Genomic DNA, 57,671 nt, shown 5'->3' on the forward strand with positions numbered 1-57,671 from the left:
GCCATATAACTTAGCTACTCCATACGGACTTCTTGGATAAAAAGGCGTATTTTCTGATTGCATCGGTTCCTGAATGAGTCCAAACATTTCACTCGTAGAAGCTTGATAAAAACGAATAGTTGGATTTGTTAACCGTATTGCTTCTAATAAATTCACTACACCTACACCTGTGACATTAGCTGTTAATACCGGCTGTTCCCACGACGTTCCAACAAAACTTTGTGCTGCAAGATTATATACTTCTGTTGGTTTGGATAGGTTTAAAGCTCTTATTAAAGAAGATAAATCTGTCATATCTCCTTCTATTAACTGGACTTCCTTTTTAATGTTTAAATAATCTAGTCGCCACGACGTATCCGTGCTTCTTCTAGCTATTAATCCATATACCTTGTAGCCTTTATTCAGTAAAAGCTTCGCTAAATATGCCCCATCTTGTCCTGTAATACCTGTAATTAATGCTGCTTTCATACAACTGCCTCCCTATATTTTTTACATTAAAAAAACCAATAAAATAATTATTGGTTGGACTACACTGACTCTAATAATTTGATTCTCTGCTGCCATGAACACTCACTTATAACCCACTTATGTCCTTCTTTACCCATTAGATTTCTTAATTCAACACTATTTGTTAGAGAAATTAATTTATCTGCAATTTCGTTTACATTTAATGGATCTACTAAAAATCCTGTTTTTCCATCTCTAATAGCATCAGGCATTCCTCCACTATTACCACCAATCACTGGAATTCCAAAGTAATTAGCCTCAAGAAATACAATTCCGTATCCCTCTACATCACCTTGATTCCCTATTTGTCGACTAGTCATAATAAACACATCTGCTACTTTATACCACGAGATTAATTCTTCGTTAGAAACTTCTCCAGCAAATAAAATGTAGTGATCTAATTGTTTGTTTTTCACTTGTTTTTTTAGCGTTTCTTCATAAGGGCCCTTTCCACAAATAACATAAAAGATCTCCTTATTTTCTTCTAAAGCTAATTCTATTGCTTCGATTACATTATCATGTCCTTTTCGTTCATGTAACCTTGCAACGGTAAGAACTATTTTCTTATTTTTACTGATACCATATTCATCCCTAATATCTTTCTTTGTTTCTAGTAACTCAGGCATGGAGTAACCTGGGCTTATTATTTTAATTTTTTCATTACTAATTCCTAATGACGTTATAAGATCTTTTGTATAATTACTTATTGTTATTATTTTTTTTGTCTTATTCAAGATTAATTTAAGTATTCTAGATTTAATAGGAGAAATTTTAGCATGTGAAATATCTAAACCATATAGATAAGCGTATGTGGTAACTTTATTCCCTAGTAACATTATCAACAATCCAATTGGAAGCGTATTACCAAAATGAATCTCCTTTATATTATGTTGTTTAATAATTCTCTTAATTTGAAATAATAATGGAATTAATTTAACTAATTGCTTTAAAAAATTAATACCGTTTGAAATCTCCGTTCTGTAAATAATGAATTCTTGTAATTTATCAAACTGTTTATTCTCATCGTTATCCCCACTATTTGAAGTTAAAACAAACGTTTTACTGGGGTCTAAATTGGAGATAATGCCATATAAATAGTTCTGAATTCCTCCTTTAATAGGAGGGAAATCAACAGAAACAAATAAACGATTAGTCACTTAGACCACAACCTTATTATGTTCTATATTTTTATTCATACCTTCTAATTCTTTTATTATTCTAGAACCCATTTGTTTATTTGAGAATAAACGAATAGCTCTACTTCTGCCGTTTTCTCCAAGTAATTCCATGTTTCCATTCGTAATCATTCGTTCTATTTCACTGGCAATAGTTTTACTACTACCATCATCCACAATCGTTCCAGTCACACCATTTTCTACAATTTCAACTGATCCTGGTGACTTAGCTACAATGAGTGGTTTGGCATGTAACATCGCTTCTACCATCACAATTCCAAACGGTTCACCTGTGGCTGCATGCACATAAATGTCCATCGCATCGTAATAAGGTGAGACATCTAATTGATTTCCAGTAGTTGTCACGTAATCTTCTAATCCTTTTTCTTTAATCATCTGAACGATTTTATTTTCAAAATCATTATCAAGATTGTAAAGATTACCACCCACAAGTAGTAGTTTGACTTTCTTTTCTTGCTTTACTAAAATATCCAAAACTTCAATTAATTGATCTTGTTTTTTCCAACTTTGAATTCTACCCACATTACCTAAAAGTATCGTATCATCAGATATTCCTAACTGTTCTCTTAAAATTGATCTATTTTTAGAGTTCGGAACGTGTTTAGCTATATCGGAACCTGGAAAACTACAAAATACAGGCTTATTTGTCAATTTTTTTGTGCATGCATCGCTATTGTTGATGAAGAGCCAATCTTATTGGCAGGTAATTTGGAAGACAGTTTATCAAATATATTTGGCGGTTCTGGTACTCCATGCTGCCACCAGCAAGTTGGAATTTTTGCTAAATAGTTAGGAATTGCCGTGAACATATGCGCTTTTGACATCCAACTTAAGATTACATCAGGTTGTATTTCTCGTAATATCTTTGAATATTTAAACATCCAACTAATTACTCTTGGAATGTTTCTCATTTTTGCGTTCTTAAGAAGAAATGTTTGTACACCTAATGCTTGAATAGCGTTTTTTAACTCTCCTTCTTGCATAAATAATACTTCTACTTCATCTTTATCTTTCATAACACTTACTAGCTCATATAACATGGATTCTGCACCACCACCCAATTCACCAACAGGAGAAATTAGTAATACTTTCATTTTTCACCTCCGATACTAGTTTCATATTACTCCTTCAAAAGCCTTTATTAATTGCGTTGCTATTCCCTTATTGCCATATTGCTCTACCGTTTTTTTTCTAATATTGTTAGGATTAATTTCATTCTGATACATCTTTTCTAACTGCTCTGCTAGTTCTTCTACATTTTCTTCTTCAAACACAGAATCCATTCCAATACTTTTAAGTACAGTTGGAATCTCACCACATGTACTTCCAATAGAGGGTACACCACAGGCAGCAGCTTCTATTAAAACTCTTCCAAATTGTTCTCTCCAATTGGCCACAGTTCTAGATGGTAGAACATGAACATCCATACAATTAAACCACATTGGCATTTCACCATGGATTGCATCTTCAACAAAGAGAACATTTCCGTTTATCTCAAATTCACTCACTAATTCTTTCATTCTAGTCAACAATGGTCCTCTTCCAACTACTATTAGATGAATATTAGGTATAGTAGTCTTAACTTGATTGATTGCCTCTAAAAGCAGATCCACACCCTTTTCTTCTACCAAACGTCCAGCAAAGCCAACAACAAAAGCATCATCTGGTATATTTAATTTTACTTTTGCCTCCTGCTTCTGAGCAATTGAAATATAAAAATGTTCCTCATCAACACCTAAAGGGATCTCACAAATATTATTCTGATATCCTTTTTCTCTTAATACAGTAGATACATCTGTACTTATACTTACTGCTAAGCTAGCATTCTGATAAACATACTTTTCCATTTTTTTAAATATAAATGGATAATCCTTTTTAATATTCTGTGCAGAATAGAAACCAACAGCTTTATTCATTGGAAGAGCCCCCCTTAATGCTTGAAAGCAACTAATGGAATATGGTTCTTCAGCTACATAAATTGCATCAGGCTGAATATCATCAAGAACTTTTCTTAAACTTTTTTTATAAAAATGTAACGGGATGCTATCTTTTAAAAAAGTCGGTATTTCAATAATCCTTCCTTTAAAACTTGGCCATCTTTTTACTTTAATTGGTTCATTAGTTAATCCTGGTGCTATAAAGTTACTCGGAACAATCAGGTCAACCTTATGACCAAGCTTTTCTATCTCACTATAAACTTGTTGATTTATATCAGTTACACAAGCATGACTAACTACTGCTAGATGCATTTAATTCACCCCGTTTATTTACGTATTCTTTATGAATCCATCCAATGAGCATCCAGATGATAATAGGTGTTAAATAAAATCCACCATTGATCCATTGACCTAAACTTCCAACTAGTATTCCTAAAGTAGCTACCATTTCAATACTTTTTTGATAATTCACCAGCCAAATAACTCTATAAATTGTTAACCCAATAATTATCATGTAAATAATACCGCCTAAACCCAATCCAACTATCATATTAGATATATCAACTTCTGTAGACATTGCAGTTGAACCTGCTACTTTATCTGCCGCCTTCGTTATTGATGCAATTCCATGGCCAGCAGGATTCTGAAATAGTGTCATCATTCCATCAGTAAACCGATTGATATGACCAACACCTGTTTGATCTTCTGATAATGGATCAATTAGTCCAGCTATCATATGTTCTATTGTTGGTTCAGCAATCCCAAACCAATTTGGATTAACTAAAGGCAATAACAGCCAAATTAAAAAAACTCCTATCAAGGAGGTTATACAAGCTACAACTCTACTCATTAAATTTCTTCTAGTCATAACTATAATTAGGATACTTGCTAAAATCATAAAGAAAATAATTGTTCTTGAACTTGCAAAGATTATAGAAGCTAAGGTCACTATCACTATTAATACATGAAGTAACTTATTTTTATCAACAATCATCCTTGAAAATGCAACTATAAAGGTGATCATTACAAAATAGACAGACTCTTGTGCACTTGGAAACGTACCAATTGCCCTTACCCTATCCTCAGCTAAATACAATGCTGCATATCCAGAAATCTCTACCCATGCCATTTCAAAGGGCAGTAGACCAAAAAATGTTTGATAAATTAAATAGCTTGCAATGATTGTTCCAGTTACTTGAATGATATTAACTATGATTCTTATATTATCTTTATTAAAATTATAAAATGAAATATAATACCATAACCAAGGTATAAGAATATACATACTAGCTATTAAACCAGTTATAGGACCTCCAGATAATGGATTCACCACTTGAAAACAGCCAATTAGAAATAATAAAGTCATTAATTTGTCTGGTGATTCTCTTACTACTAAAGGCGTTTTTTTGTGTTCCCAAAACATGATCAACGCCAATAAAACAGTAAGGACTGGTCCTAAAATTAAAAGGGGATCAAATCCACTCCATCCTGCAATCGGAATTAATGCTCTTCGAATTAAACCCATAAACACCAAATAGATAATTAATAAACCAATAATTCGTTCTCGATAATGGATTGTCAGTGCCATAATTACAATAAATAAGGATGCGAATAATAGGTTTCTCACCATCCCTGGGTGAATCGAAAGTCTTCCAATAACAAAAATACTAGCTAACAATAGTACAAATAATAAATTAAATCTCTTATCGAATATGTGAGACAACCAATATCACCCCCTTTATTCATTTACAGATCGACTAATCTTTTATAGTGACTTGCGAATAGTTCGTATGTCTTATCCCATGTGATTGCTTCTGACCGTAATCTTACTTCTTTAGACATTTTCTCTCTTAATGAAGCATCTATAGCAAGAGTTTCAAATGCTTTCTGCAATGATTCTTTATCTCGATTTATTGTATATCCTGTTATACCATTCTCAGCAATTATGTTAGAAATACCTACCTTTGTCATGATAATTGGTAGTCCACATGCACCTGCTTCAAGTGAAGCGATACTAAACGTTTCATATAGACTTGGTAAAACATAAATGTCAGACATTTTATAGAATAAAGATGGATTTTCTTGAAACCCTTGAAAAATAACATGATCACTTACCTTCTTATCAAATCCTTGAAGTGCTTGTTTTATATCTCCCTTGCCAACTACTAACACTTTTGCATTAATTTGAGGATACTTAGAACGTAATCCTTCAAATGCAGCTAAAATAAGCTGTAATCCTTTTCTAGACCAATCTCCACCAACAAAAACAAATACCAAAGCGTCACTTGGTATACCATATTGCAGTTTGTATTTTTTCTTTTCTGTTTCACTTACGGGCTTAAATGTGGTGGTGTCTACTCCATTGTAGATAATGGTGACATCTTTCTCCTTGTAGCTAAAATGTTTTAATATTTCTTCTTTAACATGTTCAGACACAACAACTAGGTTTGGAATATGTTTCGGACGATAGCATATCTTTTCCATTACTATTGCAAATTTACCTTGCAACCAAGAGTTGATTTTATGTGCGAATGACTTCGCTCCTTTAACACGATCATTATATCCCAAGCTGTTATAGGCTTTATGACAGAAATGCACAGTTGACATTTCAACCCTATTTAGCACAATTGCGCCAGTAGTATGAACAAAATCAAACTTTCTTATGAGTAATAGAATGCTCACTATTATAGTGAACAACAAACTTTTTAAAAAGACTGGACGTTGAGGTATTGGTATTCTTATAAAGTTCACATCTGGGTAATCACCAGTAAATTCAGTAGCTATAACCGTAATATCAAAATCTTTTCTTGAACGTTTAATAATCTCGGATAGGTGGATCTCCATCCCACCTCTATTATTCACATTATGGGCTACAATCGCTAACTTCTTCTTCAATAAAAACGCCACCCTCTGTTCTTTACGTTAATGCTGCATTTTTTGCTATTTTCATAGCTTTAATCTTTGTCGTAAAGTTAATCAAGAATTTCCTACATGCTAGTTTCGGACTTTTTAGAATCAATCGCATTAATTGCAATACTCCTGGCTTATCAGCAGTGCCGATAAAAATAGACCAAGAAATAAAAATAAACCGTTTAAATGGGGTTTCCATAAATTCAGTCATTATCAATGTTTCATTATAAACAGCGTAATAATAAGCCTCTGGATTAAAGGTGTTGCGTTCATCTGCATCAAATCGTTGTGCTGGGAAGTGATCGATGGAAACCGTTGGATCATAGATCAATCGCCAGCCACTCTTTTTGACACGAAGACTAAATCCCATATCATTATGAACTTGGGCACCATTACCAAGTAGTCTTTCATCGAATTGCATACCTTTAATCGCTGCTCTTCTATAACTCATGTTTGCCCCTTTTAAAACTTCTACATCTCGTGCTGGTCCGGAGCCTAAATGATGATTGCCGATAACACGACCGAACCATTGGACTTTGCCAACGAGTTCTTTTTCTCCATTTAGTTTTTTATTGCCTTCATGGACCCAGTCACGGCCACCAACGCCACCTATGTCATCAGATACGGAGAATATTTCTGTAATTCTCTTTAACCAGTGTTTATGTGGTGCCGTATCATCATCTAGTATGCTAATGATTTCATTTTGCGACGTTGCTAATCCGATGTTCAACGCTGCCACTTGTCCTGGTCGATCAACTTGATAGATTTTAATAATGAGTGAAGAAGTATAATTGCCTAAAAAGTCTTGTGTGTGTTTATCTGTATCCCTGACAACAACAATTACTTCATCCGGTAGCAATGTCTGTTTGCTTAAAGCCTCTAAGCATCGTTTCAAATCTTCTGTACGTTTATACGTTGGGATAACAACGGACGTTTCCATTTCTCACCTCCATTCTCTTTTAATTTTAATACGCATCTTTTGATCCAAATAAAACGAATATTGTTTTGGCTATTAATTTAATATCAATCAACATATTTCTTTCCATAATGTATTTCAGATCTAAATCGACCCATTCTTTGAAATCCAGATTACTTCGTCCATTGACCTGCCAGTAACAAGTAAGGCCTGGAACCACTTTTAGTCGTTGCTTCTCATACTCATTATATTTTGCAACTTCCTCTGGTAATGGTGGCCTTGGTCCTACTAAACTCATATCTCCTTTTAGTACATTGATTAACTGTGGTAGTTCATCTAAGCTCGTCCTTCGCATAAACCTTCCTATTTTCGTAACGCGGGGATCATTTTTCATTTTGAATACTGGCCCTGTTACTTCATTTTCTTGTAAGAGTGTTAATTTTAATTCCTCTGCATTGGAGACCATTGAACGGAATTTATAAATAGAAAAACTTTTGCTATCTTTACCTAGCCGTGGCTGGCTGAAGAAAACAGATCCGTGTTTATCTTCCAATTTAATAAGTACACTAATAATAACCATAAGTGGTGACAAAATAATCAACCCGATAACAGCACAGATAATATCAACCATTCTTTTAGTAACTAAATATATTCTACGTTCACTAGTAGCTATATCTTGGTAGGCAACATTTCTCATTTCTTGTGCGACAGTATGGTCTTTGGGAACTTGCAACTTGTATCACCAACTTTCGGATTATCTTTGTCTTTTTTATCAGTTCGACTTAAAGTACTGGTTCAGCTAGCATCTCTTTGAGCATCTGTTCCACTTCTGGTCCTATTTCTTTATTTTGCAAGGCGAATTCAATTGTTGTCCGAATAAATCCTAATTTTTCACCAACATCGTATCGTTTCCCTTCAAAATCATAGCCATATACGCGTTGAATTTGATTAAGTTTTTGAATCGCATCTGTTAATTGAATCTCTCCACCTGCTCCAATTTCTTGTCTATCTAGGAATCTGAAAATCTCTGGTGTGAAAATATAACGACCCATAATTGCTAGATTAGATGGCGCTGTACCAGGTGTTGGCTTTTCTACAAACTTATTAACTTGATAGCGACGACCAATCGAAGTGTCTGGTTCAATGATGCCGTAACGATGTGTTTCACTCTCTGGTACTTGTTGTACACCAATAATAGAAGATTGCGTTTGTTCATATTGATCAATTAATTGCTTTAAGCACGGCACATCACTTTGGACGATATCATCACCAAGCAAAACAGCAAATGGCTCATCCCCAATGAAATTACGTGCACTCCACACTGCGTGTCCTAAGCCTTTTGGTTGGCTTTGACGTATATAATGTATGTCTGCAAGGTTCGAAGCGTATTCGACTTTCGCTAATAAATCTAACTTACCTTTCTCTGCAAGGTTTCTTTCCAACTCAGGTGCATTATCGAAATGATCTTCAATCGCACGCTTCCCTTTACCTGTTACGATGATGATATCTTCAATACCTGATGCGACTGCTTCTTCAACGATGTATTGAATCGTTGGTTTATCTACAATTGGTAGCATCTCTTTTGGCATTGCCTTTGTCGCTGGTAAAAAACGCGTTCCTAATCCCGCTGCTGGTATGATTGCTTTTCTGACTTTTTTCATCTTTTCCTTTTCCCCCTTGAAATAAATGAGTGCATTAAATAGCTAATGGAACAATACTTTTCTATTAAAATACTGTTTCACTAACTATTTAATAACCATAGTTAGTAATTTAATATGTATAATGGGCATTTAACCCGACCTCATCACCACACTACTGCTGACATGCGCTAAGGTTCTGGACTTTTATCCAACCCACAGTGTGACCGAGTGCTTCCATTGATAAAGGTAAGGAAACATCACCTATAAAAAACTTAATATTCAGAAATCTTATCTTGCTATGATTTTTTTGCTGCTATTTGTAAGTTCTTGTTTATACTATTTCTAATTACATTCGTTCTTTATTACTTTTAATCACTTGTTATTAATCCCTATGACTTATTTATAGCAAACAATAAGTTATATGCCATATATCCAAAGATATAGAACGCCAAATTTACCTAAAAAACATTAAATAATTATCTATTTTAATAAGGCAATTTTCACGAAGATTGTTCGTTTGCAATATTTGGACTTAAGAAACTCCATCGTAAGAAGTATTGAGTTCTTACCCGCTCCTCAAATGAAATTGACTCCCTTTCCGTGGGCACGGCTTCAGCTCGCGCTATTCCCACAGGAGTCTCGTCAATTTCACTTGATACGCTAGTTTTTGTATATAAATACATGTAATGGATCATAGTGTTTACGTCTTAATATAATAAAACGTTATGTCGCAGTAAAAATTATATTTCTAAAGGAATTCGCTTCGCTCTGTTGATTTACTTCATATACTGGTAGTGATTTGATTTTTTCTTTTCCTGATCATTTAAGACGATGCCTAAGATTTTGGTGTGAGTCATTTCAAATAGTTCGACCGTTTTCTGTACGCCTCCAGATTCTGTATGCTTACTCCGAAATACTAACAATGCACCATCACATATAGTAGCTAGTACTTGTGAATCGGCAACTGCAAGCGCTGGTGGTGTATCAAAAATAATTAAGTCATACGTTTCTCTTGCCTCGATTAAAAAATCTTTCATTGCCTTTGAACCTAATAATTCAGATGGATTAGGTGGAATCGGACCACATGTTACTAAATCCAAATTTGGTACTCCACTTTCTAAAACCGTTTCTTTCAGACCCATGTGACCGGCTAGGATATTACTAAGACCTGTTTGATTATTTTTTCGAAAACGTAAATGTAAAGCAGGCTTTCGCATATCTGCATCAACAATTAAGACCTTTTTATCTTGTTGGGCGAAAACAACAGCTAAGTTAGCACTTGTCATTGTCTTCCCTTCACCTGGACCTGGGGAAGTAACAATCATCGCGTTTATATTACTATCTACTGCCATGAATTCAAGATTTGTCCGAACTGTTCGGTATTGCTCAGTAATGACTGACATCGGGTTACTTCGTGCTAAAAGACTTGTATACTGTTGGCTAGACTGTTTTTTTCTTGGCATTTAGTAAGACGCCCCTTCCCCTTTTACGTTGCGCTTTCGTGAATTCTTCTTTTAAAATAACGCCTTTATGATCAACATGGGATATAACCCCAATGACTGGGATGTCGACTAGTCGCTCAATATCCGCCTCTGATTTAATCGTATTATCAAAGTAACCGAATAATAGAACTAATCCTGCACCTACCATCATTCCAAGAACAACTGCAATTGCGATATTAAGCACCGGATTCGGGCTGATCTGTTGAGCACCCTTCGCTTCTGCTATAATATTTACGTTGTTTACATACATTAACTTTGGTATCTCTTCTTTAAAAACTTCTACAACTGTATTTGCAAGTCTTACTACCTGTTCTGGATCGTTATCTGTCGCACCTACTGTTACAACCTGTGAACCAGACTCACTTGACACAGTGATGTTCTGCGCAGAAACGCCACGTCCGAACTCTTCTGATACAATGTCTAAAATTCTAGGACTCCTAATAATGACGTTGTATGTACTAATTAAATCGATATTTGTACTAATTTGACTAGCATCATACGTTGGTTGCTCCTGCTCTTTTGTTGTCTGAACAAGGAATTGGGAACTAGATTGATAGGATGGTGTGACCCAATAGTAACTAAATAATCCACTTACAGTCCCAGCTCCAATAGCTAGTAATAAGATCCACACGAAGCGTTTCTTTATGACCTCAAACATTTCCTTTAGTGCATTTGCCTGTTGCATCTTATCCCTCCATTTCGTTTCTATTAGTTAATTCATCTATTTCAGCTTTAAGAAACACTAACTTGTTATTAGTTATACTATGAACCTTTACCTACCTGCATATATCAAAAGTTATAGTGCGGATTAAATCGACTTATAAACACGTCATATAAAAAGTTTCTATTGATTACTTTTCGGCTAGAATGCAAAAAAAATAGCCCCAAAAGGAACTATTTTAGCCTTGCTTAATTAGTTTTAATTCATTTGCTTTAAAGACAGCTTTCGTTCGTCGTGTGACATCTAATTTCGAGAAAATATTGTGATTATGGACTTTCACTGTACCGATTTTTAAACCTAACGTACGTGCTATCTCTTGATTGGACAGTCCTGCTGCCATTAAGTTTATAATTTCTAATTCCCGTTCGGTAAGCTCTTCAAAGAGCATCATATCTGGGTTATCATCTTCCGTCTCATTTTCGACCTTAGGCTTTTCGCTAATTTGAAAGGTTTCCAATAGCCGATTAACAAACATCGCTTGGGTGCCAAGGTATTTTACAATCTTGGCTTGTTCTTCAGCGAATAAATGCGCAATCCAACGATTTTCTAAATATAAGATTCCTTTAAACTCACCTTGAAGCGATAATGGTAAACACAATACCGATTTGGGCAGTTGTTGTTTTAAATAGGCGTCACTTTGATACGCTTTCTGATATGCTTGGTCATCCGTCCGTACCTGATTCTTCGTTCGGGCCACATACCGTATAATTTGCTGTGGAATTTCCACTGATTGCTCAAGTGTTTCATTCACAAGTATGAAATCTGCTGACCCTTTTACTATAGCCGTTACGGTAATCTCATCCCCCTTTGTGATGAGCAGGATAGCCTTTTCCGCAAGCGATTCTCGCTTAATAGAGAGCATTAATTTTTTTAAAGAAAGCGCAAAGTCCATCTCTTCAGCCATGGCTTCTGATGCTTTCATAATAGTAGCTAGACTATTGACTGGATAAGCATCCAACTCATCTTGGATCTGTAAAGGTTCATTTCGATAAGCTTCAGACATCACCACGTTGTCTTTTTCGATAGGAAAGTACGCTGGATAAGTCTGACGGATCGCTTTTGCTTTAGCCTTTAATCCCCAGTTGTTATATTCCTCCACAGCTACTTCTAGGGAAAGCTTAGCCATTCGCGTTTTCCCTCTAATATGATAGAACTTACCTGCTAGTTCATTCGTAATTGCTATATTACGACCAAATCCACTTTTCTCTACTGCAGTAATTGCCTGATCATATAAGATCTCTGCTTTATCAGGATAGTCAAGTACTCTCGCATATTCCGCTCGAATTAACCATTCCTTATGTGCATAGTTCTCCTGATTATGTTCTCGCCATTTTGCTAGTTGTTCTAAGTCAGAACGCAACATTCTCGTCCATTTCATTTGTTTCTCTCCGATTTCATCTTTCCAACATTCCAACATGGCTAACGCTTTATAGAAATGGTGCTCACCTAAGTGTGGTAGATGGTTAGCATATGCAATATAAGCTTCTGCTTTTACCGCATAGGCCACAGCTTCTTGATAGGCGCCATTTAGATAGCAAATTTGGGTTTTATACGTATAAAACTGAAACAAGGTAATATTTTTCGTATCTTGTTGCTCAATTTCCGCAAGAAACATTTCTTCATTAAAAGATGCATCATTCATTGATAAAGGTTGTGCTGTCATACTTTGCAAACATTTGGTAAACTGTACATAAACTTGTGCATTTTTTAACACGAAGTTTTCTCTAATTTGCTCCAACGTCTCCACATAACCTTGATTAACACGACCAATCGTAGCCAATGTTTCATGGACATAAATTCTATTAATATGGGCACCAATCGCCATACTTGTATAGATATAGTCACCAACACGCATGCCTAATGTGATAGCTTTCTTTAAGTAAGCAGTGCCTTCTCCTTGTATACCATTTTTATCCCATTGACAAATAATACCACCAAACATCATATATGTTTTACATTGAACCGATGCAAGATTTGTATCATCCGCAAGATCAACTGCTATTTTGCCAATCTGATAACTGGAATCAAACTCCTCTAATTCGGTACAAAGTAAAATACCATAACCTGCAAACACAGCAGGACTAACGTTTGTTTTCCCATGTTGTAAAATCAATTGCACGAAATTACATATAATCAGTGTGAAAACGCCTTTGTTTGAAAAGAAGCTCGGTATAAACAATTGAAACAAGACGGCCATTATGGCATCAATCTCTTTATCTTCCGTATCAGGAATATCCTTCAATTTCGTTAAATCTTTAGGCAAAACCGCCTTCGTGCTCCTAATTGCTTGTTTTTGAAGTTGATCAGTTGGGTTTGTTGGAATATTTATATTCATCTCATCCAAACAATACAGACCAGCATTGATAGCTTCTTCATACTTTCCTTGATTAACATATTGGATAATAATTTTACAATAAACCAAAGATCTTTCAGACGACGAACGTGCTTTTTGCAACAAGTCGGTATAAATATTATCTGCTAATCTATAATCACCACATTTATAAGCTGCACCTGAAAGCTCCAAATAGAGTTGAAAAGAAAACGTGAAATCTGTTTGCCATTTAGATGCTTCCATCATATCAGCTGCCGATTGAAAATAGTGCAAAGCTGTATCATAGGCAGTCGATTCTTTTGCTTTATAACCAGCCCGGTAGTTTAATTGAATGAGTTTATCTTTCTCCGTTATTTCTTTGATTAAAGTATTTCCTTTATTATAATGATCGACTGTTTTATAAATAAGCTCTTCTTTTGGATCAATACTAATTAAGAATCTACCAAGTCCTAGATGGATACGTTGTTTATCCGTTTCCGTATTTAAACTATATGCGATTTGTTGAATGCGGTCATGAAAGAAATGATAGCGTTTATTACCATTCTCTAGATCAGGCGGTAAGATAAGTCCTTCCTGTTCAGCGATCTCTAATGCTTCTCCTATTTCTTCAGAGGAGAGCATCGAGAACAACGCTAGATCTTTCTTATAAAAGGAATTCCCAAAACAAGCCGTAATTCGCAGTGTATCCTTCACATTCACAGGTAGTTGACTAATCTTACTAATCATATGGGAAAGAATATGTTCTTGATCTTTAATCGTATGAATCGCGATTTCATTCCATCCCCACTTTTGAGATGCGTACTCAAAGGTGATCCACTTGTTACGATAAATTAATTGAAGTAGTTGTTCCGTGTAAAAAGGATTCCCAGCCGTTTTTTGAAAGACTAACCGTGCTAAACCTCTTGTATCAACTAGCTCACTATCAAACGCATCTGCCACGAACTGTTCTGTATCTGTAATCGATAAGTCAGGTAGTTGTAATGATGTTGTTCGAACGCCATACTGATCCATGTCTTTAAAAGACGCCTCTATGAAGGTAGCTTGTTCTTCCACACTTCCTCTAAACGATCCAATCACAATAAATCGATGACAGTTTGGATCGGTTAATAAAGAATGAATTAATCGGATCGAGGCTTGATCTGCCCAATGAATATCATCTAGAAACAATACCAATGGATAATCGATACTCGTAAACACCTGAACAAATTGACGAAAGACGCTAATAAACCGATGTTCTGTCTCCTTTTCAGACAATAGTTCCATTCTTTCTTGCTCGCCAATAATTGCCGTTAATTCAGGAATCACACTTGTAATAACATAACCATTCGTCCCAACTGCAGTAAGAATTTTGTCTTTCCAGTCTGCAACCTGTTGATTTGTTTGCGTTAAAATTTCAGAAACAATTTCTCGAAAAGCTTCCACTAACGACTGATAAGGGACATTGTTTTGCATTTGATCAAACTTGCCTGAGATAAAATAGGCTCTATTTTGAATCATATGTCTGAATTGATCATTAACTAATCTTGTTTTACCAATGCCGCTCGCACCATTTAACAACACCAACTCTGTTGAGCCAAAGGCAGACTTTTGGAAGAGATCATATAATACTTTTAGTTCGTCCTCTCTACCATAAAAATGATTCGGAAGTTTAAAATGACCATCGATCCGTTTTAACGATAAACGAAACGGTTCAATTGTTCCATGTTCTTTTAACGCATTCCAACAAATAGCAAGATCTTTTAACAAATGACTACCAGACTGATAACGATTTACTGGATTCTTTGCTAACAAAGTCATCATAATATCGTTAATCATTTTCGGAATCGTGCGGTTCATTCTTGTTAAGGAAACAGGTTCAACCGCAATGTGGCTATGCTTCCAGTTAACGTTTTTATTTCCTGGGAAAGGATGGCTCCCATTGGTAAATAATACGTACAATAACATGCCTAGTTTATATAAATCCGAACGATGATCATAAGTCTGTTCTTGTTTAAGTAACGCCTCAGGTGATTGATATTTATTCTTAAATGGCTCTATTGCATATGGTAATGGTATTATTTTAATTTGGTTAGTCGAATCTAGGATAAGTTGATCTGGCGTAATCGTGAGGTTTATTTTCCCTTGTTCGTGGTAGTGGTGTATGGTTTCAACTAGATGAAGTGCTATCTCAAGTTTATCTAAGATCGTTAGGGTTTTATTTTTCAATGCCGTTCGTAAAGGTTGACCGTCAGTATCCTCAAACAGTATGCCTTGTTCGCACACGTTAATTGGAACTAGCATGTTCGGTAAGCTGACTTTTTTCAATATGTAGAACTCTCTTTCTAATTCCGTTTGCGAAGAAGTGGAGCAATTTATCTGTTTGCGTAACAGTAGCGATTTATCCGAGCTATCTGGGATTCCTCTTAAAAATTGAAATTCTCCAACACGCCACATCGGTTCGATCTCGTGAAATTCCAATTCTGTCAACATAAACATGCCTCCTTTTCCTTATTAGGTAATTAGTTGTTTGTACATATAGTACCAAAGTTATAGTCAAATGCAAGGTTACTTTTTTGCTAAAAAAAGTAACTAAAACCTTATCAATAAAGGGATTTTTGACGTATTTTCACTTAACTTGTCGAATGACGTTATAAGATAAGGCAATACCGACTAAATGAATAGGTATAATTTAGCGAAATAAACAAAAAAGTTTTTTATATTTATTTTGGGTTGTGATCAAATTTGTAGTGTTTGTGATCAAACATCCTTTTTAAATTTAGCCGAAACTTATCAAATACTCCCACTAAACTCGCATTTTATGAAACCTTTCTCTCCTTTCACCTCCTTAAACTTGCATTTCTAGCTATCTATTGCTAATTATCTTATCTGCAGTCAAGGCACCTTTAAACTAAACTAAATGTACCGCGGAATACGAATAAAGGCGCCTTTATAGATAGAGGATATAATGGCTGACGAAACGCTAGAATTTGAAAATGTGTTAACCGATCATGAAAATATTATTTATTATTTAATTAAGAAATACGGCATTCGCGATCCAGATCAAGAATTCTATCAAGAAGGACTCATTGCGCTTTGGAAGGCAATGGACAACTATAATGAAACACGTGGTAAATTCTCTAGTTATGCTTATTTTTTAATTGATAAGACATTTCTAACAATGATACGGACACGGAATCGGCATACTGAAAAACAAGAAGCATATATTGCTACAGTCTCTAGGGAAAGAGACAACTTAATCACAGAATTAGAAGAAGAACCTGTGATTGATCCTTATCTGTTAGATCAGATCAAACAAAATTTAACAGAGAAGCAAATGACCTGGTTTACCCTAGCCGTGTTATACGAAAAATCGTACAAGGAAATTGCTAAACAAGAAAAGGTAACCGAGAACGCGGTGAAAAATTGGGCCAGACTCGCCAAACCTAAAATCCAGCTTATCATACTAACAGAAAAGGCAATGTAAATCGTCTAACCCAGGGAGCAGCGAATAAGCTGTTCCTTACTTCCTTATTTATACCAAACGAAAAGTCATCTGCCATGTAACGAAAGTAATGGTTCTCATAATTTTGGGGTGCAGGATAGATTGTTCTCTGCTTCTTTTTTAATAGGCGACAAAACGAGGCATTTTCATGAAGTATTCAAACTCTCTATATAAAGTTATTAATTGGTTACAATAGTTTTAGATATTACTATTAGTTAGATAGAAAACGAATTTTTTACAATCAAATCTAGTTTATTTTTATTTTTATTTACCTACTTTAATTACAAATCAAAACAATAAATTGAGCAAAATAAATCATAATATAAAAAAGACATTGTTATTCATAATAAATGAGAATTGAATAACTAAAAGTTTGTGAATAAAATAAAAGTTCGCGTCCCTGTATTCACTTTATATATAATGGATAACACGATACCCCTACAGGAATAAAGAACGTTATAGAATATATATTTTCAGCAGATTAGTTATACCTAAAACATTACGTTTTAAACCTGTTTTTTTTTCGTAAAAAACTCATTGTAACTTTGTGAAATCAAACAAATTTAAGTAGCTCAATTTTAAATTGTAATATATACATTTGGAATCCTCTTATCTTAGTTTGTATATTTGAAACTTAAACTTTTCTTTATAAAAGTTGATCGAAATATTTGTTTAATCACTTTTGTAAAATTCAGATTTAAGTGCTATCATTTTTTAAGTGTCGAAATAAGTCAAACTAATGAGGGAGGATAAAATGAAGATTAAGCAGGTTTTTAATAATAATGTTATAAGTGCTAGAGATGAGGATGATCTTGAAATTGTCATCATAGGAAATGGTTTAGGGTTCATGAAAAAACCTGGGGATGATGTGTTAGAAGAAAATATTGAAAAAATATTTACTATAGAAAATACTGAAATATCGAAACGCTTGACTACATTACTTGAAGAAGTACCAGAGGATATCTTTGATATTTCTGATGAGATTATTAAACTTGCTAAATTGACGTTAGGTAAAAACTTAAATGATATTATTTACGTCTCTCTAACTGATCACATTCACTATGCGATTGAAAGAAATAAAAAGGGCATGGATATTAAGAATGGATTATTATGGGAAATAAGTCGATTGTACAATGAAGAATTCACCATTGGTAAGAAAGCTTTAAATATAATTAATAAACACACTTCTATTCAATTACCGGAGGACGAAGCCGCTTTTATTGCTCATCATATTGTAAATGCAGAACTGAATGAGGAAATGACTAATGTCGTTAAGATCACGAAAGTTACACAGGAAGTTCTGAATATTGTTAAATACCATTTCAACATTGATTTTAACACTACTTCCCTCGCCCATCATCGTTTTGTGACCCACTTAAAATTCTTTGCGCAGCGAATTTTTAGTGGCCTTGACTATGCACCAAAAGAAGAATTCCTACATGCTATTGTTCGAGATAAACACAAAAAAGCTTATAATTGCACGGAACGAATTAATACGTTTATTGAAAACACATATAATTACACACTATCAAATGACGAAAAGCTTTATCTTACTATTCATATTAACCGAGTGGTTTCACAGGTGTTGACAACCAAGAAATCTTAGTTTATCGTTAATAAAGAATTATAATTAATAAAAAACCACACATAGTTTAGGGAATGTTACTGGTAAAGCAGGCTAAACCCAAATTAGTAGTTTAAGGAGAGGATAAACCCTCTTTTCCTTGCCACTAGTTTGGGTTTTTTTATTCCCAAAATACTATAGGAAGGGGAAATGATGAATTATAAAAAGCTAGCAGAAGAGATTTTAGATGATGTTGGAGGTAAAGAAAATGTAAATAGTCTCGTACACTGTGCGACTCGATTACGTTTTCAATTAAAAGATTCTAGTAAAGCAAACAAAGCGAGTTTACAGGAAAAAGATGAAGTTTTAGAAGTAGTTAAAAGCGGAGGACAATATCAAGTTGTAATTGGAAGTATGGTAGATGAGGTTTTTAATGAACTAGTTAAACTTGCTAACCTTAGTATGAACAATGAAAGTCAAAGTAACGAAACACAAGAAAAGAGTTCACTAGTTTCAAAACTCTTTGAAATTATTTCTGGTAGTTTCTCACCTCTTATTCCTGCTCTAGCAGGCTCTGGTATGATCAAAGCACTTTTAACCATCTGTATTGAACTAGGTTGGCTAACCTATGAAAGTGGTACATATATTCTTTTATCAGCGGCAAGCAATGCAGTCTTTTATTTTCTCCCCGTTTTTCTAGGTATCACAATCTCGCATAAATTAGGTGCGAATCCTTATATTGGGGGGGTAATTGGAGCAGCCTTATTTGAACCCTCTTATACAGCTTTAATGACAGAGGAAAGCACAACAGGTTTTCTAGGTATTCCGGTTGTACTTGCTGATTATTCAACGTCTGTTTTCCCTATATTTATCGCCATTGGGATTTACTCCTTTTTAAATAAATTTCTAAAAAAAGTTATTTACAAAGATATTCAGCTATTCTTAGTTCCAATGCTTGCAATCATGATCATGTTGCCATTAACCGTAATCCTATTCGGACCATTTGGAACATATGTTGGCGGAGCAATTTCATCTGCTGCATGGGGATTGATTGAAATGAGTGGTCTTATATCCGGTATTCTATTAGGTGGCTTACAAGCATTCCTTGTTATCTTTGGACTTCACTGGGGAATCACGCCGATTACACTTGATAACCTTGCCACTTTAGGCGGAGATCCTATTGAAGCACTATTTGCTTGCTCTGTATTTGCTCAAGTTGGTATTGGTTTTGGTGTATTCTTACGTTCAAAACAAGATAAGAAGTTAAGAGCCTTAGCAGGTTCCGCATCATTAACAGGGCTACTAGCAGGTATCACTGAACCAATTCTATATGGTATTATCCTTAGACATAAACGCACACTAGTAATTTTAATGATTGCAGGGGCGGCTGGGGGAGCTCTAAGCGGAACAGTCGGTGTACAAATGACTGCATATGTTTTCCATAATATCTTTTCAGTTGCAGCCTATTCTCCAATGCTCGTTCATATTGCTAGTATTTCAATCTCATTTTTTACTGCAACAATACTGGTCGTTCTATTCGGTTATCAAAGTAAAGACAAAAAAGAAACAGATAATAAGCAAGTTGCCACGAGCAATACCGAAACAGAAACGATTAGTAGTCCAATGACTGGTCATGTTATCCCATTACAAGAAGTTAACGACAAAGTCTTTTCTTCTGAAGCTATGGGAAAAGGATTAGCTATTGATCCATCAATTGGTGAATTATATTCTCCAATTGATGGTATGGTTTCCGCCATTTATCCGACAAAACATGCAATAGGAATAACGTCAGATCAAGGAATAGAAATATTGATCCATATTGGAATCGATACTGTAAAACTTGACGGAAAGTATTTTGAGTCTTCCGTCCTACAAGGAGATCGTATCCAACAGGGAGATTTGCTTACAACCTTTAAATTAGAAGAAATTAAAAAAGCTGGATATGATATGACAACTTCTATCGTTGTGACCAATTTTGATAAGTACTCTGATATATATCAAACCAATGAAAAAACGATAACAACACAAGATCCACTCTTTTCCGTTGTTCTCTAAAAAGATCATAACCAACATGTAAGGAGGAATATATATTATGAAATACAACAAATTAAAATCCTTCTCCACAGACTTTTTGTGGGGAGGTTCAACATCTGCCTATCAAGTAGAAGGTGCTTGGAATGAAGATGGTAAAGGGCCATCTGTTATTGACATGGCCAATCATGTAGAAGGCGTTACTGATTTTAAAGTGACGAGCGACCATTATCATCACTCTCAGGAAGATGTTGCGTTACTTGCAGAAATGGGTTTTAAAGCCTATCGTTTTTCTATCGCTTGGACACGCATCTATCCATCAGGTTCTGGGCAGATAAATGAGAAAGGACTTCAATTTTATAATAATCTCATTAACGAACTACTTTTTTACAATATCGAACCGATTGTAACACTATACCATTTTGATTTACCATATGGTTTGGAAGAAAAAGGTGGTTGGTCCAATCGCGAAACAGTAAATGCCTTTGAACAATATGCTAAAACATTGTTTACGCATTTTGGTGACCGCGTAAAATACTGGTTAACAATAAATGAGCAAAATATGATGATCCTTCATGGTAGTTCGATAGGAACAGCAGCACAAAGTGTAGAAGACCCTCAAAAGGATCTTTACCAACAAAACCATCACATGTTAGTAGCACAAGCGAAAGCCATGATACTCTGTCACCAAATGCTACCTGATGCCAAAATAGGACCAGCACCAAATATCGCAACTATCTATCCAGCAACGTCAAAACCAGAGGATGTACTAGCTGCTAACACCTATGCGGCGATTCGAAATTGGCTCTATTTAGATGTAGCAGTTTATGGTAGATATAATGAAACAGCTTGGGCGTATTTACAAGAAAAAGGCTATGTCCCACATATACTAGATGGAGATATGGAGATACTAAAAAAAGGTAATCCAGATTTCATTGCTTTTAATTATTATACATCTCAGACAGTAGCTGAAAGTACAGAAAGCGATTCCGATTTTTCTCACACTGGCGACCAACATGAAACTGTTGGAGAACCTGGTGCATATCGTGGATCAGTAAATGATAACTTAAGAAAAACAGAATTCGGTTGGGAGATTGACCCTGTTGGGTTCCGTACTATAATGCGTGAAATTTTTGATCGATATCACCTACCTCTTATCGTTACGGAAAATGGATTAGGTGCATTTGACAAGCTTGAAGAAGGGGATATCATTAATGATCCATATCGAATTGATTTCCTACGTCAGCATATCGAACAAATTCAATTGGCTATAACAGATGGTGTAGAAGTATTCGGGTTCTGCCCTTGGTCAGCAATAGACCTAGTCAGCACACACCAAGGATCTAGTAAACGCTACGGTTTTATTTATGTAAACAGAGAAGAGTTTGATATAAAGGATTTACGCCGTATTCGCAAACAAAGTTTTTATTGGTATAAAAAGCTTATAGCTACCCACGGAAAAGATATGTCATAAAAAGCAACAGGGAAGCAGGGGGGGTTCTCTGCTTCCCACATCAACTTCTGTTTTGTGATCTAACTAGATTGGCATAAAATCCTTTGTTTCTTAATAATTGTTCATGATTCCCTTGTTCGATCACTTTTCCATGTTCGAGCACTAAAATTTGGTCTGCATGTTTGATTGTATTTAATCGATGTGCAATAACGAAAGTAGTCCTTCCTTTCATCAGATTGGAAAGTGCATCATTAATTTTGATTTCTGTAATGGTATCAATGCTACTAGTCGCCTCATCCAAAATGAGTATAGCAGGACTGGCAAGCATAGCTCTTGCAATCGAGATCAATTGCCTTTGCCCTTGACTAATTCCAGAACCGTTAGAATCTAGTATCGTATCATAGCCGTGCTCTAGTTGTGAAATGAAAGAATCTGCATTGGCTGATTTCGCTGCAGTAATAACAGCTTCATCTGTTGCCTCCAGGTGACCATAGCGAATATTTTCTTTAATACTCGTATCAAACAAAAAGGAGTCTTGCAAAACAATCCCCATCTGCTCCCTCAATTCGCTTCTTGGGATCTCGCTAATATTTTGGTTATCGATATAAATATTTCCTTTATTTACTTCATAAAACCTAGATAGTAAGGATATAATTGTTGTTTTCCCTGCACCTGTTGGGCCTATTAATGCAATTACTTCTCCTGGCTTTGCATGAAAAGACACATCTTCTAACGTATCTACACCTTGTTCATAGGAGAAATAGACTGAACTAAAGCGGACGTCTCCAGTAAATTTTTGATTTAGCGATTTAGGATGTTCATAATCATGTGCATCCTCTTTCGCTTCATCTATAATATCAAATACCCTTTCGGCCCCAGCCACCGCAGATAAGATCGTGTTAAATTGGTTTGCTAAATCATTTAACGGTCTAGTAAATTGTCTAGCATATGTGGTAAAAGCAACAATAACCCCAACCGTAACCCCTGTTCCATTAAAAACTAATAATGCACCAATTCCAACTATAATTGCAAAGCTTAAATTATTAAGTGAATTCATTAATTTAGGGATGAAACCCGAATATACTTGTGCCCAGTAACCAGATTCTCTTAAACGTTGATTCCTTTCTTCAAATTTCTGCTCTACCCGTTCTTCTTGATTAAATAGTTTTATAATATGATGTCCAGATAAAGTTTCTTCTACATAACCATTTAGTTCACCTATATCATTTTGTTGTTGTTTAAAGTATTGATTCGTACGTTTGGTAATCCATTTCATTCCTAAAAACATTAGTGGGACAATTATAAATGTTAATACCGTTAATAATGGACTTAACAAAAGCATAAAAACAACTGTTCCAACAAGCGTTAACAAACTAGTAGCAAGTTGAATAACGGAAGTGTTTAATGTCTGGCTTACATTTTCAATATCATTGGTCAACCGACTCATCAATTCCCCACTCTGTCTCTTTTGAAAAAACAAGAGAGGTAAGCGCAATACATGGTGAAACAAGTCTTTTCTTATTTGATAGATCGTTTGTTGCGCTACCGTAATCATCCAATAATTTTGAAACCAAACTGTTATCGACTGTAGCAGAAAAACAACCATTAGAAGCATAATAAGCTGCAACAATGTCTTTTGATCAACACCAGCGATCAGCGTATCGACGGCCTTACCTAATAAATATGGACCAACTAAAGACAATAAAGAACTAACAACCACAAGCATAAGTACAAGCACAAATAGCCTCTTATACTGACGCATATATTCCCAAATTCTCTTAACAGTATGTTGTATAATACTACTATTCGCTTTTTGACGTGAAGCAGCAGGAGCCAAAATGTGACTTTGTTGTTTAGTATTTTTCATCGATAAGCCCTTCCTCATGTAGTTGAGATTGGTAAATTTTCTTATATAACTCACTGTTCTGTAAAAGCTCTTCGTGTCTACCTGCCGCAACTATTTGTCCATGCTGTAGGATCATGATTTTGTCAGCGTCCATCACGGAACTAATCTTTTGGGCAACAATGATTGTCGTACACTGTCTTTCTTTAATGGCTGCTAATACACGTACTTCTGTATTTGCATCCAATGCACTTGTACTATCATCTAATAAAAGAATAGCTGGTTTTGCGATTAGTGCTCTTGCAATCGAGATTCTTTGCTTTTGTCCACCAGATAAATTAACACCTCTTTGCCCCACCTGTGTGTTATACTGATCCGCTAAAGTCATAATAAAGTCGTGAATATTCGCATCCTTCGCCACTTTTATTACTTCTTCCATTGATGCTTGTTCATTTCCCCAAGCGATATTCTCTCGAAGTGTTCCAGTAAATAAGTAGCCTTCTTGTGGGACAAGCGTGATTTTATCGCGGACACTTGGTCCCCACTCCTCTATCCACTTTTGATCAATATAAAGTTTCCCTTCACTTGTTGGATACAACCTCGGGATCAATTTCAAGAAAGTCGATTTCCCTGATCCTGTTTCACCTAAAATACCTACTGTCTCACCTGCGTTTATATGAAAAGACATCTGATGCAGTGTTTCTTTCGTTGCATTCGGATAGGCAAAACTTACTTCCTCAAAACGAATTCCCCCTTTTATTTCTTTGTTACTGTGGTTGGTTCCCTGTGTAGCAACAAAATCTGTCGGATCGGTCTCAATCACTTCATTAATACGTGATGCTGACGCCTTCCCTCTAGAATAGTTCATTAGTAAAAAACCAAACACACCAAATGAAGCAGACATTCTTGTTGCATAGTTTAATATAGACACAATCTCACCTTGCTCGGCACCACCAACACTTAGCTCTATGTATCCAAACCAAAGCAAAAGCACGATGCCAATATTCATCCCTAACATGACAATTGGCATCGTTAATTCCATAAACCGTAATGCCTTTTTATTATCTTCCATTAGCTTTCTATTCTCTTTTTTGAATCGTTGTTGTTCATGATTATTCCGATTAAATGCTTTTACTAATTTTATTCCTAGTAGATTTTCTCTAATCACATTATTTAATTTATCTAGGCGCTTTTGCACCTTTTGAAACATTCCAATTCCTTTTGTCAAAATCCAAAACATGATAATTAGAAGTATAGGAACAACGATTACTAGAATCGTAGCTAATTTTACATGTACGGTAAATGACATGATCAATCCACCAATAATAAATAAAGGGGCTCTTAGCATTATTCGCATGAAAGCAAACAGGAATCCTTGTACTTGCGTCACATCATTTGTGATACGCGTCAGCAATGAAGATGCAGTAAAGGTTTGCATTTGCAAGGTAGAAAACTCTTGTGAACGTTGGAACAAATCCTTTCTTAGATCATGCCCTACCCCCTGACTCACTCTAGCTGCAAAATAAGAACTTGAGATTCCAGCAGCAAATGCTAGTATCGTTAATCCAAGTAATATTGCAAGCCAAAACAATATCGCAGTGGAATCTCGACCTTCAATCCCTTGATCCACAATGATACCCAAAATAATTGGCTGGGTTAGCTCTACGGCAAGTTCCACTCCCATTAGAATTAGAGCAACAGCCATCGATAACTTGTAAGGCGAAACATAACCAAATATTTTCTTCATCCGCTTCACCCCCACGGAAGCAGGGAACGGTTCTCTGCTTCCTTTTAAACTTTTATTTTTTGATCTTAGTAAAATATTATTGTTCTTATGTATTACGTTGTATGTATCAAAACTCTCTAAAAAAATAATTCCAATTTTGACTATTATACCATTTTACGGAACTCACATAGAAGGTATTTTTTCACTCAAATTGAATGAAGCAAGGGACGGTTCTCTGCTTCTTTTTTAAGGTTACATGCACCGTTCAGAAGTCATCAATAAAGGTACAGAATTAAATATTGAGAGTATCTTTTTAATACAAAAATTGTCCAATTCCTTACGATAAGGTTATTAATAAAAGAGATACGACTTTAGAAGAATGGAATACAGGTATCAATCCAATTATTTGAGATCACGCCTATTGTGTTGTTAAAATTAAATCATGGTAATCATTGTTTCCATTAATAAAGCCCATTTAAAGGAGGAGAACGAAGTGACAAATCAAAAACTAGCTGCTAAAGCAGGTACATTTACTATTGGTGGCGAATTAAAAGTGAATCGTTTAGGATATGGTACGATGCAGTTAACTGGTGATGGTATTTGGGGTGAGCCCAATAATCCTGAGGAAGCTGTGCGCGTTCTTCAAAAGGCAACTGAACTTGGGGTAAACTTTATTGATACAGCAGACGCATATGGACCTTTTGTATCAAATAAATTAATTAAAAAAGCACTACATCCTTATAATGAAGATTTAGTTATTGCCACAAAAGTTGGACTGACACGTGCAGGTCCTAATGACTGGCGCCCTGTGGGACGTCCAGAATATTTAAGACAACAAGTGGAAATAAACCTTAACGATTTAGGTGTCGATACGATTGATCTCCTTCAACTACACCGAATTGATCCTCAAGTTCCCCTTGCTGATCAGATTGGTGAATTAAAGAAAATGAAAGAAGAAGGCAAAATACGTCATATCGGACTAAGTCAAGTAAGTGTGGAAGAGTTTAAAGAAGCAAATGAAATCACGCCAATTGCCTCTGTGCAAAACATGTACAACCTGGCAAATCGCGAATCGGAAGAGATGCTTGAGTATTGTGAAGAAAATCATATTGCATTTATTCCTTGGTTCCCGCTTGCAACTGGCGAATTAGCAAAAGAAGGTGGCCCACTGGATAAGTTAGCCAAAGAACATGATGCACATCCAGCACAACTTGCGCTCGCATGGTTATTGAAGCGTTCTGAAGTTATTCTGCCAATTCCAGGAACATCTTCTGTCAGTCACTTAGAAGATAATCTTGCAGCTGCTGAAATCGAACTTACTGACGAAGAATTCAAAACATTGTCAGACGCAGTAGCAAAAAGTAACGAATAGAAGCAGGAGACGATTCGCTTCCTATGCAGCATCATAAAAACAAACTGATCTTGATATAGAGCATTCTGAACAAGGATAACTTAACAAGGATTACAGTAAACCTTATCACTATAGATAGGAATGGATTGCTTTAATCCTAATTAAAGCATTAAACCCTAGTTTTCATCATTAGACGAAAACTAGGGTTTTTGTTTTACCTATAAAATGAAGCAGAGAACCGTCTGGGACCTGCTTCCTCCATATTTAATCTTTTGCTGTTGCTCCAGATCCTGCGTCTACGCTGTGGTCTTGTGCTGAGGCGCCTGATCCTGCATCTATTTCACCTTCAAGTTTTAGTCCTGTTTGTTTTAAGTACCAATCGATAATCGGTTTAAAGTCAAGAATGTATTCATTAATACCTTTATAATTACCCTCTTCATCGCGCATCGCTTGGTAATTGTGTACAACAAATTTATCTGGACCATGTGTCGGAACATTTACACGAACAGCATCTTGCTTACCAGAACGTAATTGTTGAATAACCCATTCTACACTACCTAGCGAGCGCTCAGGGTGGCAAAGCACAAGCGGATTTCCAACCTGTCCTGGAACACGATCTGCCAGCATATCTGCGGCTTCCTTCGTATAGTTATAGTATAAGAATTGATTATTTTCATCTGCAAAAGTTAGTTCCATTGGCATTGATGCAAGGAAAGTATTGATTTGATCTACTGTTAAAATACCTCGATTTAGTTTTACATACGTATTACCTTCAACGGCCTTGACTTTCTTTGCAGCCTGTTCAACCCAGTCTTCTGCTGCCATATCAATATCTTCAATTGTAGTATCTATTGCATGTGTTGCGTGTAGATCCTCTTTTGGCAACGGCTCTTCTTTAGGCGCTTCTAATCGATTGACTAAGCTAACAAATTTTGTGAATTTATCTAAAACACTTCCTAAGAATTTGATTGTATTAGCATCTTTTAGTTGATCGTTCGCATCAAAAGCTTCTTTTACTTTACCTAGCAAAAATTCATTACCTGGCATCACAATTGCATTTACTCCAGGGGCATCTAGGATTTGACGCAAGTGTAGTTGCGCGCGAGATGAACCTTGATCAAAATAGGAAGCTCCTACAATCATTACAGGTTTAGCATCAAACGGATGAATATTAAATGATAACCATTCCAGAACACTTTTTAAACTAGCAGGAATTGTATGATTATGCTCTGGTGTTGCAATAATGACACCATCAGCATCTAAAATTGCTTGGTTTAGTTTTTGGATAGGTTCACTCTGCGTCTGGTCATTACTTTGATTAAATAGGGGTATATCTTTAATTTCAACTATTTCCAATTCGAATAGATCTTTATATTTTGTTTTGATAAAGTGAAGTAGTTTTCGATTGTACGATTTTTCTGCATTTGATCCGACAATTCCAACAAATTTCATATTAATCACACTCCTATTTTATTGATTTTCCCAAGAAAAGTTTGCAGCAGCTTTTTTATTACTGCCATGTGCATGTACTAATTGATTGACAATATTTACGAAAATAAGAAAATCATCAAATAGATTCGAAAGCTCTTCGGTTTTTTCAAGATCTTTCAAGTTATTTTCTTCATCAAAGGATTGTAGCGAATGGTTTAAAAGAAATTCTGAGCTTGGCATGATTCGTGCTTTTAATTCTGGTGAATCAAGCATATGACGTAAGTGTGCTTGTGCACGTGAAGAACCTAGTGTGCCGTAAGAAGCGCCCGTAATCATAACTGGTTTATCAACAAACGGATAAATCCCATAAGATAACCAGTTTAATGCGCTCATAAGTGATGCCGGAACTGCATGATCATACTCAGGCGTACTTATAATAACACCATCAGCTTGTTCTATCTTATCTGCCATCTCTTTTACAAGTGGCGGTAATGTTTTATCTTCTGGTTTATTAAAAAGCGGTAAATCTCTAATCTCAACAATTTCAATAGTAGCTTTTTCACTAAAATATTGTTTCATAAATTTTAATAACTGACGGTTGGTAGACTTATCAGAATTTGTCCCTACTAGACCGATGAAATGATTCATTATATTTTTCTTCCTCTCCTGTTAATCAATAATTTTTAATGCCGAATTAAAAGGTGTAATTTTTCCTTTTAGTCCTTTTGATATATATATGTTAGAATCGTTCGTGATAACAATCGATTCAACATTTGTTAAAGTATTCACAATTGTTGCTATCTCTTTAGCAGGATAGCCAAAAAGGCGCGTTGTCCATATCTCACCATCAATCGAAGTAGATGAAACAATCGTTAAACTAGCAATATCTGTTTTGATAGGGTAACCCGTTTTTGGATCAAAAATATGATGAAAACTATTATTTTCGTGTTTTAGCTTCCGTTCGTATACACCAGATGTAACGACAGATTGATTTGATGTATCGACTGCAAGTAAGTATTGATGGCGTTCTTTTTTTGGATCTTGAATACCTATACGATATTCACCTGATTTACGCGTTGATGATAAACCAGTCGAAAGAAAGTTTCCGCCTAAATTAATGTAGGCTGTTTTTACTTTATTGTGTCTTAACTTTCGGATAATTTGATCGGCGATAAAGCCTTTTGCTAAAGCCCCTAAATCAATTTCCATACCCTTTTGTGGTAAAAAAACGGTCCTGGTTTCATCATGTAATTGTATTTGATTTGGATCTGTTAATTTCAGAACCGTGTTTATTTTATAATCTATAGGCTTCTTTGCATCATTAAAGCCGATATGCCATATCTTAATTAATGGTCCGAGTGCAATATTTAAAAAGCTACTTTTAGCAGTACTGTGCAATTGTCCTAATTTAATTAGATGATACAATTCTGGGTGAACAGAAACGGGCGTAATACCTGCTTGCTGATTGACTGCCATTAATTCAGATTGTAACTCATTCGCACTAAACCGTTTATCATAAACCTTTAAATCCTCTATTACCTGGTTTATAAGTTGCTTACTCTCATTGCTATCAATCATAAGATCAATAATTGTTCCCATCATATGAACCGATTCTTCTGAACGAGGCATATACATCCTCCTCTCTTCAATAATTTACATGTTTTGAAGAATAGATTGCTCAAGATCGACAAGTTCAGCAAGTGCAATTTCATTTCGGTTCACTTTTGAGTAAGCACGAGCATCATAAATTAACTCCAAGATCTTCTCTTTCGTTTCATTTTTTAAAATAGCGTTTTTAGCAAGTTGAATCGCAGCACGTGCTAAATAGTAAGTAACATGGTTATCGGAACAAATGGTAACAGCGTAGTTTAAGAGTGCATCACTTATTTCAAGTTCCTCAATCGTCGAGTAAAACACTCCGCATTGAAATACAATATTTAGTACCCGCCATGTCCCCTCCATATTTTGAGCTGGATAGTTATAAATCTTTTCAAGTACTTTGTTAAAGTAAAATTCAGCTTTAGACAAGTCATTTTCCCGAGCGTACACCATACCAATTCCAGTATAAGCTAGTAAACGAAAGATTAAAGAGTCCTTCGTTTCTTCTTCTAGTAGAACTTGATCAAAAGTAAAAAGTATATCCATAATCGGCTGTTGCCGGAAAATCATAATAAAGCCATTTAAATAGTAATAACGAAATGATAGATGTTCGTCTTCAATTTTTTCAATATCGATACTATTGATTAGCTGATGCGCTTCTTCATATTTACTTGTGATTAGATAGAATTCAGCTTTATTCATTTTTTCAACTACTTCAGAATAGCGCACACCTACTTTTGGAAATAATTCGCTAAGAGGCAAATTTATTCTATTGCAGAGCTTAATCAATATTTTTAAATTTGGTAATTGACCATTATTTTCAAACCGGCTAAGTGTAGCTTGCGTACAAATGCCATCTGCAAGTTCATTTTGCGTTAACCCGCGCGCTTTACGAGTATCAATAAACCACTGAATATTCAATTGCCGTGCTCCTTTCTGAGTAGTTAAATCAAGTTAGAGTAAGTAATATAAACAGGGATAATTTACTCTTGTGCTTTTATTCACATACGTGACATTGACTAAATTATACATCTACATAAAAAAAGCGTCAACAGAATATATAAAATAATATATTTAACCCGTTTTATATGTCAACTTCTTGAACATAATTAACTAATTAGCCCCATTCTAATCTTTTGATGAACAAAAAATCCTCCTTATGAGAAGTTAATCTAATATCTATCCGGAATATAGTGTTATAAATGAGAATATATAAAATTATATAAAAAACGCTGACCAAGTATATGGTCAACGTTTGAATTAGTTTGTGGATTGTAGTGCTTCCTCACGAAATTCAATATGCCTTTTTTTCATTTCCAGCACTTTTTCTTTTGGAAGTGTTTGAAGCGAACCGATATAAATAGTAACACCTATTGCAATAATAAATACCATGATTTTTAATATTCCATGATCAATTAAGTAGATTGAAAAAAGAATAGAAGGCCAAAGAATGGCAATCGCACCAACCTTTGTTTTAAAAGACACAGCTTTATACGTTACATAACTATAAATATATGCACCAAATATACGATGGTGCATTAACCATCGATATAACTTATCAGAACTTCGCAAATAAAAAAAAAGCGGTAAGTAAAAGCAATGGCGTTGTTGGCAAGATCGGTAAAAATATCCCAATAGTTCCTAACGCAAGCGTAATTGATCCCACGATTATATAGACTATTTTTTTGAAATCTTTAATTTTCATTAATTATCACCTATCGTGTCTTATTATGTCACGATGAGATTATCCCTGTTTGTTCTTCACTTATAGCACGTGATGAAATGTAAGTCAAGTGGAAGCAGGGGATGGTTCGGGACCGATGATAAAGTCCAACTTTTTCAAAATCAAATTGTCGTTGATGGGACATTTATGTACCTCCAAAATAGACCGCTTTTCAAAAATAACTACTTTTTCACTGGTCCTGAACCACCCCCGCTTCCCAATTCTTAATAAATTCATGGTAGAATAACAAGTATATGAATACATAGGTGGAAAGGAAGTACTAATATGAAAAAGGCCAGTTACCTTGTTATTTTAGCGCTAATCGTACTACTAGTTGGTTGTAATCAAAATGAAGACTCAATGAAAAGCGCTGGAGATTTGGAGAGCACAGCGCGGATAGATACAGAAAAACAACAATTAGAAATAGGACCAGTTTCTATTACTACTGGTTTACCTCTAGAAGAGGAAAATACCGAAAATCCTAAATTCTCTGTTATGATTGAAAACTCTCCTGACGCTCGACCTCATTCGGGTTTAGTTCAGGCAGATGTCGTTTATGAGATGGAAGTCGAAGGAAATGTGACGCGTTTTCTTGCTCTTTATAACGATGATATTCCTGAAAAAGTTGGTCCAGCTCGTAGCTCTAGACATTATTATTTACCAGTTGCAGAATCATGGAGTATGCCTTATATCCACTTTGGTGGCTCACCACAAGCATACAATAAGTTAAGTACGCTCAATGTTCCTACAATAGATGGGATGACACAAAGTAATTACTTTATAAGGGATAGCAGTAGATATGCCCCGCACAATGCATATCTTGTTACGAACCAGTTGGATGCTTTTGAAGAGGAACCTATAAATGAAAAGTTTGCATTTGATGAAGATGCCAGCTACGAAGAAGCCTTGAACTCTACTTCTTTAGAAATCACTTATAACAATTTTACCCACGTAGAATATCAGTATGATGAAGAGGCAAATCAATACAAGCGTTTTTTAGAAGGACAGCCTCATGCGGACAGAGAAACTGGAACGCAGATTAGCGCAAACAACATTATCGTTGCTTACGCTAATCAACAATTAATTCCTGGCGATAATAGTGGAAGAATTGATATAACGTTAACAGGTACGGGGGAAGCAGTGTACTTTTTAGACGGGCAAGCTGTCAAAGGAACATGGAAAACGGAAGACGGAAATCTTGGCTTTTATCTAGATGATACACTTATTGCGCTTAATCCTGGTAAGACGTGGGTACAAGTCGTAGATGCATCAAAAAAAGAGAATGTCTCCTACTAAATAAAATGGTTTTTTCTTATAATTGCTCGGTAAAAATGAAACAAACATCAAAAAAGGCTCTTGATAAATTATCGAGAGTTTTTTAGATTACTGCTATTCTTCTTTAATGATAGCAATATGTATAGTTAGAAAAAATACTAGCCTTTTGTTTAAGAGTTTTCAAAGAATTGTTCAGCTTTTTCTAGATAAGGTTCCTGTGCTTCTGTTAAATCAAACTCCTCAACAATCGCATCAACAGGACACACTGCAACACAGGCTCCGCAATCAATACAAATATCTGGGTTAATGTAGAACTGGCTTTTGCCTTCTTCTATACAATCGACAGGACAAACCGTTACACATTCTCCTGCTTTTTCCGTTTCACACGGGCTTACAATTACAAACGCCATATTATACCTCCTTGATAAAAAATTTCATCCATATTGTAGATGACGAGAAAAATGACTCCTGGAGTTTCTATATGAATCCCATTAGCTTTTCTGCTTCGCTCTTATCGAGTTCCATTTGTTTTACTAAGTCATCTAAATTAGAAAAATTAATTTCTCCTCTAAGATATCGTAAGAAAGAAACAGATACAGATTTTCCATATAAGTCGCCAGAATAATTGAGTAAATATGCCTCGACTAAATAGCCTTCACCATTTACACTAGGGCGGTAACCAGCACTGATAAGCGCATGGTAATAATCAGTAATTATTGATTCATTATAAATGCCAACTACCCCAAGGTAAACACCTGGTTTAGGTTCGACATATGCTTCAGTTTCCCCGATATTAATAGTCGGGAATCCCAGCTTTCGCCCCATTTTTTCTCCATGGATAACTGTCCCTTTTATTGCAAAAGGACGACCTAACAGAGAATGCACTGGTTCCATAAGCCCTTCCTTAATCGCTGCACGGATAGTACTACTACTGATTTTCTGTGCATTTTCTTTAATTAAAGGTAAAACTGTTACATCTATATTAAGCTGCGCACATAATTGAACCAGTTCTCCTGTACTTGAAGCACCACCAGAACCAAATCGGAATCCTTCTCCAATTATAATCCGCTTTATATTTAACTGTGAAAGATGCTCAACAACAAACGTGTTTGCTGTCGTCTTTGCGTATTCTTTTGTAAATTTAATTCGATAATACCGACCGACACCATATTGCTTTAGTAAAGCGAGTTTGTCATTATCGGGGGTTATTCGCTTTTCAAAATCCGCGTTTTGTTTGAGGATCCAAAGCGGATGGTCAGAAAAACCCATTACGGCTAATGTCTCACTACTTTCATCGATAAAACCTTTTGCTGTTTGAAGGATTTGCTGGTGTCCCTTGTGAATACCATCAAATTTACCTATTACTAGTACTAGTGGGTCTTTATTCAGGGGTGGTTTACCTGTTACATCGATAATTTCCATTCTCTATCCCTCTTCTAAAATTTCAGTTGATACAATAAGGTACCATAAAGGTACCTTATTGTTATGTCTTATTTGTTTGTAGCTTGTGCGAATTTATCCGCCACTACATCCCAGTTAATGATATTAAAGAAGTTTTTTATATAATCTGGTCTTCTGTTTTGGTAATTTAAGTAATATGCGTGTTCCCATACATCAAGTCCGAGAATTGCTGTTTTACCATCCGTAATCGGGTTATCTTGATTTGGCGTGCTAGTAATTTCTAATTCCCCATTACCATTTACTACAAGCCATGCCCATCCTGATCCGAAACGAGTCGTTGCTGCATCAGAAAATTTTTCTTCAAACGCGCTAATGCTTCCGAATGCTTGATTAATAGCATCTGCTAATTTACCAGTTGGTGCAGCTTGTTCTTTTCCAGGAGCAATCACTTCCCAGAAAAGTGTGTGGTTAAAGTGTCCCCCACCATTGTTTCTAACAGCAGTTCTTACTTCTGATGGAACAGCTTCTAAGTCGCTAAGTAATTCTTCGATTGATTTACCCTCTAACTCTGCTTTGCCTTCAACAGCAGCATTTAGCTTCGTTACATATGTTTGGTGGTGCTTGCCGTGGTGAATCTCCATTGTTTGTTTGTCGATATAAGGTTCCAATGCATCGAAACCATACGGTAGTGCTGGTAATTCAAATTTAGCCATAATACTATTCCCCCATTACTTTTAGTCTTTTTATACTAAAAGGTATAAAAAGTATAATAATAGATTATTCGATATAAAATTAAAAATCAATCCATTTGCTCAACAAAAATTTCCACTTTTTATATTTGTTGCTACTAGCTGATAATCTGTTTCTCTTTTAAGTTTTTATACTTTCTTATATAATAAGCACACAGCAATAAACTAGTGAACTATTCGAATCAGATTGGACAAATATAGATTGATTCTCAATAACTGAGGTGTTTAGATTGGAAAAAACTAAAACTACCACGAAAGATAAAATCCTTGATTTATTAAAAAAGAAAGTAAAATTAACTGTCGGCGAGTTAACACAACATTTAAATATCACAGACATGGCAGTAAGAAAACACCTTTCTGTTATGGAAAAAGATGGCCTAATCTTTTCAGAAGAAGCTAAAAAACCCATTGGAAGACCGATGCTACTTTATTATTTATCAGAGAAAGGCGAACTCCTTTTCCCGAAAAACTACGAGGGATTAAGTGTTGAATTTTTGAATGATATTAGTGACCTATACGGAAATGAATCTATTGAACAATTATTTAAGAAAAGAGAACAACGTCTTACCAAAGAATACGCTACTAGAATCGGAAATAAATCAGCAAGTGAGAGACTAAATGAGATCGTTCAAATCCAAAATGAAAAAGGATATATGGCAGATTCCTCTCAATTAGATGAAAATACGTATGAAATAATAGAATATAATTGTCCAATCATGGCCGTAGCAAAAGAATTCAAAACAGCTTGCCAATGTGAGACAACTATGTTCAAAAATGTACTCAAAACAGAAAACGTTAAAAGAACAAGCTGCAAAACAGAAGGAAATAACCACTGTAAGTTTACTGTTAAATTTTAAAGAAGCAGAGGACGGTTCTCTGCTTCCAAAAACCCCCTCAACATAACAAAATACTAATCTGCTAGCTGAGGGGGTAATTTTACAAATATAATTAGTCTCGTACTTTTCTTCTATTAGCTACTAAGGAAATAGTTCCACCAGCTAATAATAGCGCACCTAACATCAACCACTTAAACTGATTGGTTGCAGTATCGGGTAATTCAGAATCAGAAGTCACTTGATCAGCAATTTCAAAGACACCATATGCACTAAAGTGTGTCAATTCTGCAACTACTTCACCAGTCTCCTTGTTGTATGAAATTGGTGTGATAAACTCTTTCTTCTCCCCATTTTTATCAATGTATACTACTCTCAAATCATCCCAATTCTTAACTTTATCTGGGTCAACTTTAAATGTAACAGTAATCGGGGTATCACTAAAATCAGTAATTTCCTCTCCACCTATTAAAAGGGAGAAATCGATTAACTCACTCAAAACATCTTTATTTTCATTGGTAATCTTATTGGAAACTTTGCCAAATTCAAAGACCAAATCTCCACCTCTTGAAAGTAATGCTACTGGAATAGTAGCTTTCACGTTACCATCTGTAAGTTCAAGAGAATATCCATCAGCAAACTTCTCTAACTCTGCTTTGCTAATTTTAACGACCTTTGAAGCGTTAGGATACGTGTAAACCTTACTTGTACCTGGATCCTGTATCACAGGTTCTTCAGTCTCTGGCTCTTCTGCTCCAGGTTCCTCTATCTCTGGCTCTTCAGTCCCTGGATTCGGCTGTTCTCCATCCTGGTCACCTGGTTCTTCCGGTTCTTGATAATCTCCTACTTTATAAAAATTAAAATCATCTAATGTTCCCCATGCCCCTGCATCTGCTTGGATCACTGCACCTATCGTGATTGTTCCATCTAATACGAGAATGTCGCCAATTTCTGGATTGTTCCAATTGGTCCAACCACTCACTTCTGTCTCCGCTTCAAGGGTTTCATCCGCTGTTTTCGTATAAATGTACATATTAGAATCTCCAGCGTCTCCACCTTGTAAGAACATCGAGTAATTATAATAACCCGGTTCTAAACCAGTAATGGTCTGTTCTGCTTGAAAGTCCACTCCAGTAGCAGAATAAAAGTGTAAAGAGTAATCTCCTGATTTAGCATCCGCTGCATTGTTTTGAAAGTCCGTATGTGCTGTTCCACTAGGATAGGTAATAGTCCACATGCTACGATCACTATTCTCAAAGCCTGGATTTGCTACAAAATTCATCGCCTTTATTTCAAGATGTGCTACAACAGTATGTCCATCATCTGTAACACCTGTAATATCATATTTGCCAGCACCACTGTTAATTGCTTGGTCTAATGCCTCAGTGTCCCATGTGACGGAACCGTCCTGTTCACTTCCATCGTTATAAACGGCTGTTACAGTTTCCGGTAATGTTATCTCATCACCTAGATTAGCAGTAACTGTTATATCATTAATCTTATCAATCTCCAAACCTGCCACTGCACCAGTATCAATATAGTTAAATACGTTTAATGAAGCTAATGGATGGCCGTTAAAATCAAATAATGCTTGATTGTCGACCGCGCTTCCTCCGTACCATTCACCCGCATCTTCCGGATCATACTCAGCTGCAAAACTAGTTGCCCAACCTGAACCCTGTTGTTCCCAAATCGTTTTATTTTCTTCTAACTCTTCAGCAGAACCAACTGGAAGCCATGCAGGTTCCCAATAAAATACACCAATACCCGCTTCACCAACATCAGCAACTGCTTGAAATACATCTCTGAGTGCATTCGCTTGTCCTTGTACCGTAATCGGGTAGTTCAATACTTGTCCAGAATCCTTTGGTGCTGTATTACCATGTCCGTCTCCATCTTCTTCCGTGTAAACATAGGAAGTTTCCGCTACCATCACTTGTTTACCATACGTATCAGCAACATTTTTAAGCACCGCGGTTAAATTATCAAGCGTCCCATGCCAAAATGGATAATATGAACTTGCAAACACATCATAATCTACATTATTATTATCCAATGTTTCCGCAATCCCACTATATCTTCCAGAAGATTCTGGATTGGTAAAATGTAATGCTATTATAATAGAAGTATCTACATCTCTAATTGCCTTACTTCCTTCATTAAATAATGCACTCATCTTTGTCCAATCAGTTTCCCCAACAAATCCACCATTCGTTTCATTCCCAACTTGAACCATACCAACGTCAACACCTGCATCAAGTAAAGCTTGGACGCTATCATTTGTATAGGTATAAACTGCATCTTTCTTGTCATCAAAACTTAGATCTTCCCACGCCTTTGGTGCTTGTTGTTTCGCAGGATCTGCCCAAAAATCCGAGTAGTGAAAATCTACTAAAAGCTTCATATCATTTGCCGCAGCTCTTTTTCCTATTTCAATCGCCTTCTGTAAATCATTATTACCGCCACCATAGCCATTACCGTCTGCATCGTATGGGTCATTCCATATACGCACACGAACATAGTTAACACCAGAATCTTTTAATGTTCTGAAAATATCCTGTTCGTTGCCCGCTTCATTGTAGTATTTCACACCGCTATTTTCTAATGAAAGAATACTAGAAACGTCGACACCTTTGATAAAATCATCAGCCATTCCATCTACTCTTTCTACAAAAATAGCAGCTTCGACTGGATCAGGAATAGTCACGCCATCATCGTTTGTAGATAGCAGTTGGAAGCTATCTACATAACCCCATGCATTCGGTTCACCATCAACAATTGCTCCAACTTGAAAATCAGTTACATCTTCAGTTATTTCAAAAGTCAGTGTAACTGTTTCCCAATTATTATATCCTGTTGTCGTTACCACATTTTCTATATCTTCTCCTGCAAATAATTTCACGTTACTTGCTTCAGCATCTGAACCACCCATTACATTTACAGAAAGCTCATAACTTCCAGCTGAAAGGCTCGTAATTGTTTGACTTAACCTAGAGGATTGATTTCCTTCTGCTGTATCTTGCACCCAAAAGTTAGTTGCAAACTCCCCCTCATCTTTGGTCATCCACTCATCTTCCACATATTCAAACTGGTTAACATTAACCATCCCTTGAGAAGTTACCTCCCATGATCCGTCATCCCAAAAGTCTGTCTCAAATCCACCATTTGTTAATAGGTTTGTCGATGAAGCTTGCACATTTACAGAATTTGTATTTATTCCAAATGTGCTAAACATTAGCAAAAATGCAAGTAATACGTAAACAAATTTCAACTTTTTCCCTTTTATCCTCATATCTCTTATCTCCTCTTATTCATTTATTTTTTACATTGTTCTTGTGCAAAAACGAGTGTTTAAACTCCACCTTTCATATTTATTAAACGCTTTCATTTATAGGTAGATAATAAAGCAAAGAACCGTCCCTTGCTTCCTCCCCATACAAAAGAGAGGAAGCAGAGAACCGTCCCCTGCTTCATTTTCTTGGTTGTTCTAGTATTCTGACTTCGTATTGTTTTAGTGTGAGTTGTTCTGGGACAATTTCTCCGGTAACTAAATCAGTTAAGTTGGAATCGAATGCTATTTGTTGTGCTTCTTCGGTAAAGTTCATCACAAAGACATAGTCAGATTCCACACCTTGTCTTGCTTGGACTGAAACGCCTTTACCATGTTTACTAGCAACAACTGGCTTAAGTGCTAATTCCTCGATTAATGTTTGATAAAAATCACGATGGAATTGATCATCTAACCTTGCCCCAATATAATAGGACTTCCCTTGTTGATAGGAATGACTTGTAACAGCAGCTGTATTTTCATAAAAATCTTCTTGATAGATTCCTTCTGTAGTAGCTGTTGCTAAATCAAGGACAGTTGCATAATCCTTCACTTCATATTTCTTATCTTGATAGGTAACCATATTTCTATCTTTTGGATACAATGTATCTGTTTCCGTTGGCTTCATTCCAAATATATCTTGTAAATCTTTATGCCATCCACCTAAAAAGGTTAGATCATGTTCATTCACGAGCCCACTGATATAGGTCATAACTAATCGACCACCACCAGCAACAAAGACTTTTAAACGTGCAATCGTAGCTTCACTTACTAAATAAAGCATCGGAACGATTAACAATTTATAATTAGAAAAATCTTGTTCTTTTGTGATCACATCTACTGGAATATCTTGTTCCCAGAACGTACGATAGTGCTCTTGCAATGTTTGCGGGTATTGTTTCGTTGAAAGTCCAAATCCCTGTGCATCATTTAATGCCCAGTTACTTTCCCAATCATACATAATCGCCACATCTGCAGGACGATTTGTTCCGACAACATCAGAAAGCTTCTCTAATGTTTCCCCCACTTTAGCAACCTCTTTAAACACACGATTTTCAGAACTATTATCATGATCAACTACTGATCCATGAAACTTCTCTGATGAACCACGAGATTTGCGCCATTGGAAATACATAATGCTGTCTGAACCATGCGCAAGCATTTGCATCGAGGAAAGTAAGTGCATTCCAGGACGTTTCGCTTTATTTACTTCATGCCAGTTTACTAGGCTTGGCGTTGATTCCATTAAAAGAAATGGCTTTTGCTTTAAGCTACGATACAAGTCATCGATAAAACCAACCTTCATCGCTAAATCAGCAGTTGTTTCCCAGTCATTGTGCCATGCAGGATATGCATCCCAGCTAATAACATCAAGGTGCTTTGCAAATTTACTGTAATCGAGTGACTGAAATGGAATTAAATCAAATGTATCAGCCATGAAGTTCGTTGTAATCGGAATGTCTGGTGTCAGTTCACGCATTGGGACAATTTCATTTTCATAAAAGTCTATCGTTTGGTCGGTTACGAAACGGCGCCAATCCAAATTTAAACCATGGACAGCACTCTCCCCAATTGGTGAAGGCGATTCTATCTGTGACCAATCGGAAAACGTATGGCTCCAGAATGGACCCCACCACGCATCGTTCAATGCTTGAAGATCATCCTTGTATTTTTCCTTCAACCAGCCTCTAAATGCCTGCTGACAATTATCACAATGGCATTCACCACTATATTCATTTGAAATGTGCCACATGATTAATGCAGGATTCTTACCATATCTTTCTGTAAGTAACCGATTCATCTGTTGTGTTTTTTCACGGTAAACAACTGATGAAAAACAGTGATTGTGACGACCACCGTGCAGTTGTTTCACACGACTTTCATTTACACGTAATACTTCAGGATACTTTTGTGACATCCACGCTGGACGCGCTCCACTTGGTGTAGCTAAAATAACGCGACCCTTGATGTTCGCAATATTTTCAATGATTGTGTCCAGCCATTCAAAGTTGTACACACCTTCTTCAGGTTCCAATGTACTCCACGCAAAAATTCCTAATGAAAATGTATTTGTATGTGAAAGTTTCATCAAGTTTATGTCATCGGCTAAAATTTCTGGTCGATCTAACCATTGATCAGGATTGTAGTCGCCGCCATGAAGCATAAAATCTGCTTTCGTTACATAAGTCTTTTGGTGTTTTGGCATGTTACTGTCCCCCATATTTTTATTTATCTATTTATCGATACCTAGGTTGAAGCCCTATTAGGATTAATAATTCCCAGCAATCCTTCATTCTTACCCTTTCGTTCCACCTGATGTTAACCCTGATACAAAGTTCTTTTGTAAAAGAACGAATACGACAGCGATTGGAATACTGATTAGAATGGCACCGGCAGCAAACGTTGTATAACTTGCGCCCATTACATCATTAACTAAATTGTATAAACCAATTGGCAATGTATACGATTCAGGTGACCGCAAGATGGTTGATGCTAAAACGAAATCAGCAAGCGGAATAATAAAGCCATTCATTGCGACAACAGCGATCATTGGTCTAGATAATGGCATGATAATTCGAAAGAAAATCGTTGTATTACTCGCGCCATCAATTCGTGCACTTTCATCTAATGACATTGGAATCGAGTCGATATAACCTTTCATTAGATACGTACACATTGGAATTTGACCACCAATGTAAAGGAAGATCAACAACCAATGACTGTTCATTAAGCCAAGAACTTGTGCTAATACAAATAATGCAATTAAAGCTGAAAACTGTGGGATCATTTGTAATAGCAAAAATAGGGTTAAGCCATTTTTTCTACCAACAAAACGAAATCGTGAAAAAGCATAAGCCATAAAGGAAACACTGATAACTGTTCCAATCATCGTTAACACACTAATTTTGATAGAATTTGTATACCATTGTCCATACTGGAGACTTTCTTTGCCTGCAAATAACTCTTTGTAATGATCCAAAGTCGGATTTTCAGGAATGAGCGAGGTGCTTATTAAACTATTACCTGGATTAAAGCTTGCGCCCACCGTCCAAAGCAACGGATAAATAATCACAACCATCATGAAAATGAGTAAAGAGTAAGAGGCAAAGAGTCGGGTAAATTTCTTTCTCTTCATATTCGTCATCAACTCTTAATCCTCCTTAAATGAATTCGTTCGTCTGAACTGCCACAATGCAATTCCAATGACAAATACAGATAACAAAATAGTTAACGCAGCTGCTAGAGAATATTGACTGGATTGCATGGTTAATTTATAAATCCATGATACTAAAATATCTGTTCCGCCAGCTGTAGACCCTGGAACTGCTGGACCACCGCCGTTGAACAAATAAATAATATTAAAGTTGTTAAAGTTAAATGTATACTGCGTAATGATAATCGGCGCAATCGCGAGTAGTATCATTGGCATCGTAATATGCTTGAATTTAGCAAAAATAGATGCACCATCAATCGTCGCCGCTTCATATAAATCATCTGGAATAGATTGCAAGACTCCTGTGGTTACTAGGAATATATAAGGAAACCCCAACCAACCTTGCATAAGAATAAGCGCTAGTTTTGACCATGCCGCATTGGTTAACCATGGAATCGCATCAATTCCAAAGAATGCTAAGATATCATTATTAATAGCACCAAAACTATCGTTAAAGAGACCTGCGAAAATTAAAATCGTAACAAATCCTGGTACAGCCCATGGTAAAACGAGGACTGTCCGAACGACTCTTTTGAAATGGATATCCTTTTGGTTCACAACAACTGCTAACAAAATACCAAGACCAACTTGTAAGGTAGTAGCAACGAGTGTCCAAATAACCGTCCATCCTAAAACATCAAAAAAAGTAGAACGCCAAATATCAACTGTGAAAATTTTTGCGAATGTATCAAATCCTACCCAATCCACTAAATTAGCTGGCGGGGAATGATATAAGTCGTAATTTGTAAACGCTACTGCAAGACTAAATAAAATCGGAAAAATAACAGCAAATACTAAAATGAAAAACGATGGACCACTAACTACATAGGGATATCCTGACTCTACTAGGTTATGATATTGCTTTCTAAGTGAAGATAGCGGTCTATTTTTATCACGTAATTCACCATTTTTATAAGCGTCACGGAAATTCAAGTAGTATACTAGTAATCCTAAAAGTGTAACAAGGATTGCGATAATACCTTGCGCTAATAAAAATACCGAATTATCTCTCGGTACTTCTGTTCCAAGGGTGAAAATTCCCCAATAACCCATATTCAACATATCACCAAATGCGAATAAAAACGCACCACCAAATCCTAGGAACACAAGACCTTTCACCCATTGCTTATTGTAAAATTGTCCAAAACCAGGAATGATAGATAACAAGCTTGCTTTTGTCCGATGTTGCACTTTTCTCACCTCTTTATATAGGAAACATTTTTTCAAATTAGAAAGGTGCCAAATATCGTATAATCATTTGACACCAGTTTTTAAATGTAGCTAATAATATTAATTATTGTCCAGCGTGGTTTGCTTCAATTTGTCCTTCAATTGTTTCCACCGCTTGGTTTAATGCTTCTTCTGGATCTGCCTTACCAGTAGCAATTGTTTGTAATGCCGCATCAGCAGGTGTCCAAACTTCATTCATTTCAGGAATACTTGGAGTCAATTCTGAGAACTGCGACTGTTGTGCGACAGCTTGAGCTGCTTCACTTTCCGCAACTACAGGATCCTCTGCCAATGCTTTAACAGCTGGCACTTCGCCTGTAATTTCATATCTTGTTTTTGAATTTTCTTCATTTGTTATGAATTCAACAAATTCTTCTGCAAGTTCTGGATTTTTAGCATATGTGCTGACATTGTAACTTTTCACACCAACAAACGCACTCATGTTTTCACCATTTGCTAATTCAGGTAATTTCATAACGCCATAATTAATGCCTGCTTCTTCATATGGACCTAAATTCCATGGACCAGAAATAACCGCAGCAGCTTTACCTTCAGAGAATAAAGAATCTAACACGTTAATACCTTGTTCCCCAACTAAACCTGATGGGAAAAGACCTTCATCATAAAACTTTTGAATTGATTCTGCCCCTTCAATAGCACCTTCGTTGTTTAACCCAATATCAGTTGGGTCAAAGTTACCGTCAGCATCTTTCCCAAATACATATCCGCCATAACCACTTAATACACCATTGGCATAGTAGATTTGATCAAATAGAGCTAATAAACCATAGTTTTCTCCTTCTGTTAACTCAAGAGATAGCTCATACCAACCATCTAAAGTAGTAGGCACTTCGTCTTCTGAAACAAGATCTTTGTTATAGAAAAGCACGTTTGTTTCAACTGCTTTTGGTAAACCATAAACTTTACCATCGTAAATTTGAGAATTCATCGCAACATCTGTGTAGATAGATTGTACGTCTTCGCTTACATCTAATTCTTTAAGTAAACCTTCTGTAACAGCTGTACCAATTTGATCACCAGGCATTGTGAAAACATCTGGGCCTGTACCAGCTGGTCCATCCAAACGTAAGTCTTCCACTTGTTGTGCATAAGCTTTTTCGATTACTTCTATTTCAACATCATGTTCTTCTTCAAACACAGCGATTGCAGCTTCTATACCTGCAGATTTATCAATATCTGCCCAAACAGTTAATTCTTTCGTTTCTTCTGCATTTTCACTCGAATCCGATGAATCTCCAGAGTCCCCATCGCTCTCCTGAGGTCCACAAGCAACTAAAGCAAAAAGTAACGCTGTAAAACTAATAAGTCCTAAGTATTTTTTAAATCTTATCATTAGGATACATCTCCCTTTTAATTAATGAGTTGTAATAAAGCGCTTTCTTAAATAATGAAAACGTTTTATCGATATAAATATAGCACAAGAAACAATATAAGTAAACAAAATTTTTACCTTTTTGTTATTATATTTTTACCTTTATTAAGTAAAATATTTTACTTAGTAATTAAACTATTTTACTAGAAGTAGAGAATAATTCTTTGCTTCCATCTAACTTAGATAACAAAAGAAAGGCTATTACCAACGATTATTCGCATGGTAATAGCCTTTCTTTGTCACCCTCAACTAGTTTAGTTTGTACTTTTTCTAATTATCATTTCTGGACCGAGATATAATGTTTTTACTATTTTACGCTTCTCTACCACTCTTTCTACTAATAACTCCAACGCATTTTTGCACATTTCATGGATATCAATATCGAATGTAGTGAGCGGTGGTGAGATATATTTTGCAACACTAATATTATTAATTCCGATAATAGATACTCTGTTTGGAATCGCAATAGCCGCTTCGTTTAATGCTTGTAAACAGCCAACCGCAATCGGATCAGCAGCCGTAAAAAAAGCAGTCGGTAATTGATCACCCAGTGTTTCCACAGCATTGTTCATTAAGTGATAGCCATTTGCGACAGAGAACCCTCTGTGACAAAAGATAAAATCTTCATTTAACAAACCTTTTTCCGCCATATACTGCCGAAATGTTCGTTCTCTAATATCCATTTCATCTTCATGAGTATTAGGATTGCGAAAAGTCCCACCTATAAATCCAATTTCTTTATGTCCTTTTTCCACTAAAAAGTCAACTGTTCTTCGGGTCACCTGCGCTAAATCCGGTCTTACTGAATCAAAATGATAAGGATCAGGTGTCGCATCGATAAAGACGCCATTTGGTGTTAACTCCCTTAGTTGAACTAACTCTTTATTGGAAAAGGTCCCCACAGCAATAAATCCTTCAATATCATCTGGAATCCGCTCTATTCCTTCATTAATTTTATAAGTTGTAAGTTCAACATTGAATTTCTTGGCCAATTTATCTAATTCTAAACGCATCGCTTTAAAATAGACATCTTCTAGTTCCTCAATGTCTGTTAACCAGTATAAAAATACAATATTCTTAATTAATGGACGCATCACTTTCTTCTTATAATCCAGTTGATCAGCAACCTGATACACTTTCTCACGCATCTCGTCTGAAACAGAAAGTTTTGGATCATTATTCAATACCCGAGAAACCGTTGTAATAGAACAACCTACCGTTTTCGCCACATCTTTAATCGTCGCCATCGCTTCTTCCTCCCACCAAAATTACCTTCACATCAACTCAAAATATATATAGAAAAGCACTACATTTAATAATATTTAGTAAAACATTTTACCTTTAGTTTATCGTATTGAAAATAAATGTCAAGGGCAGGTTTTATTGGGGGGTTAATCAAGAGTTATCTGATAGAAGAAAACGGCTAATCCCAAAACTGTAGCATTAGTTCGGGGTTAAAATATATAAAGCTTCCTATTAAAATCGCGTTGTAACTTTTTTATCTATTTATGAAAATTTTTAATTTAAATCTTTTGATTTTAATTCATAAAATTAAGGGTATATACTTATAAGACACCCTTACCATTTGGGCTCTTGAATTAATATTGAGGAGGTTTTTCACATGAATAAAGTTGCAGTTATAACCGGCGGTGGTAGTGGATTAGGACAAGCAACAGCACTACGTCTAGCTGAAGAAGGTATTAACATTGCAGTAGTAGACGTTAATGAACAAGGTGGAAATGAAACAGTAGAATTGCTGAAGAAATCTGGAGTGGATGCTATTTTCATTAAAGCTGACGTAGCTAAAGTCGACGAAGTCAAAAATTATGTTGAGAAAACTGTTGAGAAGTTTGGTTCCATTGATTATTTCTTTAACAATGCTGGTATTTCAGGCAGTGGTAAATACTACTTAGATACGGATATTAAAGAAATTGAACAAATCGTTGGCATCAATCTGATGGGAGCATTGTATGGTGTTCGCTACGTAGCTGAAGTGATGTTAAAGAATGGCGGAGGTTCAATTGTTAACACTGCATCAAGCGCAGGCGTAATAGGACAAGACTCTGTTGTAACGTATTCAGCAACAAAACACGGTATCATTGGATTAACAAAGAGTATGGTTGCTGAATATGCCAAGGATGGATTGCGTGTCAATGCCATTGCTCCAGGACCTACAGAAACGCCAATGGTGAAGGAATTCTTTGATGCGAATCCTGAAATGAAAGAAAACGCAGAAAATGGTATACCACAAAAACGTTTGGGTACCCCTGAAGAAGTCGCTGAACTAGTGGCATTCTTACTAACTTCTAAAGCACAATATATAAATGGTGATGTGATTAGAATTGATGGTGGATTCACGAATACAAAATAATCTTTAACACTAAATATAGATTTATATATAAATAGGCAAACACTGATTTTAAGCGTTTGCCTATTTATGCTGTATATATTATGAAAAGTCACTATAAATGGTAAGCAAAATTTTTATTCGTATTTTAAATGAAATCAAGATTAATAAGAACCAAAAAAAAAGCAGAGAACCTTTAAACTGGCACCCATAGGAGAAGAAACATCCGTATATTCAGCCATCAATAATCAGAGTTTCGTCGCTCGAGTCGATACAAAAGCTTATCACAAGCGGACTTTGCTAGATATGATATTAACACTGTTTACTAATGTAGCTAGCCAGCATAATCCACTCATGAACTATTCACTCATCGTTAATCTTGTGCCAATGCATCAACAAATCTTTGTGTAATTTGCTGTGGTCTTGTAATTGCACCACCTACAACGACCGCATGAACATTACTATCTAGAACGGACCTTGCGATAGTTGGCGTCGAAACATTTCCCTCTGCCAAAACCTTTGCTTTAGTCACTTTTTTTACAATTTGTTTAATAACGTCATAATCATGATCATCAATTTTCAATCCATTCGTTTTCGCTGTATAGCCGTATAAAGTCGGCGCCACTATATCAAACCCTAACTCATCGGCAAACATTGCTTCTTCAACCGAAGAGACGTCCGCCATCAACAAGAGATCAGGATACTTAGATCTTATCTCTTTATAAAATGTAGCTAAATCGCAACCATCAGGTCGAAGTCGATTTGTCGCATCTGTGGCAATGATCTCGACACCAGTTTCTGCTAAGGCATCGATCTCTTTCATCGTAGGTGTAATAAAGACTGGATGGTCTTTGTACACTTGTTTAATGATGCCAATGACCGGCAACCCTACTTGTTTTTTGATTTCGACTATGTCCGAAACGGAGTTGGCACGAATCCCAACAGCTCCACCTTCTTTTGCAGCTACTGCCATACGCCCCATGATGAAAGAACTGTGTAACGGTTCCCCTTCTAAAGCCTGGCAAGAAACAATTAATCCCTTTTCAATCTTATCTAACACTTGATGCATATCCAAACACGTCCTTACTATAAAATCTTATTACTCAACGATTTACCAAATTGCTGAGCTTTCTCAAAAATTTTCTTCATCAAGTCTATCTTATTTATGTTTTATAAGTGTTATGTGGTAACTCACTTAAACTTATACTCCTATCATATAGTCCAGCTTATCGTTATTCAATGGTGTTATAAATGTTTTCATTATCTTATCTTCAACAATTAAAATACAAAAAAACTACTTGAAAGGAGTGTTACTCCAAATCAAGTAGCTTTTTATGTTCATGCGTGTTCTTAGTCAAAAGACAAGATGTCTCTTTCGCCTTGCGCTGTTTTGCCAAACTTTTTCACACTAACTTTTGTCGAATCGGTAAAGACCACAGGAACTACATAAGATGAAGCCGATTTCTTAATAATTTCTACATTAAACTGTAAAATTTCTTGTCCTACCTTTATCTTATCCCCATCGTTAACAAGGGCAGTGAAGCCTTTCCCATTTAACTGAACCGTATCAATGCCTACATGAATGAGAATTTCATATCCTTTCGCGGATTTAATTCCAATCGCATGTTTTGTTGGAAACACCTTAATGATTTCCCCATTAACAGGTGAAACCACAGAACCAGCGACTGGAATAATTGCAAAGCCGTCCCCCATCATTTTTTCCGAGAAAACAGGATCTTCCACTTCTGTGATGTCAATAATTTCACCCTCAATTGGCATAACAAACTCATCAACCGCGGTTACTTTATTTTTATTCTTAAATAGACCAAACATAAAGATCCTCTCCCATTACATTCATTTTTTATATTATCCTAATGATATGCTCAATTATTATTGAACCAATTTAGTAATCTATATAAATTACAGGGGAGATAATCATCTAAGATACAAATTATCTGTATTTTTGTAGGAAGTTCACTGTTTTTCTTACCTATACTCAAAGTAACATAATAGACACCGATATCAATAAACCTGTTAGATTTCTTAACAGAGGATTAGGAACGGATCTATAGAAGTTATTGTTCTTTGTGATTACAGATTCGACAGCCATAGCTGGTATGTATGACCATAATGTGTTCAGTTTTATCAAGCAAAACGATTTCCCTTAGTTTGTTTAGCAGTTACACAAGCACCCTACCTCCTACTCAAACACCATGAACATTTATTCGACATAAAACTGAAAATGACCAGGCACCTGAAAACACACATAACACCATAACGATATTTCATCACTTCAAAATATCACTATTATTTACTTTGATGTATTTTAAACTATAATATAATCAATAAATATTCTAACGAGGTGTTAAGAATGAAAAAGCCTTATCCATTACCACTTCTATCACACACATTTGATGCTGAATCTGAACTTACTTTTTATAAGAAAGTCGTTGAAGCCTCATCCGTGTTGGAAAAGCTGAAACAAAAAATTCATTATTCTTTAATCAGTGAATCATTTCTGCAATTATTAACACTACATGAGTCTGTTCAATCTACAAGAATTGAAGGAACCAAAGTGACTTTTAGTGAAATGCTAGAAGATGAAATTGATCAAAAAAAGGACTGGGAGAATGTTGAAGTTCGTAATTACCAAAGAGCATTAAAAATTGGTGTTGAAATCATACAGACAGGATATCCATTATCGGAACGATTGATTCGTGATATCCATAGCGAGTTGATGAAAGATAATCGTGGTTCTACAAGTGCTGCAGGTGAATATAGGACCATCCAGAATTTTATCGGACCTACAAAGCAATTAAAAGATGCTTCTTATATTCCGCCTGAACCACAATTAATGGGAGAATATATGGCCAATTTAGAGAGATATATTAATGGGCATCCATACTTAGATGAAGAAATGGACACACTTCACCCTTTAATTAAAGTAGCAATCATCCATGCACAATTTGAATCTATTCACCCTTTTTTAGATGGAAACGGTCGGTTAGGAAGGATTCTAATCGTACTTTATATGTTGCAATCCAATATAATTGACTCCCCGTTCTTTTTCCTAAGTGAAGAACTAGAGAAAGAAAAGTTTAAATATTATACAATGTTAAACGGTGTTCGTGCACTAAACAAATTCGAACCTGATTGGGATAGTTGGATAACCTTCTTCCTTAATGCAACGATTCGAATGGCGGAACGACAATTTAATAAACTTGAACAAGCAGAAAGATTATATAAAGAAGGATTAAGTAAATTGAAACAACCTTCTACTGAAAAAGTTTGGGGAGCCCTTTTTAAATATCCTATTGCAACAGTGCATCAAATAGTAAACGATACTAGTTTAGCTCCTGTGACTATCCGAAAAAGTCTAAACGAACTTGTTCACTTGAAGATGATTTATGGGGACGATAGAAAAAGAAATAGAAGATTCTATCATTACGACCTCATTCGAATTATGAATGATTAAAAAAACTAACCAGTCTTGACATAGAGATCAGCTTATAATGGCAATTACTTCAAGTGCCATTAAGAGCTTTGTATAGAGATATCTCTGCAGGGCTTTTTTTGTTTGTCATTAAACTGGAACCGTCCCCAGCTTCCTATTAAGCAAGTAACAATGAAACTAACCAGTCAGAGGGAACCAGCTCTCTATTGTTAATTTTTATGTATCTTTGAACCTTTAATATACCTTTTTAGTTCTTCATAAAACTGTTCTCTTGTTCCTGCAAGGATTACAAGTACAACATTCCCATTTTCATCTTCTTCAATTGCATAAGCTACTTCATAAGAAGTGCCGTTATGTTTTATATCATAACCATAAACTCCAGCCAGATCACCTTTTTTCGGTTCACCTACATAAAAAGGGTCTAGCTGAATTTCTTTAAAAGCAGATTTAAATTTTTCTTTTAAAGGCTTATCTTTCATTTTTTTTATAAACTTTTTTGTTGCTGAAGAAGTAATTAAATCATAGTGCATCATCGTCTTCTCCAAATAAATCGTCAATCGTTGTTTTTTCTCCTGAATATTTAGTATCAGCTACCAACTTATCAACGGCATTTCCTATTTGAGATTTACGATGTTTAAATTCCACCATCAGATCTTCCCCTTGATAACCTTCCCTTATAAGGTCTCCTAAGATATCCTCAGAAAAATCATCAAAGTTTTCACTTATTGGCTTTAAAATTAAATGATTTCCGTATAGTTCCAAACTAACTTCTTCACCAATATTTAACTGGTCATAAAATTCTTTAGGAATGCTAATCTGCCTTTTACTTGAAACGGCAATTCGTTTAGCCTTTCTGGGACGATTTGGCATGGCAGCTCTCTCCGCTTCTTTTTGTATCATTACCATAAGTTATGTCCTCTCCATCGCATAATATACCGATTTCTTTGTTTGTTTTTTCCTTGTTTCTTTGTTTCTTTGTTTCTTTGTTTCTTTGTTTAATAATAACATATTGCTATCAAAAAGACTACCCTAGCCAATAAGCCTTTCATTGCCCTTTTCCTAAAATATACTTAACTTTGATTAAAAATACCTCATATAAAATCATGCTAATGGGAAGCGCCAAATACTAACTATTCTTCCGAAAAGAACAAATCATTTAATTTATCCATCTCAAGGATACGCTCACAGATCTCTTTATTTAAAGACTTTTTTCAACCGAAAAGTCCTTGCTACGATTTCTCTCACAAGACTTTCCCTCACACATCCACAACGTTCATACGACTTAACACAGATAGTGACAGACACTTGAAAATAAACTCCCCAAAATACCCTTTAATTTCCATTAAACACACTATAGTTTGTACTCATTTCTTATTCATTCTTGGAAAATAAATAAGAGGGCCTACAAATGACACGTGAACAATTCAAAAGAAGTTATGGGCAATACATACAGAATCAACGAAATATCCAGGAGCTGTCACAGGAAGAATTGGCCTATCAAATTGGCATCAGTACGGAGGCTATCGGACGGATTGAAAGAGGAATTACTTCTCCAAGTTTAACAAGTAGTCTGTTGCTAGAAGAGAAACTACATCTTGATCATACGTATATTAAGAATCTATTACATCATTCTAGTGACTCCGAATCATAGTCGCGCTTATTTATGCTATCGAAAAGGGTAGATATCTATGTTAAAAATAAGTACGTTCTATCAAATTAATCGCAATACACTAGCAATCCTTCCTGCTATGACTGTGGACTATCAAGCAATTGTGCGGGAAACGAAGCGTGAGTTGCTTGTCCAACAAACACCACTCACAATCATAAAAACCAATTGCATAGCAGGCGCTGCCTCTTATCAAGGACGACAAAAAGCAGCAAGTAAGCTAATTGGTTCAACCCGTAAAGTACCTATACTTATCTATGAACGTGCACAGATTTATGCATTTCCCACGCAATCACCTAGCAACTTTAGCTGTAGTTGGGTGTTTGCCAAGCATATACATAAAATAATCGAACACCCACAAGCAAGAAGTAAACAAACCCAATCAACGATCATCTTTCGTAATGGCACGACAATTGACTTCGAAGAATCTGCTTATCAACTACAAAACCAACTAACTCGCACATTAAAACTACACTATGCGATTAAAGATGCGAACTTACAACCTGTCTAAACTGTAATAAAATAGACATAAAATCAGAAGGACTTAAACAAGAGAATAATGTAGAATGGAAGTAATCTATTAAAAGGAGATCGACTAATGACCAACCAAAATCTTAGCTTCCTAGTAGACGAAAACATCGCAGCACATTCTTATTATGAAGGTATGTTAATTCATCCAACAAACCCAATACACGGCATGGCTGTCATGCGTAGTAATGCCAGTGACCTCATCTTAGACATTTATAAAATAACCTTGCGTGACGAAACAACCTATCATATCGAACGGCATTTACTTCATAAAGCATTCAAATCAGAAGATGATGTCCAAGCATTTCTTCATACCTTTTCTACCTTAAGAGAAAGTGAATTCAACGCGTTTATTGAAGTAAATTATTGAAGAAGCAGCGAAAAGTTCTCTGCTTCTTCAATAATTCTACTATTTCATTATATTTTAGCAGCTACACTCTCCCTCTATCGTCAGGGTCCTGGATTTTTACTGTTATCACCATATTTCTTCTACCCATCCTGGATTGTCTATAAATGGATTGCGATTATGTTGATAATCAAGATAAATTATTTCATTCCTTTCTCTTTCAAAGTCATCTACTGGGTCTTGTTCATTCCATTCTTTTAAAGTTGAAAGTTTACCGTGTAAAGGCGAAGAACCGTTATTTACAGATCCAGAAACCTCTAAGTCTAACTCACCATTATCCCCTTCATAACGTACTGCCATGTAAAAAATCATGCGTGCAACATCGCCTTTAACTTCATCACGAGGTTCCCAAGAATCACTGTCTGCATATGTGTCTGGTGCTTCGCCTTGTGCGGTACCCCCATTATCAAATTCTTTATTCCCTCTTGAGCTATTGACAGTCATATCCGTAGGACGCAAGTCAATTACAAGATAACTCGGTTCAAACCGTAGAAGGTTATATAGTAGGTAAACCAATTTCTTCATCTTCCATCCAAACATCAAATTTCAGTGATGATTATTCTTTGGCAATTGCTGATGACACACCTCATATTACGCCCATCCCGGTCTTAAAAATACAAATCAATTCACGTTAGACAGTAGTTCTGATCCTACTGGAGACTATTATGATAATGCTATTGGCAAGACGGGATCTAACCTGAAATCGGCACTCCATAATATTATTGATGATCATACCGAGCTTTCCTATAATGACGTTTGGGATGCTCTTCGTTCTACAGATGAAGATCCAAACAACTCGAATAATGTTATTATCCCACTGTAAAATTTTTAATTTATCTCTATTTCGATTACAGAACATAAAGAGTGCAGGGAGAATGGATCAAGTTCAAATGCTTCTTTTACTATAATTGCTAGGCCATCAATTGACTTTCTAAGGTCCGTAGGACCACTACAAGCTAAATAGACCCTTTCATAGTATGGATGAATCATTGATACTACAATAAATGTAATACATCAGATACAAGTTGACGATCAACCTGTGGTTTTACTTCCACTGATAGCTTATCTATCTTAATAATGATAGATGAATGCTCATCGATGTTAGCCGAATGGCTAATTTCTAACCAATTGCTAGAAGAAATATTATCTGTTTGTTGATCAAACTTACGTTTCCAGTAATACATTTGATGAATATTAATATTTTTTTTGCGGTACCAAGCAGCCATACTAAGGCCACTATCGCTCCATTGGTCCATACTTGCCTCCCATTCTAACTGTTTATCTGACATGAAAAGCCTCCTTCGAGATTTAATCTATGAAGATTATCTCATCTGGAGGCTGTGATGAATACGCGTGAAGTATTTGACGCTTATATTTCATCTAACACAGCCCTCTAAACTTTCAATTCAATTAATTCAAAAAATTTCAACCAAAAAAGCCTTGCTGCGATTTTCCTCACAAGACTTCTCAACTTATAGTGGTCATACTAATCAAAATCTAGTTGAAACAGGATTATTCGAGAAGTGACAGGCACCCGAAACTATTCTTAGGGTATAGGGTATATCATAAGAAAAACCGTTTTGAAACCAATTATGTAGTGAAGAGACCTAATTAAATGAGACAAAGGAAAAAGCACCCCGTGAGTCGTATATATATTAAACGACTATTATTGGAGGTACTTTTCTCATGGGGGAAAAGAAAAGATTCTATACGGAAGAAGTTAAACGAGAAGTAATTGAAATGAAGTTATCCAAGAAGTCCACGAATAAACAGCTTATGGACAAGTTTGGGATACGTAATGAGTCTCAAATTAAGACGTGGATGAGATGGTACAGACAAGGAGAAGAACATCGACTGTCACAACCCATTGGTAAACAATATTCCTTTGGGAAAGGTCCTGAGGAACTGAGCGAGATAGAACAATTAAAACGGAAAGTGAAACATCTAGAAATTAAAAATGACATCTTAAAAAAGTACCAGGAAATCGAAAGGAGTTGGCACCAAAAGTAGTAATAGAGCTAGTAGAGTCGCTAAAAGGCGTTTATACGATAGCGATGATATGCGATTGTATCGGCGTTCCTAGGTCCACTTACTATCGTTGGATTCAAAAGTCATGGAAGCCGACAGAACTAGAAAAACAAATAATCGATATTTATAACTCCCTAAAATACAGAGTAGGGCACAGAATGGTTAAAAAGTTATTAAAAGAAGATCATCAGATTTCGCTTAATAGATTAACTGTGCAAAAGATCATGCAAAAATATAAGATCCAATGTCGCGTCAAACCTAAACGGAAAACAAAAATTGCCGGTGAAAGTAAATGTATCGTTCCAAATTTACTGGAACAGAATTTTAAAGTAGATAAACCAAATCGAAAGTGGGTTACAGATATAACCTACTTGAATTTTGGAGAATCAACGATGTATTTATCAACCATTATGGATCTGTACAACAATGAAATTATTGCTTATCGAATTGGTCATAACCAAAAGGTAGATCTCGTACTAGAAACATTGAAATCAGCTTGTAATGGGCGTGAAACGAAAGGACTGATTCTTCACAGTGACCAGGGAGCGCAATATACATCGTATGCTTTTCAAAATTCAGCCCAAGAAAAAGGCATTATCACAAGCGTGTCCCGTAAAGGCAATTGCTTTGATAATGCCGTCATTGAATCCTTCCACTCCACCATAAAGTCGGAAGAATTTACACACACCAAAAGGCGCGTCTTACAAACTCTATTGTACTAGAAAAAGTGGAATCTTACATGTATTATTATAACTATATACGACCATTTTCAAAATTAAACTGCCTTTCCCCTGTTCAATTCAGGGCAAAGGCAGCATAGGTGTTTTTTCTTGTCTCATATCACTAGGTCAGTTCATAGAATAACAATTTTTTTATGCAAAGAGACAGTTACTGTAATTAACATAAATATAACTTGAAATATATTTGAAATTAATATAGCATAGCAAAAACCAAGCAAACCATAGTGAATCATGCCGTAATAACCTAATATTAAATATACAATAAAATAGACACCTTGAATTATAGGTGGCCATTTTGCTTCACAATATCTTAATAATGTTGGTTGAATTGTGTTTCCTAAAATAAAAACAATAGCGGCTAGATTAGCAATATTAAAATAAGGTATTGCGTCATTAATAATTGTTGGATAAAGTAACTTCGTAATAGGAATTCCTAATGTAATTATTCCTATATAAATAACAAAGGAACATAACACAAAAAGACTTGTACGTTTGTAGAACTCTCTTATTTTTAGTTCGTCTTCCTTGGCGTAATATGTGAGCAAAACACCCGCAATAGGAATAAATATAATTCCTGCTGTCTTACCAAGGTATGACGCAACAGTATATGCAGAAACTTCTTCAGCTCCCAGAAAAGGATATATATAAAATCGATCCATATACATCATCATTGTAGATAAAACAGATGCTGACATAATGAAAAAGAATTTGTTAAAACTTTTTTTGAATAATGACGTTATTTGAAATTTATCACGCACAATTTTCGATGTATTTAGAATGTATATACATGAAAATAATTCTCCGAAAATAAATAAAAACACCCATAATCCTGTGAAATAAGTAATAATAATACCAAATAAATATCCAAACAATCCAAATAAATTTGACATTAGTACTTTATTATAATTTATATTTATTCTAAAACTAGCTGAGTAATAAGCACGAATTAAAATTAGCAAGGTTATTACAATAGAGCCTATTACTGTTACATCAATTTTCTTTAGAACTATAGTAGTTATTACGGCTACAGTAATAGCACCTACTATCGAGATACCTAAGAATATTGGATTATAATCACCATGAAAACCTTTTTTCTCATATTCCGCCTGTAATAATATTCTAGTATTATTTAATGAATTACCTAAGGATACACCTATAGCATTAATAATTCCCATAATCATAAGAATTAATCCATAATCAGATACTGAAAATTGCC

50 protein-coding genes and 3 pseudogenes (2 of these 53 running past the window's edge) are annotated in these 57,671 nt (G+C 35.7%); 15 read left to right on the forward strand and 38 right to left on the reverse strand.

Annotation, left to right across the window (positions count from 1 at the left end; genetic code table 11):
* The 13 genes from gmd to DM447_RS15460 form a co-directional block, all read right to left on the reverse strand.
* Positions 1-468: the 5' end (the start) of a GDP-mannose 4,6-dehydratase gene (gene gmd, locus DM447_RS15400; RefSeq protein ID WP_112182076.1), read on the reverse strand. 522 nt of this gene lie to the left of the window's left edge; 468 of the gene's 990 nt are visible here — the first part of the coding sequence; it begins with the start codon at positions 466-468; its stop codon lies beyond the left edge, outside the window.
* A 59-nt stretch (positions 469-527) separates the two neighbouring features.
* A complete protein-coding gene (locus DM447_RS15405) occupies positions 528-1,664 on the reverse strand; it encodes a glycosyltransferase family 4 protein (RefSeq protein WP_112182077.1) in 1,137 nt (378 codons plus the stop codon).
* Complete coding sequence (locus tag DM447_RS15410; protein ID WP_162632674.1) at positions 1,665-2,354, reverse strand: glycosyltransferase family 4 protein; 690 nt, start codon at positions 2,352-2,354, stop codon at positions 1,665-1,667. It lies immediately after the preceding gene.
* A complete protein-coding gene (locus tag DM447_RS15415; protein WP_112182079.1) occupies positions 2,351-2,797 on the reverse strand; it encodes a glycosyltransferase in 447 nt (148 codons plus the stop codon). Before DM447_RS15415 ends, DM447_RS15410 begins: the two co-directional genes overlap by 4 nt.
* A 21-nt stretch (positions 2,798-2,818) precedes the next feature.
* Complete coding sequence (locus DM447_RS15420; RefSeq protein WP_112182080.1) at positions 2,819-3,952, reverse strand: glycosyltransferase; 1,134 nt, start codon at positions 3,950-3,952, stop codon at positions 2,819-2,821.
* Positions 3,933-5,363 (reverse strand): hypothetical protein, encoded by a 1,431-nt coding sequence (locus DM447_RS15425; protein WP_112182081.1) that lies wholly within the window; start codon positions 5,361-5,363, stop codon positions 3,933-3,935. Before DM447_RS15425 ends, DM447_RS15420 begins: the two co-directional genes overlap by 20 nt.
* Before the next feature lie 23 nt (positions 5,364-5,386).
* Entirely contained in the window at positions 5,387-6,535 is a 1,149-nt protein-coding gene (locus DM447_RS15430) for a glycosyltransferase family 4 protein (protein ID WP_112182082.1), read from the reverse strand.
* 22 nt (positions 6,536-6,557) lie between these two features.
* Positions 6,558-7,490 (reverse strand): glycosyltransferase family 2 protein, encoded by a 933-nt coding sequence (locus DM447_RS15435; RefSeq protein ID WP_112182083.1) that lies wholly within the window; start codon positions 7,488-7,490, stop codon positions 6,558-6,560.
* A gap of 25 nt (positions 7,491-7,515) precedes the next feature.
* Positions 7,516-8,163, reverse strand: a complete 648-nt coding sequence (locus tag DM447_RS15440) for a sugar transferase (protein WP_112182767.1) — start codon at positions 8,161-8,163, stop codon at positions 7,516-7,518.
* An 85-nt stretch (positions 8,164-8,248) separates the two neighbouring features.
* The gene (gene galU, locus DM447_RS15445) at positions 8,249-9,127 is read right to left on the reverse strand and encodes a UTP--glucose-1-phosphate uridylyltransferase GalU (RefSeq protein ID WP_112182084.1); all 879 of its coding nucleotides are present in this window, start codon (positions 9,125-9,127) and stop codon (positions 8,249-8,251) included.
* A gap of 755 nt (positions 9,128-9,882) precedes the next feature.
* Positions 9,883-10,569, reverse strand: coding sequence for a CpsD/CapB family tyrosine-protein kinase (locus tag DM447_RS15450; protein ID WP_112182085.1), 687 nt, complete (start codon positions 10,567-10,569; stop codon positions 9,883-9,885).
* Positions 10,547-11,293, reverse strand: coding sequence for a YveK family protein (locus tag DM447_RS15455; RefSeq protein ID WP_112182086.1), 747 nt, complete (start codon positions 11,291-11,293; stop codon positions 10,547-10,549). The genes DM447_RS15450 and DM447_RS15455 overlap by 23 nt, the downstream gene beginning before the upstream one ends.
* 214 nt (positions 11,294-11,507) lie before the next feature.
* Entirely contained in the window at positions 11,508-16,130 is a 4,623-nt protein-coding gene (locus tag DM447_RS15460) for an AAA family ATPase (RefSeq protein WP_162632676.1), read from the reverse strand.
* Positions 16,131-16,605: 475 nt separating this feature from the next.
* Between DM447_RS15460 and DM447_RS15465 the strand changes: the two genes are divergently transcribed.
* The 4 genes from DM447_RS15465 to DM447_RS15480 all read left to right on the forward strand — a co-directional run bounded on the left by DM447_RS15465 (position 16,606) and on the right by DM447_RS15480 (position 22,211).
* On the forward strand, positions 16,606-17,124 hold the full coding sequence (locus tag DM447_RS15465) for a sigma-70 family RNA polymerase sigma factor (protein WP_112182088.1): 519 nt from the start codon (positions 16,606-16,608) through the stop codon (positions 17,122-17,124).
* Between the two features lie 772 nt (positions 17,125-17,896).
* Positions 17,897-18,748, forward strand: coding sequence for a BglG family transcription antiterminator LicT (gene licT, locus DM447_RS15470; protein ID WP_112182089.1), 852 nt, complete (start codon positions 17,897-17,899; stop codon positions 18,746-18,748).
* Between the two features lie 171 nt (positions 18,749-18,919).
* Positions 18,920-20,761, forward strand: coding sequence for a beta-glucoside-specific PTS transporter subunit IIABC (locus DM447_RS15475; protein WP_112182090.1), 1,842 nt, complete (start codon positions 18,920-18,922; stop codon positions 20,759-20,761).
* Positions 20,762-20,798: 37 nt separating this feature from the next.
* Positions 20,799-22,211: a glycoside hydrolase family 1 protein gene (locus DM447_RS15480; RefSeq protein WP_112182091.1), complete on the forward strand. Its 1,413-nt coding sequence runs from the start codon at positions 20,799-20,801 to the stop codon at positions 22,209-22,211.
* Between the two features lie 40 nt (positions 22,212-22,251).
* Here DM447_RS15480 and DM447_RS15485 read toward each other — a convergent pair whose 3' ends face one another.
* Both DM447_RS15485 and DM447_RS15490 read right to left on the reverse strand, forming a co-directional pair.
* Complete coding sequence (locus DM447_RS15485) at positions 22,252-24,057, reverse strand: ABC transporter ATP-binding protein (RefSeq protein WP_198671285.1); 1,806 nt, start codon at positions 24,055-24,057, stop codon at positions 22,252-22,254.
* Positions 24,044-25,780 carry an ABC transporter ATP-binding protein gene (locus DM447_RS15490; RefSeq protein ID WP_112182093.1) on the reverse strand — a complete coding sequence of 579 codons (1,737 nt, stop codon included), beginning with the start codon at positions 25,778-25,780 and terminating at the stop codon, positions 24,044-24,046. The genes DM447_RS15485 and DM447_RS15490 overlap by 14 nt, the downstream gene beginning before the upstream one ends.
* Positions 25,781-26,252: 472 nt before the next feature.
* Here DM447_RS15490 and DM447_RS15495 point away from each other — a divergent pair, with 472 nt between their 5' ends.
* Positions 26,253-27,131 (forward strand): aldo/keto reductase, encoded by an 879-nt coding sequence (locus tag DM447_RS15495; RefSeq protein WP_198663194.1) that lies wholly within the window; start codon positions 26,253-26,255, stop codon positions 27,129-27,131.
* Positions 27,132-27,374: 243 nt separating this feature from the next.
* On the opposite strand, the gene DM447_RS15500 is transcribed toward DM447_RS15495, so the two are convergent.
* The 6 genes from DM447_RS15500 to DM447_RS18875 form a co-directional block, all read right to left on the reverse strand.
* Complete coding sequence (locus tag DM447_RS15500) at positions 27,375-28,562, reverse strand: NADPH-dependent oxidoreductase (RefSeq protein ID WP_112182095.1); 1,188 nt, start codon at positions 28,560-28,562, stop codon at positions 27,375-27,377.
* Between the two features lie 18 nt (positions 28,563-28,580).
* Positions 28,581-29,189: an NADPH-dependent FMN reductase gene (locus DM447_RS15505; RefSeq protein WP_112182096.1), complete on the reverse strand. Its 609-nt coding sequence runs from the start codon at positions 29,187-29,189 to the stop codon at positions 28,581-28,583.
* 21 nt (positions 29,190-29,210) lie between these two features.
* Positions 29,211-30,170, reverse strand: a complete 960-nt coding sequence (locus DM447_RS15510) for an FAD:protein FMN transferase (protein ID WP_112182097.1) — start codon at positions 30,168-30,170, stop codon at positions 29,211-29,213.
* Positions 30,171-30,194: 24 nt separating this feature from the next.
* Positions 30,195-31,061, reverse strand: coding sequence for a helix-turn-helix domain-containing protein (locus DM447_RS15515; RefSeq protein ID WP_112182098.1), 867 nt, complete (start codon positions 31,059-31,061; stop codon positions 30,195-30,197).
* Between the two features lie 339 nt (positions 31,062-31,400).
* A complete protein-coding gene (locus tag DM447_RS18585) occupies positions 31,401-31,679 on the reverse strand; it encodes a DUF454 family protein (protein WP_241964535.1) in 279 nt (92 codons plus the stop codon).
* A gap of 19 nt (positions 31,680-31,698) precedes the next feature.
* Positions 31,699-31,845 carry a DUF454 family protein gene (locus tag DM447_RS18875; protein ID WP_422385903.1) on the reverse strand — a complete coding sequence of 49 codons (147 nt, stop codon included), beginning with the start codon at positions 31,843-31,845 and terminating at the stop codon, positions 31,699-31,701.
* Between the two features lie 303 nt (positions 31,846-32,148).
* Between DM447_RS18875 and DM447_RS15525 the strand changes: the two genes are divergently transcribed.
* Positions 32,149-33,159: a DUF3048 domain-containing protein gene (locus tag DM447_RS15525; protein ID WP_112182099.1), complete on the forward strand. Its 1,011-nt coding sequence runs from the start codon at positions 32,149-32,151 to the stop codon at positions 33,157-33,159.
* Positions 33,160-33,308: 149 nt separating this feature from the next.
* Here the strand turns inward: DM447_RS15525 and DM447_RS15530 are convergent, their stop codons facing one another.
* From DM447_RS15530 to DM447_RS15540, 3 genes are all read right to left on the reverse strand, one after another.
* The gene (locus DM447_RS15530; RefSeq protein ID WP_112182100.1) at positions 33,309-33,548 is read right to left on the reverse strand and encodes a ferredoxin family protein; all 240 of its coding nucleotides are present in this window, start codon (positions 33,546-33,548) and stop codon (positions 33,309-33,311) included.
* A 67-nt stretch (positions 33,549-33,615) separates the two neighbouring features.
* Positions 33,616-34,560 carry a riboflavin biosynthesis protein RibF gene (gene ribF / locus DM447_RS15535; RefSeq protein ID WP_112182101.1) on the reverse strand — a complete coding sequence of 315 codons (945 nt, stop codon included), beginning with the start codon at positions 34,558-34,560 and terminating at the stop codon, positions 33,616-33,618.
* A gap of 68 nt (positions 34,561-34,628) precedes the next feature.
* On the reverse strand, positions 34,629-35,252 hold the full coding sequence (locus DM447_RS15540; RefSeq protein ID WP_112182102.1) for a superoxide dismutase: 624 nt from the start codon (positions 35,250-35,252) through the stop codon (positions 34,629-34,631).
* Positions 35,253-35,518: 266 nt separating this feature from the next.
* On the opposite strand from DM447_RS15540, the gene DM447_RS15545 reads away from it, so the two are divergent.
* Positions 35,519-36,145 carry a helix-turn-helix transcriptional regulator gene (locus DM447_RS15545; RefSeq protein ID WP_112182103.1) on the forward strand — a complete coding sequence of 209 codons (627 nt, stop codon included), beginning with the start codon at positions 35,519-35,521 and terminating at the stop codon, positions 36,143-36,145.
* 91 nt (positions 36,146-36,236) lie between these two features.
* Here DM447_RS15545 and DM447_RS15550 read toward each other — a convergent pair whose 3' ends face one another.
* From DM447_RS15550 to DM447_RS15575, 6 genes are all read right to left on the reverse strand, one after another.
* Entirely contained in the window at positions 36,237-39,413 is a 3,177-nt protein-coding gene (locus DM447_RS15550; RefSeq protein WP_112182104.1) for a glycosyl hydrolase 53 family protein, read from the reverse strand.
* Positions 39,414-39,591: 178 nt separating this feature from the next.
* Positions 39,592-41,655, reverse strand: coding sequence for a beta-galactosidase GanA (locus DM447_RS15555; RefSeq protein WP_112182105.1), 2,064 nt, complete (start codon positions 41,653-41,655; stop codon positions 39,592-39,594).
* A gap of 90 nt (positions 41,656-41,745) precedes the next feature.
* Entirely contained in the window at positions 41,746-42,585 is an 840-nt protein-coding gene (locus tag DM447_RS15560; RefSeq protein ID WP_422385917.1) for a galactooligosaccharide ABC transporter permease GanQ, read from the reverse strand.
* A 15-nt stretch (positions 42,586-42,600) separates the two neighbouring features.
* Positions 42,601-43,854, reverse strand: a complete 1,254-nt coding sequence (locus DM447_RS15565) for a sugar ABC transporter permease (protein ID WP_112182107.1) — start codon at positions 43,852-43,854, stop codon at positions 42,601-42,603.
* A 103-nt stretch (positions 43,855-43,957) separates the two neighbouring features.
* Positions 43,958-45,247, reverse strand: a complete 1,290-nt coding sequence (locus DM447_RS15570) for a galactooligosaccharide ABC transporter substrate-binding protein GanS (RefSeq protein ID WP_112182108.1) — start codon at positions 45,245-45,247, stop codon at positions 43,958-43,960.
* 293 nt (positions 45,248-45,540) lie between these two features.
* Positions 45,541-46,533 (reverse strand): galactan degradation operon transcriptional regulator GanR, encoded by a 993-nt coding sequence (locus tag DM447_RS15575; RefSeq protein WP_112182109.1) that lies wholly within the window; start codon positions 46,531-46,533, stop codon positions 45,541-45,543.
* Positions 46,534-46,907: 374 nt separating this feature from the next.
* Here DM447_RS15575 and DM447_RS15580 point away from each other — a divergent pair, with 374 nt between their 5' ends.
* Positions 46,908-47,657 carry an SDR family NAD(P)-dependent oxidoreductase gene (locus DM447_RS15580; protein WP_112182110.1) on the forward strand — a complete coding sequence of 250 codons (750 nt, stop codon included), beginning with the start codon at positions 46,908-46,910 and terminating at the stop codon, positions 47,655-47,657.
* Between the two features lie 349 nt (positions 47,658-48,006).
* Here the strand turns inward: DM447_RS15580 and DM447_RS15585 are convergent, their stop codons facing one another.
* Together DM447_RS15585 and DM447_RS15590 are read right to left on the reverse strand one after the other, a co-directional pair.
* The gene (locus DM447_RS15585) at positions 48,007-48,702 is read right to left on the reverse strand and encodes an N-acetylmannosamine-6-phosphate 2-epimerase (RefSeq protein ID WP_112182111.1); all 696 of its coding nucleotides are present in this window, start codon (positions 48,700-48,702) and stop codon (positions 48,007-48,009) included.
* 281 nt (positions 48,703-48,983) lie between these two features.
* Complete coding sequence (locus DM447_RS15590) at positions 48,984-49,466, reverse strand: PTS sugar transporter subunit IIA (RefSeq protein WP_112182112.1); 483 nt, start codon at positions 49,464-49,466, stop codon at positions 48,984-48,986.
* A gap of 538 nt (positions 49,467-50,004) precedes the next feature.
* Between DM447_RS15590 and DM447_RS15595 the strand changes: the two genes are divergently transcribed.
* Positions 50,005-51,108 carry a Fic family protein gene (locus DM447_RS15595; RefSeq protein WP_112182113.1) on the forward strand — a complete coding sequence of 368 codons (1,104 nt, stop codon included), beginning with the start codon at positions 50,005-50,007 and terminating at the stop codon, positions 51,106-51,108.
* 188 nt (positions 51,109-51,296) lie between these two features.
* On the opposite strand, the gene DM447_RS15600 is transcribed toward DM447_RS15595, so the two are convergent.
* Both DM447_RS15600 and DM447_RS15605 read right to left on the reverse strand, forming a co-directional pair.
* Positions 51,297-51,644: a type II toxin-antitoxin system RelE/ParE family toxin gene (locus DM447_RS15600; RefSeq protein WP_338418766.1), complete on the reverse strand. Its 348-nt coding sequence runs from the start codon at positions 51,642-51,644 to the stop codon at positions 51,297-51,299.
* Positions 51,607-51,993, reverse strand: coding sequence for an AbrB/MazE/SpoVT family DNA-binding domain-containing protein (locus tag DM447_RS15605; protein ID WP_232827984.1), 387 nt, complete (start codon positions 51,991-51,993; stop codon positions 51,607-51,609). Before DM447_RS15605 ends, DM447_RS15600 begins: the two co-directional genes overlap by 38 nt.
* Positions 51,994-52,495: 502 nt before the next feature.
* Here DM447_RS15605 and DM447_RS15610 point away from each other — a divergent pair.
* From DM447_RS15610 to DM447_RS15620, 3 genes are all read left to right on the forward strand, one after another.
* The gene (locus DM447_RS15610) at positions 52,496-52,738 is read left to right on the forward strand and encodes a helix-turn-helix domain-containing protein (RefSeq protein ID WP_112182115.1); all 243 of its coding nucleotides are present in this window, start codon (positions 52,496-52,498) and stop codon (positions 52,736-52,738) included.
* A gap of 37 nt (positions 52,739-52,775) precedes the next feature.
* Positions 52,776-53,264: a competence protein ComK gene (locus tag DM447_RS15615; RefSeq protein WP_112182116.1), complete on the forward strand. Its 489-nt coding sequence runs from the start codon at positions 52,776-52,778 to the stop codon at positions 53,262-53,264.
* Between the two features lie 87 nt (positions 53,265-53,351).
* Complete coding sequence (locus tag DM447_RS15620; RefSeq protein ID WP_112182117.1) at positions 53,352-53,651, forward strand: hypothetical protein; 300 nt, start codon at positions 53,352-53,354, stop codon at positions 53,649-53,651.
* Positions 53,652-53,756: 105 nt separating this feature from the next.
* Here the strand turns inward: DM447_RS15620 and DM447_RS15625 are convergent.
* Positions 53,757-54,146: pseudogene (locus tag DM447_RS15625) on the reverse strand (endonuclease I family protein); the annotation flags it as partial.
* A 56-nt stretch (positions 54,147-54,202) separates the two neighbouring features.
* Between DM447_RS15625 and DM447_RS18910 the strand changes: the two are divergent.
* Both DM447_RS18910 and DM447_RS18915 read left to right on the forward strand, forming a co-directional pair.
* The gene (locus tag DM447_RS18910; protein WP_232827987.1) at positions 54,203-54,322 is read left to right on the forward strand and encodes a hypothetical protein; all 120 of its coding nucleotides are present in this window, start codon (positions 54,203-54,205) and stop codon (positions 54,320-54,322) included.
* Positions 54,323-54,339: 17 nt separating this feature from the next.
* Positions 54,340-54,501: pseudogene (locus DM447_RS18915) on the forward strand (endonuclease); the annotation flags it as partial.
* A 14-nt stretch (positions 54,502-54,515) separates the two neighbouring features.
* On the opposite strand, the gene tnpB reads toward DM447_RS18915, so the two are convergent.
* Positions 54,516-54,677, reverse strand: a complete 162-nt coding sequence (tnpB, locus tag DM447_RS18885) for an IS66 family insertion sequence element accessory protein TnpB (RefSeq protein ID WP_112182119.1) — start codon at positions 54,675-54,677, stop codon at positions 54,516-54,518.
* A gap of 5 nt (positions 54,678-54,682) precedes the next feature.
* Positions 54,683-54,976 carry an IS66 family insertion sequence element accessory protein TnpA gene (tnpA, locus tag DM447_RS15640; RefSeq protein ID WP_112182120.1) on the reverse strand — a complete coding sequence of 98 codons (294 nt, stop codon included), beginning with the start codon at positions 54,974-54,976 and terminating at the stop codon, positions 54,683-54,685.
* A gap of 397 nt (positions 54,977-55,373) precedes the next feature.
* On the opposite strand from tnpA, the pseudogene DM447_RS15645 reads away from it, so the two are divergent.
* Positions 55,374-56,535 (forward strand): annotated as a pseudogene (locus DM447_RS15645) (IS3 family transposase).
* Positions 56,536-56,568: 33 nt separating this feature from the next.
* On the opposite strand, the gene DM447_RS15650 reads toward DM447_RS15645, so the two are convergent.
* On the reverse strand, positions 56,569-57,671 hold the 3' portion of the coding sequence (locus DM447_RS15650) for a lipopolysaccharide biosynthesis protein (RefSeq protein WP_112182121.1). Its footprint extends 109 nt past the window's final position; the window shows 1,103 of its 1,212 coding nt (coding positions 110-1,212); its start codon lies beyond the right edge, outside the window; its stop codon occupies positions 56,569-56,571.

This window comes from Paraliobacillus zengyii (assembly GCF_003268595.1).
Taxonomy (GTDB): domain Bacteria; phylum Bacillota; class Bacilli; order Bacillales; family Amphibacillaceae; genus Paraliobacillus_A; species Paraliobacillus_A zengyii.

Excerpts from the sequence above, each read along its gene's own strand:
- DM447_RS15415 (WP_112182079.1), bottom strand. The coding sequence starts at position 2,797 with ATGAAAGTATTACTAATTTCTCCTGTTGGTGAATTGGGTGGTGGTGCA.
- DM447_RS15420 (WP_112182080.1), bottom strand. The coding sequence starts at position 3,952 with ATGCATCTAGCAGTAGTTAGTCATGCTTGTGTAACTGATATAAATCAA.
- DM447_RS15435 (WP_112182083.1), bottom strand. The coding sequence starts at position 7,490 with ATGGAAACGTCCGTTGTTATCCCAACGTATAAACGTACAGAAGATTTG.
- DM447_RS15440 (WP_112182767.1), bottom strand. The coding sequence starts at position 8,163 with ATGAGAAATGTTGCCTACCAAGATATAGCTACTAGTGAACGTAGAATA.
- galU (WP_112182084.1), bottom strand. The coding sequence starts at position 9,127 with ATGAAAAAAGTCAGAAAAGCAATCATACCAGCAGCGGGATTAGGAACG.
- DM447_RS15450 (WP_112182085.1), bottom strand. The coding sequence starts at position 10,569 with ATGCCAAGAAAAAAACAGTCTAGCCAACAGTATACAAGTCTTTTAGCA.
- DM447_RS15455 (WP_112182086.1), bottom strand. The coding sequence starts at position 11,293 with ATGCAACAGGCAAATGCACTAAAGGAAATGTTTGAGGTCATAAAGAAA.
- DM447_RS15460 (WP_162632676.1), bottom strand. The coding sequence starts at position 16,130 with ATGTTGACAGAATTGGAATTTCACGAGATCGAACCGATGTGGCGTGTT.
- DM447_RS15465 (WP_112182088.1), top strand. The coding sequence starts at position 16,606 with ATGGCTGACGAAACGCTAGAATTTGAAAATGTGTTAACCGATCATGAA.
- licT (WP_112182089.1), top strand. The coding sequence starts at position 17,897 with ATGAAGATTAAGCAGGTTTTTAATAATAATGTTATAAGTGCTAGAGAT.
- DM447_RS15475 (WP_112182090.1), top strand. The coding sequence starts at position 18,920 with ATGAATTATAAAAAGCTAGCAGAAGAGATTTTAGATGATGTTGGAGGT.
- DM447_RS15480 (WP_112182091.1), top strand. The coding sequence starts at position 20,799 with ATGAAATACAACAAATTAAAATCCTTCTCCACAGACTTTTTGTGGGGA.
- DM447_RS15485 (WP_198671285.1), bottom strand. The coding sequence starts at position 24,057 with ATGAAAAATACTAAACAACAAAGTCACATTTTGGCTCCTGCTGCTTCA.
- DM447_RS15490 (WP_112182093.1), bottom strand. The coding sequence starts at position 25,780 with ATGAAGAAAATATTTGGTTATGTTTCGCCTTACAAGTTATCGATGGCT.
- DM447_RS15500 (WP_112182095.1), bottom strand. The coding sequence starts at position 28,562 with ATGAAATTTGTTGGAATTGTCGGATCAAATGCAGAAAAATCGTACAAT.
- DM447_RS15505 (WP_112182096.1), bottom strand. The coding sequence starts at position 29,189 with ATGAATCATTTCATCGGTCTAGTAGGGACAAATTCTGATAAGTCTACC.
- DM447_RS15510 (WP_112182097.1), bottom strand. The coding sequence starts at position 30,170 with ATGCCTCGTTCAGAAGAATCGGTTCATATGATGGGAACAATTATTGAT.
- DM447_RS18585 (WP_241964535.1), bottom strand. The coding sequence starts at position 31,679 with ATGCACCATCGTATATTTGGTGCATATATTTATAGTTATGTAACGTAT.
- DM447_RS18875 (WP_422385903.1), bottom strand. The coding sequence starts at position 31,845 with ATGAAAATTAAAGATTTCAAAAAAATAGTCTATATAATCGTGGGATCA.
- DM447_RS15525 (WP_112182099.1), top strand. The coding sequence starts at position 32,149 with ATGAAAAAGGCCAGTTACCTTGTTATTTTAGCGCTAATCGTACTACTA.
- DM447_RS15530 (WP_112182100.1), bottom strand. The coding sequence starts at position 33,548 with ATGGCGTTTGTAATTGTAAGCCCGTGTGAAACGGAAAAAGCAGGAGAA.
- ribF (WP_112182101.1), bottom strand. The coding sequence starts at position 34,560 with ATGGAAATTATCGATGTAACAGGTAAACCACCCCTGAATAAAGACCCA.
- DM447_RS15540 (WP_112182102.1), bottom strand. The coding sequence starts at position 35,252 with ATGGCTAAATTTGAATTACCAGCACTACCGTATGGTTTCGATGCATTG.
- DM447_RS15550 (WP_112182104.1), bottom strand. The coding sequence starts at position 39,413 with ATGAGGATAAAAGGGAAAAAGTTGAAATTTGTTTACGTATTACTTGCA.
- DM447_RS15555 (WP_112182105.1), bottom strand. The coding sequence starts at position 41,655 with ATGCCAAAACACCAAAAGACTTATGTAACGAAAGCAGATTTTATGCTT.
- DM447_RS15560 (WP_422385917.1), bottom strand. The coding sequence starts at position 42,585 with ATGAAGAGAAAGAAATTTACCCGACTCTTTGCCTCTTACTCTTTACTC.
- DM447_RS15570 (WP_112182108.1), bottom strand. The coding sequence starts at position 45,247 with ATGATAAGATTTAAAAAATACTTAGGACTTATTAGTTTTACAGCGTTA.
- DM447_RS15575 (WP_112182109.1), bottom strand. The coding sequence starts at position 46,533 with ATGGCGACGATTAAAGATGTGGCGAAAACGGTAGGTTGTTCTATTACA.
- DM447_RS15580 (WP_112182110.1), top strand. The coding sequence starts at position 46,908 with ATGAATAAAGTTGCAGTTATAACCGGCGGTGGTAGTGGATTAGGACAA.
- DM447_RS15585 (WP_112182111.1), bottom strand. The coding sequence starts at position 48,702 with ATGCATCAAGTGTTAGATAAGATTGAAAAGGGATTAATTGTTTCTTGC.
- DM447_RS15590 (WP_112182112.1), bottom strand. The coding sequence starts at position 49,466 with ATGTTTGGTCTATTTAAGAATAAAAATAAAGTAACCGCGGTTGATGAG.
- DM447_RS15595 (WP_112182113.1), top strand. The coding sequence starts at position 50,005 with ATGAAAAAGCCTTATCCATTACCACTTCTATCACACACATTTGATGCT.
- DM447_RS15605 (WP_232827984.1), bottom strand. The coding sequence starts at position 51,993 with ATGGTAATGATACAAAAAGAAGCGGAGAGAGCTGCCATGCCAAATCGT.
- DM447_RS15610 (WP_112182115.1), top strand. The coding sequence starts at position 52,496 with ATGACACGTGAACAATTCAAAAGAAGTTATGGGCAATACATACAGAAT.
- DM447_RS15615 (WP_112182116.1), top strand. The coding sequence starts at position 52,776 with ATGTTAAAAATAAGTACGTTCTATCAAATTAATCGCAATACACTAGCA.
- DM447_RS15620 (WP_112182117.1), top strand. The coding sequence starts at position 53,352 with ATGACCAACCAAAATCTTAGCTTCCTAGTAGACGAAAACATCGCAGCA.
- tnpB (WP_112182119.1), bottom strand. The coding sequence starts at position 54,677 with ATGATTCATCCATACTATGAAAGGGTCTATTTAGCTTGTAGTGGTCCT.
- tnpA (WP_112182120.1), bottom strand. The coding sequence starts at position 54,976 with ATGTCAGATAAACAGTTAGAATGGGAGGCAAGTATGGACCAATGGAGC.